Genomic DNA, 54,580 nt, shown 5'->3' on the forward strand with positions numbered 1-54,580 from the left:
ATTGCATATAGTCGATCAGTGCCGTCGCAAGATCGAGGTCATCTTCAACCAATAAAACCTTTAGCATGATGCTTTACCTATCACTTTACACGTAACGTTTTTTACTATATCCACGACTCCCTTCTGTATCTCATACTGAATATAGAGTAACACGGGTATTAACAGTAAAGTAATCATCGTAGCGAACATGATGCCATACCCTAATGAAGCCGCCGCAGGTTTTAAAAACTGAGCTTGCATCGATGTTTCGCTCAGCAGAGGAATCAAACCTGAAAATGTGGTAATGGATGTCAAAAGAATTGCACGTAGTCGGCTATTACACGCTTCAATAATGGTATCCAATATGGGTTTCCCTTCTTCTTGTAAACCGTTATAACGGCTGACCAACAGCAAGCTATCATTCACCACCACGCCACTTAAAGCTAAAATACCAAACATAGACAAAATGCTTAAGGTCAACCCATTCACCCAATGGCCTAAAATCGCGCCGACAATACCAAAGGGAATGGCCATCATAATCAGTAAGGGCTGAATGTAAGAGCGCAACGGTATCGCTAGTAAGGCGTAAATGGCGATCATCGCAGCCACAAACATCAATTCCATCGATTGCATGGTTTCCGCTTGTTGCTCAGCTTCTCCGGCAAAATCAACCCGCAAATGAGGGTACTCTTTCTGCCACTGTGCCAAAAATTGTTGCTTAACTTGATTGACAACTTGGCTGGGTGACAACATGGCTTTATCCACAACCGCACTCACATACACCGCTCGTTGATTGTTAATTCGAGTAATGGCTGACGCTTGGTAATCAGAATCAATCATTGCAACCGAACTGAGGGGGATAACCGTGCCGTCACTGCTACGAATATTCGCATTCATGATATCTGCTAAGGTTTGACGTTCTTGTTCCGGATAACGAACACTCACCGTGACTTCATCTTGTTTACGCTGAAATTTTTGGACTTCTCCACCCCCAAAAGAATGCAGAACTTGATCAGCAAGTTGTGCCGTCGTTAACCCCAAAGCTCGTCCTTGTTCGGTTAATGTAAAGCGATACTGTGGTACTCCTGGGCTTAAGTTGCCATCAATGCCGCTGATTCCCGGTATAGTTTGCAGATAAGCTTTCACGGCCTTTCCCGCAGCCGTCACCTGTTCAGCATCGCTGGCTTTTAACTCAATTTTAAAGTTATCAACCATATCCATGCTGGCCAATACTTTGAGTCTTTTAGCGCCTTCCAGCAGACCTATCTGCTCATTCCATATTTTTGTAAACTGATTGGTGTCGTATCCCGGAGAGTGAATGAAGGCGATCGTAACACTGCCTTCGGTATCAGATGAAGCCAATACCTGCAGGCTGGAAATACTGCTTTGTTCAGTAGGTAATCCCAGCTGAGCACGAAGATGGGTATCCGCCCTTTTCGCTGCCTGTTCAATCACTAATAAATTTCGATGAGTTTGCCCAAAGCTGGCATCGTCTAACATCGTGATATCTGCCGAAGCGATATCACGAGGAATATCGGGAAAGAAAGCCATTTTAACCGTTCCAGACATAGGCAATGTCGCAATCACGATCAGTAGGCTAAGAAATAGCAATAATGTTGCGTAACGAAATCGTAAACACAGTTTAATAACAGGCGTGTACATCTGATAATTCAAAAAATTCAATACTGAATCTGCGCTACGCTGAACTCGACTCCAACCACCTTTTGTTGCATTGCGATGAGTATTTAGGTGAGCAAGATGAGACGGTAAAATCAGTTTTGATTCCACCATGGAAAGCAATAGACAGACCGTCACAACCGCAGCAAACTGAGCAAAAATTTGCCCAAGCCCACCTGTCACATTGGATAACGCCATAAATGCAGCAACGGTAGTCAGCACACCAAACACGGTAGGTATTGCGACTTTCATGGCCCCTTTAATCGAGTTATCTAGGCTGTCACCCTCGTTACGCCGAGTGTCATAAATGCTTTCGCCTACCACCACCGCATCATCAACAACAATCCCAAGTGCCATAATAAAACCAAAAGTCGTCATCTCATTGATAGTGAGGTTGGCAAACGAACCTGTCATGAAAAATAGTGAGCCAAAAAAGACAAACGGTAAGCCCGCAGCAACCCAAAAAGCCACTCGAACGTTTAAAAACAGCGCCAGAACAAAAAAGACAAGAATGATGCCTGATATAGCATTTTTCACCAGTAAACTGAGGCGATCATTAATCATCTGGCTTTGATCGTACCAAGTCTCTAAGAAAATCTCTTCTGGCAATAATTGTTGATCTCGCCATTGCTGTACGACTGATTTTGCTTGCTCAGCAATTAGAGTGACATCACCATACTCGTCCATCACGATTTCAATCGACATGCCATTTTGTTGGTTATAACGAGATAATGTGAAGGTGTCTTCATCAAATGTTTCTCGAACAACGGCTATCTCACCCAGTTTAAGTGTTGTACCTTGTGAAGTATTAATAAGAGGTATTTGAGCAAATTCTTCCGCCTCATACCTCTGGTTTGCCACTTTCAGGCGAACCGCTTTATCACGATGACGCAAACTGGTCATAAGAGGTGTCGATGACTCCGCATTCACCTTATCTTCAACGTCAGACAAACTTAGGTTATAACTTTGTAAATTGGCTTCATCAATATCGATAGAAATAACCGGATCAGCGCTCGCTTTGATTTCTAAATCTCGAATGGCAGGTTGTTGCAAAAGATCGGTTTTTAACTCTTGTGCTAACGACTGCAAGGTCGCTCTATCCACGCTACCATAGAGCTGAACCCAAATGGCGTGATCTTGCATACGATCTTTTTCAATGATCGGTTTTTCTGCATCACTGGGGAAATTATTGATCCCATCCACTTTTGTTTTAATGTCTGAGAGTAACGTGTTGAGATTATAATCACTGGTTTTCTCAATAGTGACCGTACTGCCGCCAGCGTTAGAGGTAGAGGTAATCCGTTTTATTCCCGGAACGCTTTCCAATGCCTCTTCAATTTTAATCGCAACTCCCTCTTCCGCTTGCTTGGGGTCGCCGCTGTTATAGGTGACTGAAACCGTCACTCGATCTGGTTCCATACTCGGGAAGGCTTCTCGACGTAACTGGCTGAGTGACAAAACGCCCATCACGATCACCGATAGAAGTAATAAGTTGGCCGCCACTGAATTTCGAGCAAACCAGGCAATAATACCCGATGGAGGAGGTGTCATACTCATAATGCTACCTCACTGATCACTTGCACTAAAGTACCGACTTGGTAACTGCTTAATGGGCGCTGAACAATTTGTACGCTTTCATGGGTAAAGGCTTTAACATACACAAAACCACCCGATTCAAACTGTTTCTCTGCTAGGATGCTGGCTAATTTGCCTTGGCTATCGATGTACCAGATTTCCCCTTGCTGAGAAATGGCTGACTGAGGCAATTTCCAACTCTGTTCGAGGGGAGTGCCCTCCACAATGGCGGTCACAAAGGTTCCCGGATATAACGGAGGTTCGATATCCAAAGGTTGAGCAACCGTTACCACCAATGCACGTTGGCGAGTATTACTGTCAAGGTGTTGCTCAACACGAGTCACATAACCGTTCCATGCCATTTGTCGATAACGCAACTCTACAGACCAGCTCTGTGGGTGACGAGCCAGCTCGGTATTGCTTCGTATCGGTAAATTCAACCATTGCGCTTCTGAAAGTGGAATAACGACTTCGACCACATCGGTACTGTATAAAGTGGCGACTTGTCCACCTTCTTGCAGATAACTGCCAAGTTGAATGTCTCGGCTCACAACTAATCCGTCAAAGGGGGCATAGATCACGGTGTTTTTCAGATCATACTGAGCTTTTGCTAACACTTTCTGTGCATTCGTTAAAGCAGCTTTCGCTTGATCCCGTTGCGGTTGACGAAGAACCAATGGTGAATCAAGCTCCCCAGATAACCCCGACCGCTGCCATTCAAGTTTTGCTTGTTCCCCTTGACGCTCTTCTTCCAAGAAATTTAAGGTGGCCGTTGCTAACTCAGACTGAGCTTCACTCACCGCTTGGTGATATTTTGTTTGATCTAAAGTGGCCAGTACCTCACCTTTTTTTACCCGCTGACCACTTTCAAGGCCCGGCCCTAATGTCAACACTCGTCCAGAAACTTCAGCGGTAATATTGAGTGCATAACGAGGTTTCACTTCACCATACCCTTGAACTTGTGCTGAATAGTGCCCTATGTTTACGTCGACAACGGAAACGGCAACGACGGGATCATGCTCAGGTTGAAGCGTATCATGAAGCAACCCGCTCTCTTTGGGTTCACTCATTTGGGACAGTTGACTATGAGCGTAAGCCATCACTCCCCAAAAAACGGCACATGCCAGTAAAGTGGTTCCGAAAGTGACCTTATTGATCCTCATTTTTAACTCCTAATCCCAATGCTAATCCCAAATCAATCCGGTTACTTAATCGGTTATAAGTGACTTGAGCGAGTTTGATTTCGATATCGTAGGTTTGTTGCTGTATGGTGAGTAGTTCAAGAATGTCTACCAATCCTTTGCGATATTTATCCAGATAATTAGCGCTGCTGCGCTGTGCGCTGTCTAGGGCTAACCTCAAATGCTGTTGCTGACGCTCCAACGCCTGTTCCTGGCCAAAAGCGCTTTCTACTTCATTCACTGCCGTCAATAAGGTTTCCTGATAAGCCCAAAAGACCTGTTCTGTCGTTAAGGCTTCCATCTCTGCTTCCGCTTTAAGTTTTCCACCTTGAAATAGCGGTGCTGTTAACTGGCCTAAAATGCTCCATAAAGGGCTGGTCAGTAAGCTATCGCTTAAGCGGTGATCGCTGTCACTCAATGCCGCACTAAAACTCAGGCTGGGCAACATGGCTTTATATGCCACTTGAGTGGTGTATTGCTGTGCTTCAATGTTGGCATAAGCGGCAATAAGATCAGGCCGACGAGCCAGATCTTGCTCTGGAAAATGAGCCAACGAAAGCAATACCGTGGGAAATTGAGCAGGAATAATAAGAGGGTCTTGGCTTCCTAACTGCCCTAATAGGGTAGTTAAATCTCGGCGAGCTGACGCTAATGTTTCTTGATATTCACCTAATGTCGCTCGAGTAGACTCCATATTGGTTAGTGCGCTATCTCGGTCTTCTAGCCCACCTAAACCTTGACAATAGCGCTCTGTCACCACCTTTTCATTACGTTGCAAAAGTTCTAACCGCTGCGTTTCGATATGAACTTGCTGCTGGTAAAGGTTAATCATCAGCCATTGCCACATAATGCTTGCCGCTAAGGTGTCTTTTGCGGCTTGGTAGTCCGCAGCACGGCTACGCAAGTTGGCGCTAGCCGCTGCTTTACCGTCTGCGATTTTTTGCCAAATATCCAATTCCCAGCTTACACTCAACTCCGTGTTGTATTGAGTATGGTTGTGCTCTTCTTTCTCTCCACTTAAGGTCAACTCTGCACTGGGTAGTTGATCTGCGGCGCTCTGTTGTTTTTGTGCATAAGCAATTTTAAGCGCTAATGCCGTTTGCTGCAGGCTAGGGTTATGTTCCAAAGCACGATCAATCCATTGCTTTAATTCAGGAATATCAATTAATTCCGTAATCGAAACCATATCAATAGCAGGCTCAGTATCAATAACAGACCAAGCCGTAAGTTGCTCAAGGGATTCAGAAACTCGCGCTTGATACGTTTGCTGAGAATGGGTGGCGCAGCCGATTAACCCCGCAATCAATAAACTCACGGCGGATAACCTTAGCCAATGCGATGACATCATAGTGGTGTACTCCTGTTGATGAACCTTAGCGTAAATAAACAGGGGTTAAGAGAGGGTTAACTTAAGAAAAATAACGCCCAGAAATTCTGGGCGTTCATATTCGAGAAAATCAAAAAACTGACGGTGAGATTAGAATTGATAAACCACTTTTAGCTCAATACTCCGCTCTGCGCCATACCCGCAGTTTACGTTGTTCTAACAGCTGTAATACTCTTTATTGAATAGGTTAGCCATCACATCCACGCCGGCACCTTGTAGATTATCGCTCAACCGACCGAGAGCGTACCCTAAAAAGATGTCAACACCCTAGGGTCTGTGGGTCTATTGACTACTGATCCCCTTAAAAAATGATTAATGTACGGCTGACGTATCCACTGCGTGTTTCGGTTTAGGAGCAAACCAGATCATACATCCAGCCACCGCAAAAATAACCGCAATCATCAAAAATAACTGGTTAGTCGCCACCATGACACTCTGGTTTTGTAAGGTCCAGTCCATCGCAGATCGCGCCTGCTCAGTACTCATTCCTGCATTCTGCATCGCTTGGCTCGCCACGCCCGCTTTATCGGTTAAGCCAGATAATTCCGCATGAACATAGCGAGACTCTCGCTCCCAAGATGTATTAATCATTGAGGTGGCAAAGGCACCAGATAAGGTTCGGATAAAATTCATCAACCCTGCTGCCGATTCCATTTCATGCATTTTGACACTGCCTAGCGCAATTGCAGTTAATGGCACAAAAAATAACGGCATCCCAACACCTTGGAAAAACATCGGCCAGCTAATTTGTGAAAACGTCATGTCTACGATGCCAAAACTGCGCATAAAAGTCCAAAAACCCAGCCACATCACCCCAGCAAAAACAAAAGGCCGAGGATCGTATTTCGACGATAAGTTAGCAATAATAGGGGCGAGAAAGACGGCCAATATTCCCATAGTGGCGGTAGCATACCCGGAAATAGTCGCTGTATAACCCATATAGATTTGCAACCACAATGGCGTTAACACTGAGATACTAAAAAAAGCCCCAAAAGCAAGTGACAAAGTCACCATACTCATACTGTAACCTCGGTGTCGAAAAACCTTGAGATCCACAACAGGATTCCGTTCAGTTAATTCCCAAATTAGAAATGCTACAAAGCCGATTGCAGCAACAACCGCTAGAGTAATGATTCGTGAGGATTCAAACCAATCGTGATCTTTCCCTTCATCCAGCATCAATTGCAAAGCGGCCACCCATACCACTAATAGTAATAACCCCACTTTATCAATTTTAGAACGAATGGTTTTGGTCTCATACTTCTGCAACAATTTCCAACAAATCAAAGCAGCACCTATTGCAAAAGGCATTTTCACCATAAAGATATATGGCCAACTAAATTGATCACACAACACACCACCTAAAATTGGCCCCATTATCGGAGCAATCAACGTAGTCATACTCCAAATACCAATGGCAACATGCCCCTTATTTTTCGGGAAAATTCTCATCATTAAGGTTTGTGATAACGGCATAAGAGGGCCTCCGGAAAAACCCAGAAATATCCGAAACATAACTAATGTACTCATGCTATTTGCCATTCCACACAATAGTGAAAAAACACCAAACAGCAGAAAACAAGTTACAAATACTCGGATAGACCCAAAACGTGAAGCTAGCCAGCCCGTTAATGGTACCGAAATAGCCTCAGCAACCGCATAGGAGGTAATTACATAAGTTCCTTGACTAGCAGAAGTTCCTAGACTTCCGGCAATGGTAGAAACGGAAACATTGGCAATGGTGGTATCTAAAATAGCCAAAAAATTCGCCATTGCTAGACACAAAGCCCCTACAAACAGTGCTCCACCTGACAAAGGTTTGATTTCATGGTCAGAAGCGTGACTCATCCTCTCACCTTAACCTTGTTCTGCTAATTGGGTTGCCCGATATTGCACTAACGTTTGTGCGTTAATTTCAGCGGCGGTATCAATAGTGACAATCATTGAAAGCCCAACCTGCAAGGGATGGCTCTGTAATTCTTTCGGATCCAATTCAATTCGTACGGGCAACCGTTGTACCACTTTAATCCAGTTACCGGTCGCATTTTGTGCCGGAATCATAGAAAATGCCGAACCTGTCCCGCCCGAAAAACCCGCAATCACCCCGTGGTAAGTCACGTCATCGCCATACAAATCTGCTGTTAATGTAACTGGCTGACCTATTTTCACCTCACGCAGTTCCACCTCTTTAAAGTTGGCATCAACATAAATCTGGTTAATAGGCACGACGGTCATTAATGGCATTCCAACTTGAACCCGACGCCCAACCTGAACCTGACGTTTAGCCACCACCCCGCTGATTGGGGCTCGGATAATAGTACGTTCTAGATCAATTTTAGCTTGTTCCAAACGAGCTTTAGCCAATAAGACTTCCGGGTTATTTTCTACTGTGGTGTTATCTGTTAACGCGGCATTGGCTTTTTGCGAACCGATACTCGACAGCTTCGTCGCTTTCGCTTGCGCCATTGCCGCTTGAGCTGCATGCAAATTGGCTAGTGCTTGACTATACCCTGTTTGTGCATTGCTCAGCTCTTCCCCCGATACCGACCCCGAGCGCACAAGCCCTTCACGACGAGTTAAGTCTATTTTCGCTCGTTCAAAATTTGCTTGCGCTGCACTTAACTGTGCTTTGGTACGTTGCTCATTCGCTTTTTGCGCTTCCACCAAGGCGGTTAGTCCTTCATCGTTGGCTAAATAGCTGCGAACACGACGCTTTGCTAGCGCTAAATCGGCTTCAGCTTGACTCAAGGCCAAACGAGCATCGGTATCATCAATGTGTACCAACACGTCACCTTTGTCGACGTATTGAGTATCCACCACATTAACACTGGCAATGATACCGCCCACCGCTGGAGTCACTTCCGCAATTTCGGCCGCAGCATACGCATTATCGGTTGAAACAAAACGTGAACCAATAAAGTACCAATAAGTACTGTAACCCCCACCAACAATGATGATCGCAAATAAAAGAAATAAGAACCCTTTTTTACGAGCTTGTGAAGCTCGGTGAGTATCAAAATGTTCCGTTGTTTGTTCAGACGAATTCATAAAAAAACCTTTTAAAACTAAATCAAGAATGAGAGTGAGAAAAACCACCGCCTAAAGCATGAATAAGTGCAAGATCCAAGCTAAACGCACGAGACTGAAGATTAACCAACGCCCGTTGGTTATTAAGTAACGTCTCCTCAGCGACTAAAACATCAAGGTAAGTCGCTAACCCTCCTTGATAACGATTGTTAGCAATATAGTGAGCGCGCTCAGCTTGTATGACGGCTTGTTGCGTTTTTGCAATCCGCTCATCCAACGCCTGAGTACTGGTCAACACATCCGCAACGTCATGCAAAGCTTGATTTAAAGTAGCGTTATATAAGCTGACCGACTCTTGATAACGGGCTTGAGCAGAAGTAAGTTGTCCTTCTAATCGGCCGCCCGTAAAGAGGGGTAAATAGATGGCCGGACCAATGCCGCCTGCATCATTACCGCTGTTAAACACATTATCGAGACCGAAAGCTTGATAACCGATAAATGCGGAAAAACTCACATCGGGATAAAACATGGCTTGTGCGATCCCTACCCGCTCAGCAGCCGCCTCAGCCCGCCAGCGTGCAGCAACAACATCGGTTCTATGCCCTAACAGGCCAATACTAGCGTCTGCTGGCAGACCAAAACGAGCATTGAGCGTAATGGTTGGAGCATAAATCGCTCGTGCGCGATCCGGCCCTTGCCCAACTAAAGCGGCAAGCGCATTTTTTTGTAATTCAATCGACTCATTCAGTGCCAAGAGTTCAGCATCAACACTGGCAGCAATCGATTTTGCTTGGCTAACCGCCCCCAGAGTTTCAAGCCCGTTGTCGTAGCGTTTTTGCAATAACTCAACCGTTTTCTCTCTCACCCCTAAAGCCGCTACTACCGTGGTTTGGTTAGCATAGAGACGTGCCAGTTCGGCATAGGCATTAGCAATGGATGTCGCTAACATCAAATGAGCAGAAACACTTTCAACCTCTGCAGCGGCCAAATCTGAGGTTGCCGCCGCAATCGACGCTCGGTTCTTACCCCAGAAGTCAAAGTCATATTGAAAATTAAGCGTGAGTGAGCCGTAATCATTCCAACCATGAGGTGGTGAATACGATTGGTACTGATAACTGACTTTACTTTCGCTTGCAGAAGCCGCCAACCCGACATCCAACGAACGAGCAGCCCCTGCTTGCTCGGCAATGCCTCGGGCATTATCTAATCGTGCCTTCGCCATTTGTAACGTGGGGGAATACTCAAAGGCTTCTCTTATTAATTGATTAAGCTGTGTATCTTGATAGCGTTCCCACCAAGTATCCGTCGGCCACTCTATGCTGGTATGATCAGTAAACGTCTGTTCGGTATTCCACTCTTGTGCGGACTTCATCTTGGCCAAGTCTTGATCTAGATCTGGACTTGCGCAGCCAAAAAGTAACGCCGCACTGAGAATACTCATCGAAAAATAAGAAACAGATTGGCTCTGCATAAGCTTTATTTGAGTATTGTATTTCACATTTCACAACCTTATAACTAAACTGTACGGTACAGTTATACTCTTGACAGAAATGGCTAGTCAAGAGAAACTTATAGAAATTTTTCAGTTGGGATTGATGGGTGAATGCGAGTTAAAAGTGAAGAAAAAAGGCAAGCTATTTTAGAGGTTGCAAAAGATTCTTTTACACAACAAGGCTTTGAACAGACATCCATGTCACACATTGCTAAAATGCTGGGCGGTTCAAAAGCCACGCTCTATAACTACTTTAGCTCTAAAGAAGAGATCTTTTCAGCGGTCATGGCCTCTTCAGCCACCGAACAGATTGCTAATGCGTTCTTATCTCTTGATAAAAATCGAGATATTGCCACTTCTTTAGAAGAATTTGGCGTAAATTTTCTCAACTCGATTCTCGGTGTTGAAGCCATGGCAATTTATCGTATGGCGATCCACGAAGCTGAACGCTCCTCTGTTGGACGACATTTTTATGAGCAAGGGCCCAAAAAAGGCTGGACGCACGTCAGCGAGTATATTGCTGCACAAATTGATAAAGGAATGCTAAAGCCCTGCGACCCTTGGATTGCCGCCATGCAATTTAAAGCTCTTCTATCTGCGGAATACGTTGAACCGTTTGCCTTAGGGGCCATAGACAAACCCACTCACACACAAATTAACACCACCGTTCACCGAGCCGTCACTATCTTTCTTACCCTTTATTCTCCACAATAACCCCTCTTTTATTGATACAAAAACAGGTTGGTGAAAACGCCCTCCCATAGTCTATAAGATAATAAAGCAGGAGCCAGCACTTTGGCCCCTGTGCTTCCAGCGCCGAACACGCCCTATTGCCAACCTTACTTTCTCATTCACACATGAAATAGTTCACAAGCGATTCAATAACAAAAAATACTGGACATGATAACGATTCTCATGCTGAAATAATGTTATGTTATAACATATAGAATTTTACTAATGAAAAAAACGTTATTCTTGCTTGGTGTTATCGCCATTGCCGTGGTGTTTTTTTGGAAACCCAGCGCATCGGACAAACCCTCTCTTTTATCCGTTTCTGGTCCGTTTGAGTTTAGTAGCCAAGATTTGTCAAAAGATGGTTTTCTTTTTTCTCGCTTACAGGTCGTTGAAGCATTAATCGGTATTAATGACCAAGCACAACCTTATCCGCTTTTAGCACAAAGCTGGCAACAGAGTGAAGATGGATTACGCTGGGTTTTTGAAATTCGCCCCAATGTTCTGTTTCATGATGGTCAGCCGCTCACGGCCCAAGCTGTCGTTCACTCACTCAGCCGAGCCGTCAATAAACCGGGAGTGATTCGTCAAGTCCCGATTGAGTCGATTACCGCAGAAAATGAGGCGCTGGTGATCATCCTACAGCGTCCTTATCGGCCATTGCTTTCCGTCCTCGCTCACTATTCCACCGCGATCATTTCGCCATCGTCTTATCATGAAAATGGGCACGTCAATCGCTTACAAGGCACCGGCCCCTACCAAATTGATCAATTACAAGCACCACATAAGGCGCAAGTCATGCGTTTTGATCGTTACTGGGGAACACCAGCGGCCATTGAGAAAGTGGAGTACTTAACGGGGCATCGTTCAGAAAGCCGAGCGTTGCTCGCGCAAACGGGGCAAGCGGATATCGTCTATACATTAGATCCTATCAGTATCCCAGCCCTCCAGCAGGCCAAAAATGTCCAGTTACACATTGAGTCAATACCACGAACCGTGTTGATTAAAGTCAATAATGCTCACCCATTTCTTAGTCATAAATCAGTACGTCAAGCCCTTAGCTTCGCTTTGGATCGTCAAGGTATGGCAGAATCCGTACTCCGTTTGCCACAATCCCATGCTTACCAACTTTTTTCTCCCGCTTTAGGCTCTTGGCATCTGCCCGCTTTATCGGGAGAACAACGCCAGTTAGAAAAAGCGCAACAATTATTAACCGACCAAGGCTGGCAAAAAAACGCGCAAGGCTTTCTGGAAAAATCGGGGGAAGTTTTCCGCGTTCAGTTACTGACTTATGCCGATAGACCAGAGCTTCCTCTCCTCGCAACGGCAATCCAAGCACAATGGCGAGAGTTGGGTATTGATGTTCAAATTTCGATTGATAATTCCAGTGCCATTCCTGCCAAGCATCATGATAATTCATTAGAACTGGCACTAATTGCCCGCAATTTCGGTACACTTGCTGACCCCCTACCTTTACTAATGGAAGATTTTGCTACCGAAAAAGGATCCGATTGGGGGCCCATGCACTGGTCATCCGATCTCTTCTCACAACAGCTTGATCTGCTAGTCACTGAATCTGACCCAGAGAAATATGAACAATTGGCTCAGCAAGCCGCTCATATCCTTGCTGATGAAATGCCTCTTATTCCTGTGACTTATTACCAACAAATTATCGCGGTAAATCGTCAAATTCATGGCTTCTCTTTTGACCCTTTTGAGATTAACTACCGTCTGTCGGAGATGAAGTTCCATGACTAAACTCTTGCTCTCTCGGTTGTACCAAGCACTTTTTGTCGCTTGGTCAGTGGGCACCTTGACGTTTATTTTGATGAGAATGATCCCCGGCGATATCGCCTACCGCATTGCAGCAGGTCGGTATGGTTATGACTATGTCAATGAACAAGCCGCCTTAGCGGTGCGAGCGGAACTTGGGCTTGATCGTTCAGGTGTTGAGCTTTATCTCAGTTGGCTATGGGATTTGTTGCATTTTAATTTGGGGCATTCTCTCGTCAGTGGCGAGCCGATTGTTGATGCCCTATCTCATCAGCTTGGCCATTCATTACTTCTTGCGGGCGCAGCAACGTTACTTTCTCTATGCCTTGCCATTCCACTTGGGATCTACTGTGGAAGAAGAGTTAACCAGTGGAGCGATCACCTTGCGCTCTTTGGTTCAATCACTGTTAGGGCTCAGCCAGTCTTTCTGATTGGGTTGGTGCTGATCTTGATTTTCTCTTTACACCTGAACTTACTGCCCGTAGCGGGGTTTGGCCGACTAGAACACGTGATTCTTCCTGCATGCGCATTGGCATGTAGCCTTGCCGCTATGTCTAATCGAATGATCCGTAATGCCACCCACCAAGTGATTCATTCCTCCTATTTTCAGTTTGCACGTCTTAAGGGGTTAACCGAATCTCAGGCATTTCAGCGACATGCACATAAAAATATTGCTTTGCCCGTCATTGCTTTCGTTGGCATTCAAGCAGTCGGCTTGGTAGAAGGAATCGTCATGATTGAATCCTTATTTTCCTGGCCCGGTATTGGTCATGCCCTTTCTCACGCTATCTTCCAACGTGATATTCCGATGATCCAAGGTGCGGCATTGATCATGGGGTTACTGTTTGTGTTCATCAATACCTTGGTTGATGTGGCCCAGTATTACCTAGATCCAAGACAACGATTTGCAAAACAGGAATCACACGCATGAGTGGCCTTATTCATTTATCTCGAACCCAATGGGTGGGATTGAGTATTTTATTCGTTCTCATCACGCTCACCGCCATCGAGTGGCTTTTTTATCAGGGTGATCCGGCCCAACAATCATTATCTCAAGCGTTTGCATTACCGTCTTGGCAAGAACCGTTCGGGCGAGATCACTATGGCCGCAGTAACTACGCTCGGCTCAGTAGTGCAATTATGACCTCGCTCAGTATGGCGCTGTTCAGTGTTCTCACCTCGGCTTCATTAGGGCTACTCGCAGGGGTGGTGGCGGCATGGAAAGGGGGCTGGTGGGATAAAAGCTTGTCGTGGTTGGTCAACCTACTTTTGGCTATGCCGGGGCTCATTTTAGTTCTTCTTTTTGGTGCCATGCTACCGGGCTCATTTATGATCCTCTATTTTGCTATCTCTTTAATTTTATGGGTAGAGTATTTTCGAGTGGTGCGTAGCCGAACCCTAACCTTGCTGCGCTCTCCCGAAATCGAAGCCGCCCGACTTTACGGATTCAGTTCGTGGTATCAATTTAAACGCCACTTGTGGCCAACACTGCGTACCGATCTCTTTACCTTAGGTTGCTTTGGGGCTGGAAATGCCATCTTGGCGCTTGCCTCGATTGGTTTTTTATATGTAGGCCTTAAACCACCCGCCGCAGAACTAGGGCTCATGATGGTTGAGTTATTTCGTTATTATCATCAAGCCCCATGGGTACTGCTTCAGCCTATCGTGGTCGTCTTTCTGTTAGTCATGAGTTTTCATCTATTAGCTCGAGGTAAACACGCATGAACACTTTATTACACGTAGAGCAGTTAGCGATCAATAGCCAAGAACAGTGTTTGGTTGATCCCGTCTCCTTCCATCTGGCTTCTGGTGAAGCAGTCACCATTTTAGGAGAAACGGGCTCAGGGAAAAGCCTTCTTGCCAATGCAATTATTGGAACGTTACCCAATGAGTTAACCTTGCAAGGAAATATCACGCTATTTGGAAAAAATCAGAACTCCCGCTCTCAGGCAGAGCGTCAAGCACTCTGGGGAAAGAAAATCTCGATTCTCCCTCAAGAACCTTGGTACGCCTTAAGCCCATTAATGAACGTAGGTGAGCAAGTCCGTGAAGTTCATACGTTAGTTAATCACAATGCCGCCCAGGCGAATGAAAAAACGCAGGCAGCCTTTAATCAGGTTGAACTTAGCCAAGACCAAGGGAAATACCCCCATCAGCTCTCTGGAGGCATGGCACAGCGGGTAGCCTATCTTTGCGCCACTCAAGCAGGAGGCGAACTGTTGATCGCTGATGAACCAACCAAAGGGCTAGACAGCAGTCGAAGAGATCAGATTATTGAACAGCTCCTCACCCATAAGCAACGAGGAGCGGTACTCACCATTACTCATGATGTTGAAGTCGCTGACCGCTTAGGGGGAGAGATCATTGTCATGAGAAAAGGGGTTATCCAAGAGCGAGGGCCAGCAGAACAAGTGCTTAAACACCCTCAATCAGACTACACCAAAGCCCTTATTGCTGCTGATCCCCATTTTTGGGAAAAACGTTCTAAACCTCAAATAGGTGAACCACTACTGACGGTTCATCAGTTAACCAAAGGGTTTGCAAAGAAAACACTATTTCGAGATCTTAATTTCACATTAGCCAGTGGTGAAGTTCTTGGCATCAGCGGTGACAGCGGTTGTGGCAAATCAACCTTGGCCGATCTCTTGCTTGGGTTACAATCCCCTTGCTCTGGCAGCATCACGTTTCACCAGAAAATCAAGGTCGCTGAGGCGCTGAAGCTGTATCAAGACCCTCCCAGTGCGTTGGCGAAACATTGCACATTGCAAACGCTATTGAACGATCTTGAACAACGACATGCGATTGATAAGCAGGCGATCCCGATCTTAATGGCAAAACTCAACTTACCACCGGATTTATTGCTGCGTCAGGCAACCCAAATCTCGGGAGGGGAATTACAGCGCTTTGCTATTTTACGGGCTTTATTAATGAAGCCTAAGCTACTGATTGCCGATGAACCCACCTCTCGTCTTGACCCCGTTACCGCAGCAAACACATTGGAATTGATGCTGGATTTAACACAACAGATAGGCTGCGCGTTAGTCCTCATTAGCCATGATAAAGTAGCATTAGAGAAGCGCTGTCATAAGGTGGTTCAACTCTAGTTGTTTCACTTAAATTATTTGTTAGTATAGGCCATTATAGTCGGGGAGCCTTAAGGCTGAGATCGCATTGCGAGACCCGTTGAACCTGATTCAGTTAGCACTGACGTAGGGAACTATGGCAACCGATGACGCAGCCTTCGCATACCACTAGCATCAATGTGTATACGATGATTTAGCTTCGACCATTTTGGTCGTCATTGGCCAGTTCCTATACGTCATCTATAGGAGCCTGTCATGAGCAACACCTTATCTGCTATTTCACCCATCCCAATCGTATTAACTATTGCTGGCTCAGATAGCGGCGGCGGTGCGGGGATCCAAGCCGATATCAAGGCCATTTCCGCCACTGGTAGCTATGCTTGTAGCGCCATTACCGCCATCACCTCCCAAAATACCCTTGGAGTAACGGCAATTTTACCGATTGCCATTGAACACATTGCCAGTCAACTGGATGCGATTTTTAGTGACTTTACCGTGGCCGCGGTAAAAATTGGTATGCTGGCTGATAGCCAGATTATCCATATCGTGGCTGAAAAACTCCGTCACTATCAACCAAAGATTATCGTGTTAGATCCGTTAATGGTCGCCACCAGCGGTGATGCGTTACTTGCCGAACAAGCCGTCAATGACTTAAAACAACAGTTATTGCCATTAGCCACGGTTATCACGCCTAACTTACCTGAAGCCGCGGTATTTACTGGCTGTCCGATACCAAAACACGACCAGCAACTTGATGAGATCATCGCGGCATTACAGACTTTGCCAAGCCAAGCGGTGCTGCTTAAAGGTGGCCACTTTACTGCATCCGTAAATAGTCACGATTGGCTGATCTGCGGATCGCGGGTAAGGTGTTTTTCAGGGCGAAGAATCCACACCAGCAATACTCATGGTACAGGTTGTACCCTTTCTGCAGCGCTCGCTTCTTACCTCGCGCAAGGCTTAAGCCTTGAGCAAGCGGTATCGCGAGCAAAGCATTATATCTCGCAAGCCATCTTACATGCTGACCAGTTACAGGTAGGTAAAGGCCATGGGCCTGTGCATCATTTCTATGCGCTTCACGGCAAAGTTCACACCGAACAGAAAAAATTGAAACCGGTTACAGAAACCGGTTTCAATTGAGTAAAAAACGATCTAGACTAGTCACAGATTAAGCCTATTTCTGGTAAATGATTAAGGGGTAACCTATGACACAGTACAGTTTTCCGAAAGATTTTCTCTGGGGCGGCGCAGTGGCGGCTCACCAAGTAGAAGGTGGCTGGAACAAAGACGGTAAAGGCGTGAGTGTAGTTGATGTGCTGACTAAAGGGGCGCATGAAGTACCGCGAGTGATCACCGATAGCGTAGAATCCGATCAGTTTTATCCTAACCATGAAGCGATTGATTTTTATGGGCATTATAAAGAAGATATCGCGTTATTTGCTGAGATGGGCTTTAAATGCTTTCGCACATCGATTGCTTGGACGCGGATTTTTCCGAACGGCGATGAAGCCACACCTAACGAAGCTGGGCTGCAATTTTATGATGATCTGTTTGATGAGCTATTGAAATACGGCATTGAACCGGTCATCACCCTTTCGCATTTCGAAATGCCGAATCACTTAGTGAAACACTATGGCAGTTGGGCGAATCGCCAAGTGATCGACTTTTTCGTTAAATTTAGCCAGACTGTGATGGAGCGCTATCAGCACAAAGTCAAATACTGGATCACTTTTAATGAAATTAACAATCAGCGTAACTGGAAACTGCCGATTTGGGGATATTGTAACTCAGGGATGATCTACACCGATTACCCAAATCCTGAACAGATGATGTACCAAGTGCTGCACCATCAATTTGTTGCCAGTGCGCAAGTGGTCAAATTAGGCCATCAGATAAACCCTGATTTTAAAATCGGTAGCATGATCCACATCATGCCGCTCTACCCAGCTACTTGTCGTCCAGAAGACGTGTTACTCGCACAAGAGCTGATGCGCGAAAAGTATCTATTTAGTGACGTTCAAGTACGTGGCTACTACCCAAGTTATTTGATTAAAGAATGGCAACGTAAAAATATCCAAATCGACATCGCCGCTGGGGATGAGCAAATTTTACGTGAAGGCTGCGCTGATTACCTCGCGATCAGCTACTACATGACCAATATTGTCTCAACCCAGAAAGAGCAAGGACAAACGACCTCTTTGTTTGAAAATAGCCGTCTCAATCCATATCTACCCGCGTCTGATTGGGGCTGGCAAATCGATCCCGACGGTTTACGTGTTGCCTTATCTGAACTGTATGAGCGTTACCAAAAGCCAATTTTTATTGTCGAAAATGGTCTTGGCGCGCTTGATGAAGTGCAAGCGGATGGTTCAATTAATGATGATTATCGAATTAACTATCTCAGCGAGCACATCAAAGCGGTGGCGACCGCCATTAACTACGATGGTATTGAGGTGATGGGCTATACCCCTTGGGGCTGTATTGATTGCGTGTCTTTTACCACCGGTGAATACAAAAAACGTTATGGTTTCATCTATGTCGATAAGCACGATGATGGCACTGGGACCATGGCGCGCTCGAAGAAGAAAAGCTTTTACTGGTACCAGCAAGTGATTGCCAGTAACGGACAAAATATTTAATTCCATCGATACCCAAACCACTCACCGTTGCCGCTAGGCGGCAAGTAGGAAGGGTATAGAGCTGAGATGAATAACACGCTATACCCAAACAACTTGGAGTTGCAGGTAGGCGGCAAGTGAGTAAGTCCCCATAAACATAGATAGACTATGTGATTGGGGCGAACGAACGTAGTCAACACCCCTACAGCTTCAAGTCGGAAGGGTATACACTCACCAGCCCTTTGCACGCTCAAATGACAAAGGGCTGGATCAGTTAGGAGTAATTGCCGTCATGGCCACCATTAATGATGTATGCAAAGCCGCCGGAGTGTCTAAAGCAACCGTATCACGAGTGCTGAACGGCAATGGTCAAGTAAAAGAATCCACCCGCCAAGCGGTTCTTGCCACCATGCAACAACTCGGTTATCAACCCAATACCTTAGCGCAAGCGCTGGCCACCAATACCTCTCATGCAATTGGTTTAAGTTTGCCACATTTTCAAAGCAGCTATTTTGGTAGCATTCTGCATCATGCCGAACAAGGGGCCCACCAAGCGGGCAAAAAATTGCTGGTGGTCAATGGTAAAAATAGTGCCCAAGGTGAGCGAGAAGCGCTGCAAACATTGGCGAATCAACGCTGTGACACGATTATGATCTATAGCCGTCATTTAACGGAAAGCGAGCTAAGTCAGTGGCAACAAACGCATGCCATACCGCTCGTGGTGTTAAATCGACGCTTTTCTACGGCTGCCATCGCAAGCTTTGGCTTAGATCAAACTCAATTAGCTACCCTTGCTATGCAGCACTTATTAACCCTTGGCCATCGAGCGATTGCTTGTCTTACTTCACCGCTCAACAGTGAAACTGGTCAGCTCCGCTTCGCCGCTTATCAGCAGCAACTCGCGCAATCTAATATTGAACCTAACCCTGATTTGATCGTCGCAGGCGATAATAGCCTTAACTCTGGCTACCATGCTACCCAGCAGCTACTCACTCGTGGCGTCAACTTTAGTGCGATTTTTGCCTGTAATGATGATATGGCGATTGGGGCCATTCGCGCTTTACATGAGCACGGCCAGCGCGTACCACAAGATATTGCCGTGATTGGTATTGATAACGAACCCGCTGCCGCGTATGCCATTCCAAGTTTATCAACCGTGGCGCTGCCGATTGTCGAGTTAACTCAAGCGGCCACACAATGCGCGGTGATACTTGCTAATAAGCAGCCAGTGACCTCATTACATCATACCTATCTTGGCCAGTTAATCGTGCGTGAGTCGTCACTGTCCGCTTAATTTTCAGCGTGAAACGATCACATTGCGCCGATTAAATGATATAACCAAGGCTGCCTTTTGCACTATTGTTGATAAATCGCAAAGCAACACCTTGCTGCACAGTCAATGATGGTCTTTTCACACTTAACTGCCCTCCTAATAGTTAAGTTTTCTCTAAAGTAAGGAATATGTATGTCTGATATCGCAACCAGTATTGATGCCATTCAACCTATGGTTGAGTCCTCTTCTGGCTCTATCTGGGGTTATGTGGTCGGTGGGCTAGTTCTTGTCGTGGCCGCTGGTTATTTTGGTTTCAAAAAGATTAACCAACCTGCATTTGTGATCAAACAAATTCGCAAGCGCAACCGCAAAGCAATGCAAAAACAAGGGATAGAAAGCACCGAAGCCGTAGCCGATTTAGATCATTTGTTGGATGCCGTTCAGCAACACGCTATCGATAATGGCATGAGTGGTACGGCGATGGTTCAGCTGCTGGCACCCCTCAATGATAAAGCCAAAATCAACTCTGCTGCCGGTTTTTATCAGGCCATGGCTTATATTGCCAAAAGTATTAATCAGCCGCAGCTAGTGAAAAGCCTACAAAATAAATCTAAACAAGTGAAATCCAGCTCGCCACTGATGGCCGGACTACTGAAACGCGCTGGGGTTTAATTCTCGATTTCTGTGGCTTGCTATAATCACCAGCAGGCCATAGCAACAACCATTCAGTTCATTCGTATAGCTTAACCTCGCTCACACTTTTTCACTCTCCCTTCGATCTACGCCCTAAATTGCTGAGTAAGGGATGAGTTGCATTATCAAACCATTGTCTACCCTAGATTGGTTTATATTTTATGACAGTTAGGCCAAAGCAATGCATAGCCATTTCTCTTCTCATAAACTAACGGTTTATCAAGTATTTACTCGTCTATTTGGTAGTACGCAAACCGCCAACATCCCTTGGGGCACAAAAGCGCAAAACGGAGTGGGTAAGTTTAGTGATTTTACGCTTAAAGCCTTGCAAGAAATTGCTCAATTAGGGGCAACGCATATTTGGTATACCGGTATTCATCATCATGCTTTAGTGGCCGACTACCGCCAGTTTGGCATCAGTGATGATCATCCAAGCGTAGTCAAAGGACGCGCGGGTTCGCCTTACGCAGTGAAAGATTATTACTCAGTCAATCCCGATTTGGCCGATAACCCCGCGCAACGTAACCAAGAGTTTTTGGCCTTAATTCAACGCTCACATCAGGCTGGCTTAAAAGTTATTATTGATATTGTTCCGAACCATGTGGCGCGACACTATCAAGGATTAAACAATCCTCCCAGCGTCGAAGACTTCGGACAAAGTGATAATACCCAACTTGAGTATGCCAGAGACAATAATTTTTATTACCTACCCAATCAGGCGTTTCAAATGCCCGATCTGCCCGATCACTTAGCACCATTAGGGGGTGAAAGTCATCCGCTCCTGGCTGAGCCTTATCAAGAATTTCCAGCAAAATGGACCGGCAATGGCTCGCGGCAGGCCAAACCCGATGTGGACGATTGGTATGAAACAGTAAAGATTAATTACGGCGTTACCCCTAGTGGAGAGAAAGACTTCGCCGAACTCCCAGAATCTTATCGCTGGCTTTCTCATCAAGCGCATTTTACTTTTTGGCAGCAGCAGTCCGTGCCGAACTCGTGGCTTAAGTTTCGTGATATTGCCCTCTACTGGCTAGCGCAAGGGGTTGATGGGTTTCGTTATGACATGGCGGAGATGGCACCGATTGAGTTTTGGAGTTTTATGAACTCAGCGATCAAGCACGTTAACCCTAATGCATTTTTAATGGCTGAAGTCTATCAACCTGAGCTTTACCGTGATTATATTCAGTTAGGCAAAATGGATTATTTGTACGATAAAGTCGATTTATACGATGGGTTAAAAGCCATTATGCAGGGCAAAGCATCAACCGCCATCATTGGCAGCATTGAGCATCAAATGCGTGATATTGAACATCATATGTTGCATTTTTTAGAAAATCACGATGAACAACGCATTGCCTCGGCTGACTTTGCCGGTGATGCTGAACAAGGGCGACCAGCTATGCTGATCTCTACCTGTTTATCCAGTGCGCCGACCTTGATTTATTTTGGTCAAGAGGTGGGAGAGCCAGGGGCGGAACAGGCTGGATTTGGTCAGCCGTCACGCACCTCTATTTTTGACTATATTGGCGTACCTGAGCATCAAAAATGGCTTAATCATGGTCGATTTGATGGTGGGCAGTTAAGTGATAAGCAGCGTCAGCTACGTCAATTTTACTGCCAGCTACTCAACTTAGCTAAAAACAGTCCAGCGCTGATGGGCGATTATCACGATTTATACGCCGAGAATTGGCCACATTTTGCACAGCAACAAGATACGCTGTTTGCCTTTGCCCGCTCTTGTCCTGAGCAAAAATTAATTATAGCGGCTAACTTTAGTGCCACGGAAAGTAAAACCGTGCCACTGCATTTACCCCAAGAGCTGATTAAACATTGGCAATTGAGCGAGGGAAAATATGCCTTAATCGATCATCTCAATCAGCAACCACTCACACTGGTGGTAACGGAGCAGCGCAGTTATGTCGAAATAAATTTTAAGCCGCTTTCCACGCATTTTATTGAAATTTACCCAGACCGCTCGACATTGTCAGCGACCAGCCAAGGTATTGTAGGATGACCAAGGAGTATAATATGCACGCCCCGTTTCTTTTTCACGGTCAAACCGAATCATGGGTTACTTGCCACGATAATGGATTAAGTTTAACACTAGCAATAGAAGCCTCGTTTCCATGTAGTAAGGTTTTAGTTCGCCATGAACCTGATAACGAAGAAATGTTAGTCGCAATGGAAAAAACGGCGACCACCGAGCGACTCAGCTATTGGCAAGCGACCATTCCACTCAACCAAGATAGAGCGATCACACATTACGTATTTAAAGTTCTAACCACACATAACCAGTGGTGGTTAGATGCCAAATCAGTGTCTACCCGGATTCCCAGCCGGGAATACCATTTTAAATACAATACACAGCATCAGCCTCCACGGTGGGTCAGCCAACAGATTTTTTATCAAATATTTCCGGATCGCTTTGCCAATGGCAAACCCGAGATCAGCGTAAAAAGCGGTGAATATTCCGTGAGTGATGGAAAATCGGTTATCGCTAAAACGTGGGGAGAGCCTGTTGATAGCCACCAAGGTAATGGCGGCTGTGAATTTTATGGCGGCGACCTATATGGGGTAGAAGAAAAGCTTGATTACTTACAAAACCTTGGCGTTACCGCGCTGTACCTAAACCCTATCTTCCATGCGCCTAGTAACCATAAATATGATTGCATGGATTACTATACCATCGACCCACATTTGGGCAGTAATGAACATTTTGCACAGTTATGCCAAAACTTACACCAACGAGAGATGAGAATCATCCTTGATGCGGTGTTTAATCACACCTCAACCGAACACCCTTGGTTTAATTTACAAGGTTGGCACCCACAATACGGAGCATATCAATCCAGCCATTCTCCTTATCGCCATTATTATTTTTTTAATGGTGATGGCCAAGACTATATTGGCTGGAAGGGCATCGCTAACCTACCAGTACTTAATTTTCAACATCCTGAAGTCAGAGCGGCGATTTATGAATCTGACGATGCTGTGATTAAACATTGGCTCAAAGCACCTTATCACATTGATGGCTGGCGCTTTGATGTTATTCATATGCTGGGTGAAGGTGAAGGCGCGAAAAATAATACTCATTATGTCCAAGCGTTTCGAGAAGCCGCGAAAGACATTAATCCGGATTGCTATGTATTGGGTGAACATTTTTTTGAAGCGACCCAATGGCTACAAGGCGATCAAGAAGATGGCGCGATGAATTATTATGGTTTTGCGCATCCTTTACGAGCTTTGCTCACTCATTTAGATATTGCTTTTCACCCTATCGATATCCAAGTAGCGCAGTTTCTCGATTGGCTAGCAGAAGCGAGAGCCAAAATCCCGTGGGCCAATCAATTAGCACAGCTCAATCAATTAGATAGCCATGATACCGCACGATTTATCGAGCTGATCGATGGTGATCAGGCCTTGTTTAAAATCGCCAGCATTCTACTTTTCACCTATGTGGGCACGCCTTGCCTTTACTATGGGACGGAGGTTGGATTAAGAGGCAGTCATGATCCCGACAACCGTCGTTGTATGCCTTGGCAGCAAGTGACAACATCACCTTATTTTGCTTTCTTTCAACAACTGATTGCGCTACGAAAACAATATGTCGCTTTGCAAATAGGGGATTTTCAACTGCTGTATCAAGATGAGAGCAGCTTTGTCTTTGCGCGCTGCTATGCGGAGCAAAGAGTTCTGGTTGCGATTAATCTTAGTCATACCCGTGACGTATGTTTGCCCCTCTGGCAGTTAGGGTTAACCAGTGGAGAATTTAGCAATGCGCTAAGCGCACAAGATTATAAGTATCAACATGGAGAAATGCTCATCACACTTGAGGCCAAAAGCGCTATGATTTTAAGCTAGCCAGTACCAAGCAAGCCGGTTATTAATTCCGGCTTGCTTGGGTTCAGTTACTCCGCTTGACTAAGCACAATCTGGCGCTCAGTCACCGTTTCAGCTTCACTGTGACTGGGTAAAATGCCTAACGTATGTAAAAAACCTTTCAACATAATGGCATAGATAAACATCATCGGCAGACCGGCAACCACACACAGTGATTTGATGGTCTCAATGCCACCACCCGCTAAAAATACACTGAGACTGATCAAACCAATGGCAGCCGCCCAGAGTAGCTTCACTCGATTGTCAGGATCGCCATTCAGTTCAAGTTGATTGGTGGTCAGCATCGCCGTGGCGACACTGGCGCTCGACATGGTGGTCAACATTAAGAAAAACTGGATGATTAAAAACAACCCTAGAATCCAACCACCGCCGGGTAAAGTTTTGATCAAAGCGACCACCGCATAAGTTAATCCGCCTTCCGCCATCCAATCTTGCACAGGTAAACCGCCCAGCATTTGCGCCCATACCGCATAACCACCGAAGATAGAGATGAAAAATGCGCAGCCTAAAGCGCCCATCGAAAGGGTATAAAGGATCACCTCTTGAATAGTACGGCCACGTGAAATGCGGGTAATAAAGAGCCCCATCATGATCAAATACGCGTAATACCAAAACCAGTAGTATTGCGTCCAACCTTCAGCAAAGCCACTTTGCTGAACCGGATCGGTCCACAAAGACATTCTAAAAAAGCTATCTAGCATCACGCCTAATGAATCAGTAAAATTATTAACGATAAAAGCAGGCTGAGTGACCAGCAGAACAAACAGCGCAAACACAATCGCCAAGGTCACTGTCCAGTTTGAAATTTGATTAATGCCTTGATTAAAGCCCACTAACATCACTGCGACTAATGAGCTAACAAACAACGCAATAATGATCCCTTGTAGAGCAAGACTGTTATTGATCGCCAATAAATCGGCAACCCCAGTACTCACCAGCGTCACGGTTAACGCCAATGAGCTAGCAAAAGCGGCCAGCGTGCCAAAAATCGACAACAGATCGATACTTTTGCTGACTAGCGGATGATTGCCGACTACGGATGAACATAAACTCGACACTTTTAGAGTACGCCTTTTCTGCACATAAAAAGCATAGGCAAAAGGAATCGCGGGGAAACAGTAAATGGCCCAGCCAGTGATCCCCCAATGGAAAATCGAATAGGTCACAGCCCAAGCCGCGGCTGGGTAACTATTCGCCTCGGCAAATAACGGCGGCGATTGTAGGTAATACATTGGCTCACCAATCGCCCAGTAAATCAATGATGCGCCAACACCAGCGGTGAAAATCATCCCACCATAAGAAAAATTGCTGTATTCGGTTTTTTCATCACCGAGGCGGATTTGGCCATGTTTTGAAAAGGCGAGCCAAAGTAAAAAACCGACTAACGCCAAACTGGCTAGTTGCACCAACCAACCGAACCAGTGACTCACCCACGCCATCGCTTGTCCAGCCATCGCTTGTGAGCTGGCAGGATAAAGCGCAGAGATGGTCAGTAATACCAATACCAAAATAATCGCCGGAAAAGCTAAGCCATAGTTAAGATTTTTCAAGCGCCTGCCTCCAATCCTGTAAAGCACGAATATGGTTTGGGGTAATACCGCAGCAGCCACCAATCACGGTTGCGCCTAATCCATACCACTGCTTGGCAAACTCAAGGTAATCTTGCGCGCTGAACTCACGCATCGCCTGAACGGTTTGATTAGCGGCATGTTGCGCTTTAATCGGCGCAAAGCTATTGGCATATACCCCGATCTCGATACCGGTTTTATCTCCATTCAACGCATTTTTCGCTTGCGAAATAGCATCCGCCATCACTTCAGGTACTGAACAGTTGAATAAAATCCCTGCCCCTCCTGCCGCAGCAACTTGCTGAACCGCATCCGATACCGACTCTCCAGAACGCAGCAGCGCCACATCGCTGTCATCTTGCAAAGTAAACGCGTAATAACAAGGCTTACTTGATTGCTCTAAGACCTGTTGAATAATGCTCAACTCTTCTAGGCTGGCAATGGTCTCGGCAATCCAAATATCAACATAAGGCTCTTGAGCCGCATACAGGGTTTGGGTGATCGCTTGTGCTGGCTGCACTTGAAACAGATCGGGGCGATAGCTACCCATTGCTGGCGGAATTGAGCCTGCCACTTGCACGGCATGTGGCGCTTGCTGTGCAACCTCAGCGGCAATTTTCGCCGCTAAACGGGCTAATTTTGCACCATCGCTGCGATACAGTGCTTCGCCTAAATGAAAGGGCACGCAAGCATAACTATTGACGGTAATAATATCGGCACCAGCATCAATAAAACTTTGATGCGCTAAACGGACATGCTCTGGCGATTCAATCAGCGCTTGGGCGCTCCATAACGGCTGAGAAAACGGCGCGCCAATACGTTTTAATTCGCGGCCCATACCGCCATCAAGAAGGGTAAATGTGCTCATATTCTTGTATCCATACTGCTTTATTGGTTCAAGCATTGAAGCATACTGTGAGCAAGATCATAGTGAATAAGCTTCACATACAACATGAAAATTTTTCAGGTTAGCAGCAAGGATAATTTTCATTATCCACAGACCCTAGGTAATTCAGGTGAATAAAGCGAGCCAGCACCAACGTCGCTTTAAATTGGAAGAATATAGAGTAAAAGGTCTAATGTTTGATCTCCGTTCAGCATTTCCTTTATCAATATGATTGACGGTATTAATCGTTATGTTAAATTCATCTTGTAACCTCGTTTTATTCGCTGCCCTAAAGGCCCTCTTATGATAAAAAAAATAATTCTAATTGCCGGACTCACCCTCGCTTTATTAGGTTGTCAATCCGAAGATGATAATACTGCACGCGCTGATACAATCAGTAATGAAAAACGTGATATTGCCTACTACTTGAGTCAAAACTACCATTTATATTCAGGCTCGTTACAGAACACACTTAATAACGATCAGCTAAGTGTTTCCCTTGCAAATTTAGTCAGTGATGATCAAAATCCAACGTTAACATCACGAGTAAAACAAGCCGACAAAACCATCCGAACACTGCAAGGTATTGAAGCGTTTACTGACGATCTCTTAGAGCTTCGTTTAGCTGATGGCACTATGCTCAAAGATTTACAACAAGGCCAACTGCCATTATTTGCTTTTGAACCTAAAGGCAATGAACAAACCTGGGACTTTATCGAAGCATTTGATATTTATGGTAATATTCATTATTTAGATGTCTACCAAATGCCCAATGTTCCTGTCTTTGTTGTCGATAATAATAGCGCCAAGTCGCTACAGGCCGGCTTGCAAGCCATGCGTCAAGAGCTACAAAAATTGGGCCAACAACCGATCACTCAATCTGACGATCTCGTCGCTAGATCGCAAGCACGTGATCTCAGTGAGTCGAATAAATCGGCTAGCCAACCACTATCAACCACGGTACTGAAAAAAATTCGCTTAGAGGACGACAAAGAGCCCTGGATTTCAGGCAAAGCTGAAATTTATGCGCTTGTCACAGGGGTTGATCCAAGTCGTGATAAGCCGACTATTGATGTGATAGATATGCCTTATCTAAGTTATGACAAAGTTGACTATTCTCCTAACCAAGTGATGATCCATTGGTCTCGTTATCGTTGGGGGGCTGTCGATATCGTCCTGATGGAACAAGATAGTGGTACGAATTATCAAGAACTCGCTAAGCTGTTGGTTGAAGCGGCTGAAAAAGTGCTTCAATCGTTCCCCGATCTTGAAGCGCAAGGCTATTCGGTGATTGCCAATATTACAGGTAAAATTATTGATGCCATTCCCAGTGGATTATTGACTAATGATGATGATTTTGTTGATGTTTACTATACTATTCAACAAGATAAGTATTATATTGACCACCCTGGCGCAACCAATAATGCACTGGTAACCTTCGAACCGTTAACGATTAATCCAACGCATTAAACCACGCCCACTCAAACGAGCAGGCTTGTTCACCGCCTGTTCGTTTGTTATGTATGATCTCTAACCATCTAAATTAATTTGTTTGATTAATTCCTCTTGCACACGCTCTGCGTCAGATAATGAAATTTGACACGTTCCAGCCGCGTGATGACCACCACCACCGTACTTAAGCATTAATGCGCCAACATTGGTTTTAGAGCTGCGATCAAAAATCGATTTACCCGTAGCAAAAACAATATTCTGCTGTTGAAAACCCCACATTTTATGAATCGAGATATTACAGTGGGGAAATAACGCATAGATCATAAATCGATTACCCGCGTAAATCACCTCTTCACTGGTTAAATCGAGCAACACAAGATTACGATACACTTTTCCACAACGCTGAATTTGTTCTTTAAATTTAACTTCATGCTTGCGATAAAGATCAACCCGCTCTTGAACATCAGGCAGTGCCAAAATTTGCTCAATACTTTGCGTTCGACAATTCTCAATCAAATTCATCATTAAGTTATAGTTAGAGACTCGAAATTCTTTGAAGCGACCAAGTCCAGTGCGTGCATCCATCAAAAAATTTAATAAATTCCAACCTTGAGAATCGAGGACTTCATCACGAGTAAACTGAGCTGAATCGCCTTTATCAACCGCCGCCATCATCTCTACCCATCGCTCGGGAAATACCGATTGACCACCATAATGGTCCCATACCACACGCGCAGCAGAGGGCGCATTCGGGTCAATAACATGATTAGGCCGAGCCCCTTGATTACGAATGGTTTCTGATAAATGATGGTCAAACACCATATGCGCTTCTTTAACATAAGGTAAATTGGTCACAATATCGTGCTCGGTAATCTCGATCAGTCCATCTTGCATATCTTTCGGGTGTACAAACTTAATCTCATCAATCAAATCAAGCTGCTTAAGTAATACCGCACACACTAAACCATCAAAATCACTTCTGGTAACTAAACGGAATTTTTTTGTTGTGGCATGGTTAAATCCTTTTCCAATGTTTGTCATTCAACAGCTAAAAATAAACCTATACCCAAACAACTTGAAGTTGCAGGTAGGCGGTAAGTAAGTCCTCATGAGCATAGGCAGATTATGCAATTGAGGTGAACCAACGTAGCCAACTCCGCTACAACTTCAAATCGGAAAGGTATTGAAATAAATACGTTACCTTTTAAGGGTAGTCGAGCTTAATAAGGCTCACAAACGCTTAAAACATTAAACCCAAAATAGAGTGGAAACCCACATCAGCAATATTTCGCAATAGATACGTTTTGCCCAAATTGACCATGTCACGGTGCACAGACGAAAGCGCGGTCTCGTAAGCACTTAGTAATCACTATTCTGCCAGACACTTTCATTCCAAAACGGTAAATCCAGTATTTCGATCTGATTAAAATGTGGTTCTGCAAGGCCTTTTAAGTAGTTCACCACATTCAAACTTTGTGAATATACGCTTTGACTGCCAGAGATAAGAGTCCGTTTCATATCAATTCCTTTTTAAACTGAAAGCCAGTGCTGTTGAATAAGTGGTTGAGGTGGAACGCGGGATAGCCAGCACGATGGAGATAAAAATCGCCCCTGCTCCGAAAATTTGCGTCCAAGTGAGTGCTTGATCGAGAATGACATAACCCAGTAAGCAAGCTGAGACACTGCTCAAAAAGCCAAGAAAGGACACCGTGACCGTTGGCAGTTGCTCAATACCACGGAACCAGAGAAAGTAAGCCAACATAGCGCCAACCACACTCAGGTATCCGTAACCCAGGTAGTTAAGCACAGTAACTTGCTCTGGTACGCCTTCAATCCACAGGGTCGTGGGCAGCAAAAACACGCCACCAAATAGTAATTGCCAGCCGGTAAATCCAAGTGTCGACATGCCTTGAGGACGGCCCCATTTTTTAGTCAGAACGACGCCAGAGGCCATACTGAATGTTCCTAAACCGGCGATCAATAAACCTTGTATGCTCAAAGATGCGGTTTGATTAAGCACTAATAGTCCAATCCCAATGATACCAACACCCCCAGCAACCCACTGCAAAGGGGTGATCCGTGTGCTCAGTAGAATCCAACTCATCATCATCACCAACATAGGTTGGAATGACATCACCAATGCTGCCATTCCTCCTGGTAATTCAGTCGCTGCAAAAAATAAGCAGTAAAAGAAGAAACCAATATTAAAAAAGCCCAATACAGGTAAACGCCACCACCAATTTCCAGTTGGTAAAGTTCGAGCAAACAGTACTAGCAATATCCCAGCAGGCAGAGCTCGTACTAAAGCAGCCATGAGTGGCGAATTTGGCGGTAGTACTTCGGTGGTTACGATATAGGTGCTGCCCCATACGATAGGTGCGATGGCAGTAAGCAGCATCGTCTTGATTCCTGACGTTGTATTCATTTTTCACCCTATTTAGTAGCGTTAACTTCCATAAAAGTATCTCTCAAGAAAGATACTTTCTAGAAAATAATAGAGAAATGGTTTTTAATCAAGTATCTTTTCAAAAAGATACATTCAGAGGGAGAGATCATGTCATCAGATAACACCATGCCAAATGACAAAGTGGATGCCATTCTTGCACAGTGGCACAATGTCAGACCGGAGCTAGATTGCTCGGCGATGGGTATTGTTGGCCGATTAAGCCGCACCCATGGACTTTGGAAACCTCAATTAGATCAAGTCTTCCAACGCTTTGATTTAAGCTCAGTTGAGTTTGATATTCTGGCGACCATCCGTCGTAGCAATACCGCCATCACGCCTACTGAGTTGTACCAAACCTTGATGCTCTCTTCCGGTGCGATCAGTACACGCATTGAACAACTGGTGCAACGCGGATTAGTGCAGCGTATTGCCAGCGATCAAGACAGACGCAGTTGTAAGGTAATTTTGACCGAACAAGGACAAAGGTTGATCGACCAAGCCTTGAATGCCCATGTCGACAATATGAATCGCATGTTGGAAGTGCTCACTAACCAAGAACAAATACAGCTAGAGCAGCTCTTAAAAAGAATTCTGCTGGCAGAATAAAAGCAACCACTTCGAGGAGAGCCGTTTTAAAAGACAAGCGCTTCTGGACGAAAAAGCGCTCGACGCGGATTGTGCAACAAACTTGAAAATAACGCTGGGGAATCTGTTTTCAACAAACATGTGCAAAAACTCTTGCTCCATGGCGTAAACCGTAGCCAAAGTGATAGTAACCAGCAGCACAGTTACAGCTTCAAGTAGGAAGGAAATACGTGCGTAAGCTCATACTTCTTTATTAACCAGCAGCTCAACACCTTGATTCGGCTTTGTTCGCGCTAAGACCATTGTTAGTATGAGGTTATTGATGTACCAATGACTTGGATAATGTAATGAAAGATGATCTTCTCGCGATTGTGACCAATGCAGCATTAAATCCCAAACAAAAAACCCTTGCTTTAGCGGCTCAAGCAGACGCCAGTTTACCCTATGTCTCTCGTAGTCCAAAATTAATTGAGGCGATGGAACAAGGCATTATTTGTGATATGTTTGAAGGACATGCGCCGTTTAAACCTCGCTATGTATTACCCGACTATCAACGCTTCCTCACGCAAGGATCATCGTATTTAGAGCTAACACCGGCAGAAGATTTTGACGATGCATTAATGAAATTGATGGTTTTATATCATCATGTTCCATCGGTGACGAATATGCCGGTATTTTTAGGCTACCTTGACCAACTGCTGCTACCTTATTGCCATGATGTGACCGATGAACATCTTTACCGTTCATTAAAACGGTTTTGGATTCAATTAGATAGAACGCTTCCCGATGCATTTATGCATGCCAATATTGGGCCAGAAGATAACCGTGTTTGCCGCATGGTGTTAAAAATCGATGCTGAATTACAGCAAGTTGCCCCTAACTTAACACTCATGTTCGACCCCGAACGCACGCCAAACAGCCTACTTCGTCAAGCAACGGATAATATTATTCATTGCAGTAAGCCTCATATCGCCAACTGGCCCTTACATCAAGCCATCTTTGCTGAGCAAAATACCCAGCCTAGTTTCGGTATTGTCAGTTGTTATAATGCGTTACCCGTTCGTGGCGGCGCAAATACCTTAGTACGTCTAAACCTTAAAGCTGTAGCTGAACAAGCGCAGACCATAGAGACATTGTTAAATCAGACCTTGCCTTATTATTGTGACTTGATGTACGAACTGATAGAGCAACGTTGCCGATTTTTACATCAACAATCAAATTTCTTTCAAAGCTTTTTAGTGACTGAAGGGTTAATCGAAGAACAGCGATTTGCGCCAATGTTTGGTATTTATGGCATGGCCGAAGCAGTTAATCATTTATTAGCCGATCAAGCTGAATACGGACGCGATCCAGCAGCGAATCAATTGGCATTAACCATTACTCAAGCCTTAAGTGATATCGTTACCCAGACACCCGTAACCTACGGCTTGGCGAATCGCGCTTTACTGCATTCACAAGGTGGTTTATCGATTGATACACAAACCACTCCAGGGATCCGAATTCGCTACGGTCAAGAGCCCGATCCCGTTAGCCATTTACTCGCATTAGCGCCGCAGCATGCTTACTACCACTCTGGGGTGAGTGATATTTTAACCCTCGACGAAACCATTAAAGCCAATCCTCAAGCGTTAACCGATCTCTGCCTAGGTGCTTTTGCCCATGGAATGCGAGAATTTACCGCCAATACCCAAGGTAACGATTTAGTCAGAATTACCGGCTATATGGTAAAAAAATCCGACTTAGAGGCCTATTATCAACAAGGTTCGCGTACCAATACAACGGCACTGGGCGCTGAAGCCTGCACCGAAACCAAAGTGACTCAACGAGTACCAAGAGTAGTAAGTCATGAATTTATTGCAGGTGAATAATGCCAACGACTGTCAATCACAACCAGGAGCAGGCTATTTATCAACCATCAATAACCGGGCAAATTGCCCGCTTATTGCCTTATTCTGTGGTCGATGGGCCCGGCAACCGGTTGGTATTTTTTCTACAAGGCTGTAATTATCGCTGCCCCGCTTGTCATAACCCACAAACGATTGATCGCTATAGTGAAGATTCACAAGCGCTGACCGTCTCGGCTGCAATTGAGCAGATAAAGCAACGGCGACAGTTTATTTCCGGCATTACTCTCAGTGGTGGTGAAGCGAGTTTGCAAATCGAATTTGTTTGCGCATTGTTTAAAGCGGTGAAAACTAGCCCTGAGCTCTCGTCATTAACTTGTTTACTCGATAGCAATGGCAGTCTTGCCCGCAAACACTGGCAAAGTGTGTTGCCTTGGATGGATGGAGCCATGATCGATTTAAAAGCATGGCAAGAAGCGTGTCACTTTCAATTAACTGGCCATAGTAATTTAGCCGTTAAGCGGTCATTACACTTTCTGGCTGAACATGGCAAGTTAAGCGAAGTGCGTTTGTTACTCATTCCCGATAAAACAGACTATGACCAATATAGCGACGCATTAGCGCAATATTTAAATCAGTTACAACAATTACAATCCGCTAAAGGAGCGCCTTTTCAACTACGAATTAATGCATTTACCAATCACGGTGTCTCAGGAGTCGCTAAATCGTGGTCAGCGGCCACTACAGAGCAAGTGAACCACTTAATGGCCAAGCTCAAACACCAAAATAACTGGGAGATGGAAGGCGGTGGCCAGTGAGTGACCTATTGACCTAGCACAGATTGAAACCGCTGCCAGCTAGCACTGGAAAAGAGCTAAGAATAGCTCTCATCATCCCCATGAGCACAGACAGATGATGTGATTAGAGTATTAGGCTAAACGAACGTAGAGGACATTGCAGCATCTCTCAGTAAGAAGGACATCTAGTTATAAAATGACCCTCTCATGAGGGTCAAAATCGTTGATATAAAATACAGATCAAACCATTAGGTACGAATATGCTTAATCGCAGCATTCAAATCATCAACATTGTTCTGCAAATCCCTCACGACTGGAGCGAGTTGATTAATGGCAATATTCATATCCGATGAGAGTGATTTAATATTACTTAAATTGCTGGATATTTCATCACTAACGGCTAATTGTTCTTCGGTTGCCGAAGCTATGGATGTATTGAGTTTATGGATTTCAATCGCTGAGTTTTGTATAGTACTTAATCCTTCATTCGCGGTTGACATATTGCTACGTGTTGATTGCATTTTATCAGCACTGGAACGAATCGTTTTAGTCGACTGCTCTGCTTTTTCTTGCAGAGTAGAAATCATGGTTTCAATTTCACCGGTGGACTGCTGTGTACGTTGAGCGAGTGAACGAACCTCATCGGCGACAACCGCAAACCCTCGCCCTTGTTCACCGGCTCGAGCTGCCTCAATCGCTGCATTCAACGCTAATAAATTGGTTTGCTCTGCAATCGCCTTAATCACATCAAGGACATTACCGACATTATTCGATTCATTGGCTAATTGCTGGATCACTTCTGATGTTTTAGTAAATTCACTTTCTAAATCACCAAACTCATGGGTCGTTTTATCAAAAACCTGCTTACTGGTACTGGCTTCTTTTTCTGCACTGCCTGCGTATTGCTCGGCCATGGTGGTGCTTTCCGCCACCGTAGAAAGCGCAGAGGTCATTTCTTCCATGGCGGTCGCTGCCATTTCTAACTCTTGACTTTGTTGATTAGCAACCTTGGCGTTTTGCTGTGTAACATCACGAATCGTTTCTGAAATAGCAGAAATCGTATGATTAACTTGATTTATTTTAGTAATGGTTGATGAATAACTGGCCAATACTTTGTTGATGGTTGATCCGATAATTCCTAATTCATTCTTACTTTGATCATCTACCCGTAAAGTTAAATCAGAGTTTTTATCTACCTGTTGCAGCAACGTTGCCATGGTATCGATTGGCTTCACCACTTTACGATTAACAATAAAATAACCAATAATCGCTATCACGAACACACTGATGAGTGAAATATTGCCAATCAACACGGTATTTTTTACTTTCTTCGCTGCAATATTAAACTGCTGATTAGTACGATTCTCTAATTCAATGAAAAACTTATCAATTGGGGCCATAATTTTGGCTTTTTCTTGATGATATTGAACACTGTGTAGTAATTCGATAGCCATAGAGCGATCTGGTGCTCTCCTGACGGTATAATTACCGTTAGCATCAGCAAAACGTCCTTTCACTGCATTCATGGCTTTTACTTCCATATTCACCAAAGCATCTGAATTGGCTTGAGCTTCTCGCAATAATCGAAACTCTTGCTCAGTAAACCCTAAATCACTCATCATTTGATTTAGTGAGATAGCCTTGCCATCAGGCTTTGGTTTTTGGCCATGTTGTAAAACAAGATCCCAATAAATGGTGTGGTAATTTTCTGGGCGGGGTTTCTTTCCGTTACGAATATCTAAAATATCCATATACATTTTTTCGTATTTTTCATCACCGGTGACCACATAAGTTCGCCCTAAACGGGTTAAGTCATCCGAGCTTTGGCGAAGTTCATCAGCAGCTTGATAAGATTGATAACGCACTTGCGCCATATGATCGACTTGGTGCATCAAACCATTGAGTTGTAACACCGTTAAAACGCTAATAATGATTCCAGCCCCAATAACAGCAAATACAAGCTTCATGGTATTGTTTATCGTCATAACCCCATCCTCTGTTTTCCTCTCGCATGCCATTGAGGCTCGCAATAATCACTCACTATTTAGCATAGAACAAAGTGACCAAAAGAGAGCATTATCTGCATCAATTCACAACACAACGGATTATCCAGACGTTAGCATAAGGTATGGAAATATAGAGAGTTAGTTCAACAGCCCCGCCATTAAATTGCGGGACAGATGAGCCTGCCAAGTCAATAGTGACAATGTCACTATTAAGTGTCGGTATGACAACTGGATAATAAGGCTTGATACATCGAATGAAAGCCAAGCAACGACACTTTTATTTGCTCATGCTGTTGTTCATCGCCTATTAAATTAATGAGCAATTGTTTAGCATTAAACCAGTGAGTTAAGCTGTCTTGAGGTATAGTGGCCCAATGAGTCGTTCCTTTCACCCAAACATCCATCGAAATTGGCGCTTTATCATCTAACATGCCGCTCGCTTGATAACCGAGGTCTGCATAGGGTAGTGAGTTAAAAAATAGTAAATTCACCCCTTCTGTTGTGCAGCGCATGACAACCATGTCTGACAGCCGATCACTCTGACTATGGCTCACGCCCAAAATGACCACTTCCCCCCGCTCTTCAGTGTGAGATTGATAGTGCTCCCAATCTTGATAGGTGTGCGCCAGTTGTAATTCAGCCACCACTTTTAAGGGGATTAAAATCAATAGAATAGTAAAAAACCGTTGTTTCATATTGTCTGATTCCTTCGCACGACGCGCGCCATGATATGAATTGACGAAAAAGGTCTGCCAGACCCACAAACCATGGTTCTGGCATGACTCAATAATCATTCGTGTACTGGTAGTAAAATGGCTTCAAACCGCTCAGCATGAGCTAAAAATGGTTGCATGATCGCATCTACTTTTTCTTTAGAGACATGTTGATTCGCGCGTCGCTGTGCTTGAATCAAGGCCGGAGAGTCGGTAAGACGGTAGCTTTTTTCCAGCTCACTCAGTATGCCTAAATCTGAACGTAAATAGCGTGCGATTTGGTCCTCACGCTGTATTTGCTTGTTTTTAAGGACATCTGCATCACTCCCCTGTTCTGCTACCTGACGTAAAACGTCATGCGTCAGTGATAACAATTCATCAACTCGTTCCGGATCACAAGAAAATAGAATGCGCCCTTCTGCTTGCGGGCTGTCAGGATCTTGCCAAAACCAGCTGGTGACACCATAAACTCCCGAAGCTTCTTCACGCAATGTCAAACGTAATTGTTCTTGTACTAACTCACCGGCTAATTCCAAATAATAAGCATGATCTGGACGCCAAGAGGCTGCTTGAGCTAAATACAGTTCGACTTCTGCTCGAGGCTCTTTCGAATCAAACACTCGCAAACCTTCCTTTGGTGATTGCGCATAAACTGAATACGCTGAACGTTGCTGAGCATGGTACGGTAATGAGGCAAGATAATGGGCAGCTAAACGTTCAAGCTGGTCGGGTTGGATATCCCCGACTACAAAATACGTATAATCGGTCTTGTTGGCGAAATATTGCTGATAAATATCACTTAAACGCTGGCTCGTGAAGCGTGCAACTTGTTCACTCCTCTCACTATAGACGGTCGGGATATTGGGGTAGCGTAAAGCGGAAACGCGACGAATAAAACGATCCATTCCATCACTATGCTGGCTACGCTGCAACATATCAGTCTGGTACTCTTTTAAGACCTTTTCAGAAACAGGACTTGATGCCAATTTAATATGCAATAACTGAAACATTTTATCGACATTGTCGGTTTTTGCCCAACCTGAGAATCCTTGTTGATAATCATCAAGAATAGTTGACATGACAACCGGATTGCCTCGAAAAATGCTTTGTAATTCCGGTAAGGAAACCTCGCCAATTCCCGTTTCATCGACTAAGCTCACCGCAGTACGCAAAACGTGGTAGTCCTCACGAGGGACGGATCGTAATCCGCCTGAGGTTAAGGCTTTAAAATGTACCTGACCAGGGTTGCTATCACTATAACGATAAATCAGCTTACTTCCATTGCTTAGCCGATACTCTGTCAACTGATGTTCGGCCCAACGTTTTTCTCGTTTCACCGAGCCAGGATGAGGAGACACCACTGGCAAACTCGCTTGATGCTGTTCTCGCCGCCATTCACCCTGAGGTGTGGCCATATAAGTTTCCCAAAGCTCATGCCAAGAGCCTGTAGTCAATACGGGTTTAGAACGATTCACTGGCTGAGTGATTAAAACCAAGCGTGATTCCGGCTTAATCAACGCCTGAAAGGCTTGATTAACTTTATCTAAAGTCATGCTGCTTAGAAATCGATGATTAAGACGATATTTATCTTCTTCGCTCAAAAGTAATTGACCACTGGCAGCAGAAACCATTAAATCACCCACGAGATCAATGCTATACATAACCTTTTGCTGTGCGGCTGCATTAATTCGATTTAATCGAGCGATCTCGCCATCAAATTCATCGAGCGTAAATCCATGCTGTTGAACCTGAGCGAGAAAAGCCATTAATCCTTCTGTTGCTTGTTGGTAATGATCCTGCACAAGTTGTAGCGAAAAAACAGCTTGGTGGGTCTCTCGTCCAATATTACTGGCATAAAAACTGGCCGAACTGACCGCATGCGTCTCTTGTTGCTCCCAATCTTGCAATCGAATATTTAATAGCCGAGTGGCGATTTGAGTGGCAAGATCTTGTTCATAACGGGCTAACGTATGTTGCGGTAAATAATCAGAAAAGAAACTCAACTCAACACTTGGAGTGGTTATTCCTTCTTCAGAAACCACTGCACTTCGCCATCCATCAACCAAAGGAATGCTATAGTCAATCGTTTCTAAAGGAGTATTAGGTTTGGAAAGCGACGAGAATTGTTCATGAATTAATTGTTCAACTTGAGTAGGATCAATGTCTCCAACAACGACTACGGACATATTATCTGGCCGATACCAACGGTGATAAAAATCCGCAACACGTTGATTAGAAACTGTTTTAATGGTTTTAACATCACCAATAGGATCCCTTTGCGTATAGCGAGAACCCGCCATTTCTATGGCGCTTTTTTTATCACCTAACCTTAACATCGGCCCTAAGCGCGCTCGCCACTCTTCCAATACAATTCCACGTTCTGCATCCAGATCATCTTTAAACATCGTGACACGGCTTGCCCAATCAGCAACCACATTCATGGCTAATGTCAAAGACTCAACGTCATTTTTCGGCAGATTAAGCTTATACACGGTATTTTCAAAGTCGGTAAATGCATTGATATCAACGCCAAATTTCATCCCCGCCTTTTCTAGCTCGGCGATCACTTGATTACCCGGATAATGAGCCGTTCCGTTAAACGCCATATGCTCAACGATATGGGCAACGCCGCGCTGATCATCGTCTTCATTCATCGAACCAGCATTGACCACAAACCGAATATAAACACGAGACTCGGGTTGCGAATTTTTAGCGATATAGTAACGAAATCCATTCGCTAATGTTCCGACGGTTATATTAGGATTAAAACGTAATGACTCGAGCGGAGCCGTTGTCGATGTGTGAATCAATTGACAAGCCGCCAACCAGATCACACTAGATAAAATCACAATTTTTCTATAATTCATAAATAAGAAAATGCCTGAGTTTGAATAAACAATGCCAATAAAGACGAGCGAATCCGCAGACGTACGATACAAAAGATTTATCTGGTAAGATAAAAGACCCAGGGGTTAACAGACTTCACCACAATAACAAAAACAACCAGTGGCTCATCACCACTGGCTGTGACTGATAACCATCAAATCATTAGAATTCGTAGCCTAATTCCAGCCAAAATTCTCGCCCAGGAGAATAAAGCCCATATTCACCACTACCACTTGATTTCACTGCACTTTGACGGACTTGATCGAAAACATTTAACACATCTAATTGCACATAGGCGCGGTGGGTATAACCTAAACGAGGTTGCCAACGTAAACGCGTATCCCACTGTGTGTGGGTTCCGAAATCGAAACTGCGGTGCATTTCTAGCCCATCCGGTGTGTCATTAACGTATTCATACCCTTTTACTGGTGCTTTAATGTATACCTTGTTTGACCAAACCAGATCATGCTTTGGCACCATCATATCGAGCCCAAGCCTGACAACCCACTCATCGGTACTGCTATTGACCGCTTGCTCCATTTGGGCACGAGTCATGATCTTCCCATCTAGATAAACCAATTGATTTGGATCGATATTTTTATTCAATGCCACCCTGTCAGTATCTAACCAGTCAGCACCTAATGTGGTTGACCAATGCGTCTCTCCCAGTACCCAAGGCGTAATATTACTCACTTGTAAGGTGTAGATATCGACCTGGTAATGGCTTCCATTTGAATAGGAATCGACTTTTTTACCCGCAACATCTTCTTGCTGAACAATAATTCGTTTTTTGTTATCACGTAATACGTACTGAGCAGATAAGGCAAAATTACCGATATTTTGCACAACGCCGACGCTCAGTTCATCAGCGAATGGCGTCTCTAGTTGGGTAATCGTCTCATAACGACGGGTATGATCGTCATTCAGCTTTAATACCTCTCCTGCCAGTTTCATCGCAGCGAATGAACGACCGTAATAACGGTTGATGCCTAGATTAAAACGAGTATTGGATAACGCTTGCCAACTACTGGAAAACCTCGGCGCAAGATTGGTATTACCTAAATAATCATCCCGATCAACTCGGATGCCCGGACGGACAGATACCGAATTCCATTTGATCAAATCTTCCATATACCAAGAATAATCCTGATAAGCAGTATGAATACGTCCCTTGCGCGTGGTTTCTGTTTTATTCATCAACTCAAAATCACCCATCATCATCGTGGTATTCTGAGTTACATCTTGATCACGCTTAAAGCGATAATCGGTTTTCCGATACGCCGCTCCGACTGAAAAACCGTGCGAGGCCTTGCCCCATGTGAAACGGTCAAATTGATAATCGAGCATCACTTGCGTATTTTCTTGAGCAATTTGACTATCCCCATACCCCCCTAACTCGTAATTCATCTCTGTATCAAGATCAATGATGACTTGTGCTTGATTGGCCGAAGAATCACGCTCATCGAAAAATTTATCGTATGCAGCAGTCGCAGTGAGTTCACCCACACCAAATCGTTGTACCCATTTAATGGTGGAACCATACGCAACATGGCTATCTGTCACATTACCATCGATATTTTCAGCATAATATTTTCCTTCTTGATAATCAGAAAAACGAACGCCAAACTCCAAACGACGTTCAACATCTGGAGTCCAATTAAAATTCGCTAAAAAATTATCAGAACGACGAGTATGGTTCTGTTTATCCGTTTTCCCTTGTGGATTGAGCATCCGCGTTTGTTCAATATCAGAATCACGCCGACTAAAACCTATCACCATGCCGATATCATCCGTGAGTGCGTGTTCAGCCATCACACTGAAAAATTCCTTATGATACTTGGGCTGAAAATCGGCATTAAAACCATTAGGGACGGCTTGATTGACTAAATCTTTTGCTGGCTCATCGACCTTCATTGATGCCCAACTCGATTGGGTCGTTCGATAACGTAACTTCACTTGATCTTCGCCGCTGTATTGGCGTGTTTCCGCCACCACCGCTCCACCAGTAAAACCACCTAATCGAGCCGGGACATCACTGCTATAAACCGTGACACCGGATAATAAATTCGCATCCAAAAAGTAAGCTTGTTCAGAACTACGATTAGGATTCACCCCCATAGAACCATCAAATAGTGCACCAGTCGGGTCAATATCATTATTGATATTAATGCCATCTAACATGTAGGCAGTCTGACTGGCATCCGCACCATTAATTGAAACTGATGCCGGTTTTATTTCTCCTCCGGTAAACCCTTGTAAGTCTCCCTCCGCAAAGCGAACGTTCGGATTATCTTTAAGATAATCCGTCAAATTCCCATTTGACGTTGGCGTGTTGCTAATATCTTCAGCATTGAGGGATTGTTTGATGGTTGTCTCATCCTCTTTAACATCAGTAACGGTGACTGTTAAATCCGAAGGTACATCATCTAAGTGAGATTGAGCAACAAGAGGACCACTGCAGAAAGCGATTGCAACGGCAATCAGGCTTTTATTAAAATAACGCATAAAAAATAATCAAATAATAATCGTTATCATTTAGATTATCACTAATAATTAACTAAGTAAATTGTGTTAAAGAACACCGCATAAAATAGAGCGTCTTATTTGGTGATAAATCAGCAGCAACGTTATCAGGCTATTGATTAACCGAATCGCTTAATATTGCCCGTAAACAACAAGTGAGTGATTGTGTTGTAACTTATTGTAAAACCTATACACACAAACTGGTACAACCAGAAAATCACTTTAATTCATTGATCTTGATAAATTAAATCTCTATCTTGCGCCTCTTTTTAGAAAACCACAGCGCCGTTTCCTTTGACAACTTTTTAACAAAACATTAACATCAGATTTTGTGTACTCTTTCTACTACAGGGTTCTTTTATTTCACCTTTTTGTACCCTGTCGCTCTTCAGCTTGAAGTGATGATTTCCAAAGTTAAGAGAACAAGATAGGCAAAGCGGCGCACAAAATAATCATCATGCTCCCAATCATTTGAGATTGCAGTTTTTCAGTGCATGCCTTGCTCAGTTTATGGTCAGTGCTGCCACTGTCATTTCAAGTGGAATGGATAAAAGACCGAGGAGGTCGAGAATGTTAAATAAATCTTCCCTTGCCGGCTGTATTGCTGTGCTATTAACCGGGCATGCCAGTGCCGCAGGATTTCAGGTTGCAGAACACTCAGCATCCGGTTTAGGCCGCGCATTTTCAGGAGAAGCGGCAGTGGCCGATAATGCCAGTGTGCTGGCGCGAAACCCCGCCGCCATGATGCGGTTTAAGACGGCGCAATTTTCTGGTGCACTGTCGATCGTCGATCCTGAAGTCAATGTGGACGATCTTTCTAACCACCAATCAATGAAAGATGTCGCACCACTACAAATTGTGCCTGCAGCCTACTATATCAGCCCAATCAATGACCAATGGGCATGGGGCTTTGCCATGTTTACCACCTACGGTGTTGCCACTGACTATCCGGATGACATTTATGCTGGTGATTTAGCGGGGGATACTTCGCTGATTTCAATCAATTTGAACCCCAATATCGCCTACCGCGTTAATCCAGAGTTAAGCGTAGGTTTTGGTCTTGATTTGGTCGTAGCCAAGGCCGAGTTAACTCGTCATAAAGGTGGCCTTGCTCCTTTCATGGGCGATGGAAAACCTAGCGATAAACTGATTGGAATGAAAGGCGATACGGTTGCATTAGGCTGGAATATTGGTGCAATGTACGAATTTGATCAACAAAACCGCATCGGTTTGGGTTACCGCTCACGGGTTAAACTCAATTTCGATGATGGTGAATTCTCCAGTTACGATACTGGTATCGCCACCAGCGCCGTGGTTCCTGGGCAATTAAAAATTGAACTGCCGGCGATTTTTGAACTCTCTGGTTTCCATCAACTGAATGATCAATGGGCAGTCCATTATAGTTACCAACACACGGATTGGAGCAGCTTTAAAGAGCTAACTGCAACCTCCAACCAATGTAAAAGTGGCACCTGTTTCCAAAAAATCGAGCAATATGAAAACAATAGACGCTGGTCTGCAGGCGCAACGTACACCGCCAATTCGACTTGGACGTTACGCGCAGGATTGGCGTTTGATGAACAAGCGGGAGAAGCCACCCTCAGCATCCCAGACAGCGATCGCTTCTGGTATTCAGCTGGTTTTACCTACACCATTAACCCACAGTTGACGATGGATGCGGGTTTTGCTCTTGTGCAAAGCCGTAATGGATCATTTACTGAGCAGAACCAAATTGGTCAAAACCTCAAATTTAAATCTGAGGCTATCGCTTATATCAGTGCGCTGCAATTTAACTACCGCTTTAATTAATTTCGGAGTCGAACATGAAACAGATAATTAAACTTTCACTACTCTGCTCTGCACTCTGGTTAGTCGGCTGCGGTGATGAGAGCAATAGCGCTGGTGCTAACACCGAGGTAGCGTACGAATCCTATATTCAACAAGCCTTGCAACGTGATACCACGATCAAATTTGCCTTAAGTGGTCAAGAGGCTAATGTACCTCTGCCTTCTTTTGCGCTAATGAATGCCAATGATGGCACATTAGAACTTCCACCTGGTAACAATACGACTGGATCGAATCCACTGGTTGCGATGGGACAAGTTGATGGCTGGCCCATCACTATGCCGCTGTTCCTCGATTTTAAAGGCGCAGGTTTGGCCGATAACATCATCACATCGGGTATTTATCTGTACGAGTTAACCGACTCGATGACCGGCTCTCCAAGTATCAAAACCTTATTAACCAATGGAGTGGATTACACTGCCATCTCCAGTGCCGCTTCCGATAAAATTCTCATTGTGCCGACCAAAGCACTCAATGCCTCTTCAGAATACATTTTGGCGGTCACCTCAGAAGTCTCGGATGCCAACGGTAATCCGGTGGGAACCTCTGCAAGCTATGCCGCACTGAAATCCAAAAACAAGATTTACAGCGAAGGAGATATTGCGACGCTACAAAAAGTCACTCAAGGGGTGGAGAAAATCTTCCAACTCAGCGGCGTCGATGAAACTCAAATCGTCTACTCGACGTGGTTTTCTACCCAATCGGTAAGCAATACCCTGTTTGCCACGCGTGGTGCAACCGCATCCGCTTTTGCCAGTGGCAGCAACCAATTAGAGACCGTGTGGAAACAAACGGGTATTGGACTCGATACCGCTTACACAATGCACTTAGGTACACCCGTTGATTTCGCTGCCGCTCTGACAGCCGATGACAATTTCAGTACCTATATTGGTGCAGACAAAAAAGCGGCTATTTTAGGGACTTACACGGCCAATACCGTTAACGTCACTAAGGGAACTGTCCGTCTGCCTTACTACCTTGAAACTGGCAGTCACTGGAATACTCAGCCGTTTGAATCGGCGATGCCAAGCCTTGCCAAGATCAAAGCCGCACTGGCAGACAGTAAAGAGCAATTAACGATTAGCAGCCAACTGCTTGCCGCGGGGATTGATACCAGCAAGCTCGCCACTGATGCGAGTGAACAGCTCAAGCTGATGGGTTTAACCTTGACCAAATCGGATGGTAGCCCGCTGGATCCTGAACGTTACATCACTCGCTATTCACCGGTACCCAAAGTGAAATCAGTGCAAGATGTGCCATTTTTACTGTTTACTCCGGCAGGTGCTGCGCCAACTGATATTGTGATTTATCAACATGGTGTCACCTCTGCCAAAGAAAATGCCTACGCTTTCGCGAAAAACCTCACCGCAGCGGGGCTAGCAGTCATTGCCATTGATTTACCGCTGCACGGTGAACGAAGTTTAGACAGCACGCGCTCGGCCAATCATGATCCTCTTGCTTACATCAACCTCACCTACTTGACTGTGGCGCGGGATAACTTGCGCCAAAGCATTCTCGATGTATTGGGGCTGCGTGCTGCGTTAACCGTTTCACAGCCACTATTCACGGGGACGTCACTGTCTGGCATCAATGTCGCAACGGGATCAAAAGTGCGCATGCTTGGACATTCATTAGGCGGTATTGTTGGCACCTCGGCAGTGGCCGAGAGCAATAAAACGTTGGGCTCGACTCCAGCCGATGCACTATACAGCTTCTCTGGCGCGGCTATTCAAAACTCCGGCGGACAAATTGCCAATTTGCTATTGGGCTCTGAATTCTTTGGCCCGCAAATCAAGCATAACGTTGCATTAAGCGCTAGCACGGAATACAAAGGGTTTGCTAATGCACAATGTGCCAGCTTAGATGATTCTGCTTGCTATAACTTGTTCACGTCCTTGGCAACCCAAGAGCAGCTTGCCCAAGTTACTTCTGGTTTTCAGATGTTCTCGTATGCGGCGCAAACTCTACTCGACACCATTGATCCTTACTCTGTGGTGAGCACCCAACTGAGTCATAGTCCAATCACAACGGCTCTCTATTTCTCTGCAGTTGATGGTGATGCCGTGGTTCCCAATCTAATCGATTCGGCGGTGTACCTCAGCCCTCAATTCGCTGGTACAGAACCTCTGGCTGAGCTGCTGAGTTTAAATAAACTCAACTCAACCCAATTGCCACCATTACCTACAACCAAAAGCTTTGTTCAGTTCAACAGCACAGCGAAACACTCAACCTTTGTTGCCCCGCAAGACGCAGACTATGCTGATTTAGCGCATCATACTGAGATGCAAACTGAAACCGTCGATTTTCTGAGCAATGATCGTTTAGATCAGGTTAGCAATGCCGATGTTCTGAAATAAACACGATAATCACGAGGTAGCCACTTGCCGCCATCACGAAGCGGCAAGTCAGCCCGAGCAACACCGGACGTATATACTCTGCTTTTGCTCATAGACGATTTGCCTCACCAAGGCATACAAGCATATTTGGGCCTAGCGATAAAAACTCTCGGATTGCACCAGTGCAATCCGAGTCGTTATCGATTAATACATTACTACCATCCAATGCAAGGCTATAAATTATGAGCGAATGATTCGATTGCGCCCATTTTTTTCGGGGAAAGGAATACCTAATGATTTCATTTTTCGATATAAAGTTGTTTTATGTATACCAAGCTCGTCGGCAGTGGCAGCCCGATTGTAATGATTACGCTCTAAAGCAACCTGAATAGAGCGTCTTTCAGCCACTTCACGTACCCTATTAATGTCTTGCTCCTCTGAATCTTGCGATGTTGCCAAGCTTAATCCGGTTTTCAGACACACTGGATTAATCTCTTCGCCTGAACATAAAACAAAAGCACTTTCAACCATATTTTCTAACTCTCGGATATTACCCGGCCAGTCATGTGCCATCAGCAACGCAAGCGCTTCAGAAGTTATACCTTGAATATGACGTTGATGTTTCTGATTAAACTTACGAATAAACTGATCAACCAATAATGGGATATCTTCTTTACGTTCACGTAAAGAAGGCAATTTCAGATCCACGACATGAATTCGATAGTACAAATCCTGCCTGAATTCACCATTAGCTACCATTTGCTGTAAGTTCCGGTGAGTTGCGGCAATAATTCTTACACTACTTTTTTCTGATCGAATGGCACCCAAAGGCTCATACTGTTGCTCCTGTAAAACGCGCAGTAATCGAACCTGAAATGCAGGGCTAATTTCACCAATTTCATCCAGAAATAAAGTGCCGCCCTCTGCTAATTTGAATCGACCTGGCTTATCCCGAGCCGCGCCAGTAAACGCGCCTTTTTTATAACCAAACAATTCAGACTCCAACAAATTGTCTGGTAGTGCCCCACAATTAACCGCCACGAAAGGCTGATCAGAACGGCTACTCATCTCGTGAATCGCTCGCGCTAACAACTCCTTCCCCGTTCCAGTGTCTCCTTGGATCAAAACGGTAATTGGGCTTTGCGCAATCGCGGGTAATGATTCAAAAAGCTGGCGCATGGTTGGGCTATAGCTAATAAAATTGCCGACCCGAAACTGACCATGCAGCGCATTTTTTAGCGCTTCAACTTCGCTCAAATCCCGAAAAGTCTCAGCTCCCCCAATCACATTGCCATTGGCATCTTTCAGTACCGCAGTCGATACAGAAATAGGGATCTGCTCGCCATTAGCGTTAATAATAAAACCGGGCTTATTAATGATTGGCGTCTGATCTTGCAGAGTACAACGCAGTGCACAATTGGCCTCACACATACTGGATTTAAAGACTTCAGAACACAATTGACCGAGTGCTTCTGCTCGGGAAATACCAGTAATCATTTCCGCCGCTCGATTAAAAAAGCTGATTCGCCATTGATCATCAACGGTAAAAACACCGTCGGAAATACTTTCTAAAATATCGATGGTAAGAGTTGGGTAAGGTGCCTGATTGAATGTATCCATAACGCTTCACTTAGCATCGCAGCCGATAAAACAGCAGTGTGGGATAACGGCCCATTACCCCACACCTCACAAGTAATCTCTATGCAACCAACATTGACCTTAGCATCCATGCGGTTTTCTCATGAACACGCATACGGTCAGAAATAAGAGCCGCCGATGATTCATCACCCGCGTCCTGAGCGGCTTTTAAGATTTCTCGGCAGGTTCTAATCACTTGCTCATGGCTTTGCGTTAGAATCTTGACCATCTCCATCGCCGGTGGGATCTCTTCCACTTCTTTAATTGAACTTAAAGCAGATAAAGACTTATAAGTACCCGGTGCAACAATATTCAATGCACGAATACGTTCGGCGATATCGTCCACAGCCGTTGCAAGCTCAGTATAATGCTCCTCAAACATTAAATGTAAATCACGAAACTGCCGACCAGTGACATTCCAGTGAAAATTATGAGTTTGTAGATAAAGTGTATAACTGTCTGCCAGCAGACGCTTCAAACCTTCCGCGATCGCAATACGATCCGCTTCATTGATTCCTATATCGATAGAATTCATTTTATCTCCTTGATTTATATAACACTTATTATCTTGAGTTTATAAAGCTCACCCATAAGCATAATCTCTTTTCTCCCGCAAATAAATAGCATATGCTATTAACTTATATTTTATACAAAATAGCGACATAGAAAAATGATCCGTCGTGTTAGGCACTCAATCTACCGCGCTATTTTAGACAATGTTAAATTAGCTATTGCTAATTATTACAGTCAACACTAAGATAAACCGACTATAACGCGTATAAATCATGACTTAGATGAACCCGAGTTAATCGTTATATTTTACGCCAACCGACTAAATAAAAGGTTTGATATGAATAAGTTATCGATAAACCAACCCGATGCTATAAAAGAAGAAAACCGATTAATGCACTTCCCTATTTCTATGTTTTCTATCGTCATGGGGCTAAGCGGTTTTTCCATCGTATGGCAAAAATCTCTAGGAACACTGTTTCCTTGGCTAACCACCTTTACTAGCGGGTTAGCCAGTGCCGCAATGATACTGATTAGCGGCCTTTACCTTTTAAAACTCATTCGCTATCCCAATGCCGTCATTACAGAAACTAAGCACCCAATCAAAATTAATTTCTTTGCCGCCTTTTCAATCAGCTTGCTGCTTCTCTCTATCGTTTGGCACTCGTTTGAATCACTGTCTTATACATTATGGGGGATTGGAGCCATCGTTCAGTTATCAATCACGTTATGGGCGATGCATAGCTGGATCCACCATGATCATTACCGCCTCGAACACGCTAATCCGAGTTGGTTTATCCCCGTGGTTGGGAACATCATTGCGCCTATCACCGGTGCTAAGCTCGGGTTTATCGAAATAAGTTGGTTCTTTTTCAGCATTGGTATCGTCTTTTGGCTGGTGTTATTCACCATCATTATTAATCGACTCATTTTTCATGCGGTATTGCCTGCACGTTTTAAGCCAATGTTATTTATACTGTTAGCACCACCATCTATCGGTTTTATCTCCTACAGCTCACTCGTACCTGAACTGACCATCTTTTCCAGAGTACTTGCTTCCGTAGCACTCTTTATCGCCACTTTATTATTACTGAATATCAATCAATTTAGAAAAGGCGGGTTCTATCTTTCATCGTGGGCTTTTTCATTCCCAGTCGCTGCTTTTAATATTGCTTTGTTGCGATATGCAGAATTAACTCAGTCAACGGTGAGTTTGTATCTGGGTAGAACTTTATTAGCGGGATTGACCCTACTGATTTTGTGGCTGCTATGGAATACATTTAAAGCCATCAAAGCTGGCGAGATATGTCAACCAGAATAAAGGCGTTTTTCGATGTAACGCGATCAAAAAATACACATTCACTGGTATACCCAAACCACTTGTATACCCAAACCACTTGGAGTGGCAGGTAGGCGGTAAGTGATAAATTTGTCTGGAACAAATTTGTACAACCATCGGCTGGCCTTTGGTGAGAGACAAGAATGGCTCTTATAATCTCCATGAGCATAGACAGGCGATGTGATAGAGATGAGCGAACGTAGCCAACACCGATGCAGCTTTAAGTAGGAAGGGAATACATTCAATAAAACCGTTGCCAAACAAGCTTTGAAGATACGTTAGCAACGGTTAATTCGATAACCAATCAGGACAGTTATTTTAAATCGAATACTCGGTAGAGCGAGTGGTCGTCTTTTTGTTTAGCCGTTATATGCGGATTAAAATACATAACGGCACCGTTACTCAGATCTTTTATATATGGATTGACCGACACGCGTTCCTTTTTATACCAATCTTCGAAATAGTCCAAATTCTCTTTTTTCCACAAATCTTGCTGTTGATTCAATTTCATCGCTGGCACATAAAGAATTTGCTGTATATTGTCATCCCCAGAGAATTTTAATTTTTCGATTGGAAACCCCAAAGGCAAGAATGTTTGAGCCACCATATAATCTCCATATTGTGGTACCAGTGGGATATAGCCATTATTGTCTCTAATTAGCATGGGAATTCGGTCTGTGTTGGCATAACAAGGAGAGTAAACCGCGTTACAACTGACGTCATTGGAACCTTCTACCCTTGTGTAATCAAGCAAGTAGAAATTATCTGCACCTTCATTGTGATACCATTCCGTTGCGTTACTTCCCATGGCAGCTTTTACCGTATTAATCGCTATTTTATTTAACGCTTGCGCTTGTGCATCCAAATCTTGATCATGATCGACTTTTTTTATCGTATAAAGCATTTGATTACCCAAGCTCGCGCTATAGCCCATCCTTACCCCTTGTTGTGCTAATAACTGCATACCAGCTTCAAAAGGTGAGAGACTGCCGAGTGCAGCACCAGCAACGGTCATCACTGAAGCAGTGTTAACCAACTTATGGCTCTCTTTAGTATCATAAAAATAATTATCTAGGTTATTCGCCCTATGCTCAGGTTTAACCCACGTTAAAGGGTAAAGGAAGCGGCTCGGCACTGAGTAATCATCAGCATCCAGCTCATAATCGTCGGCATACTTTCCTTTTAGATTAATATATTCGTTTGGTGTTTCAGCACAACCAAATATAAATGATGAAGCAGCGAGTATTAACACTGACTTTAAGGCCGTCGTTTGGTTAAGCACAATATTTCCTATATTTATTTGATGATTCGCGCCCCAAACAACTTGCAGTTGCTGGCGGGCGGTGAGTACATACCCATCAGGATAGACAGACGATGCGATTGGGGTGAACAACACTTTCGACGGTTTCAGGTTGCACGAACATAAATCATCGAGCATAAGCACTTGATACACCATCTGATGTATGAAAACTTCAATCAGAAAAATGCAAGATTAGGCGATAATTTATTTAGCAACCTCACACTCCACCTCCTGATCTTTAACATCAATGGTACACGATAGATCTGACCACGGAGTTGCTACGGTAAAAGATACGTCACCGCTCCACATGCTTATATCCATAACATAAGCTGTCGGATAGTCTCGCTGTAAGTTAGTTAATGATACATCACCACTCACAGAGCTTGCATTTTTCTCTTTATTGCCCAGTTCACAATATTGAACTGACTTCTCTGTTTTAAATTCATATACAATAATACATGGATTATCTTTCAAAACATAAGCTGCAAATTTTTCTTTCTTCGTGCTCACAGAATAATCCGAAGCATATAAGCGATAATCAGAAGCAATTGTATGAGCTGATACCACCATCAAACATACAGTGAAGGTACGTTTATGCCTCATTCTAAATGCTCCTTTTTTAAATAAATCCATCATGTGAAATATCAAATTAACCCCACGCTTTAACATCCGACACCACTATTTTAAACGTTTGACCATTATGATTAACCGGTGGCGGATTCCCCACGCCAAAATCTCAATCAATTGTAACACCTGATCGATGCCCGTAGACAACTGTATGCATTGGAAAACCGATAAGGATACGTGTAACAAGATTTTGGACAAATCCGAGTTACGACCTTTCGAACATTCTACTTTTTCGGATTACATTTAGTATTGAAATCATGTGGCCAGCCTACATGTAGTTGACCAAGTTCACTCATCCACTACAAAGCCAGAAACAAAGTCGTAGAGACCATCACCTTCTTGCCAGGTATGTGTCGCTAAAAAGACAAACAGTTTGAGCAGGCGACAAAGACCACCATTCTCTCAACATGATCGAACGCCATTTTTGTGATGCATATGTGTTCCTTTCATACTTCTCAAATACCAAGCCATATGATTAGCTGTTATTTAAACGAGAATTGAGCGTCTTCGGGAAAAAGTATCTTGCTAACTGCCTGGAACGGCGTTTGGCTGAGTTGGTTCAACTTAATAAAGTCAAATGCGTGGATGACGTCGGATCACACAACTGGTTAATGCGCGTGTTACTTGAACAGCAATCCGGTTCGAACTATCCCGCAGTTATTCAGCAAAATTTGATGGAAAATGAGCAACTCAAATCTCGGGTAGTTCAAGAGCCATTGATGGAACTAAAGGTGAACTTGGCGGAAATATCGCTTGAACGGTGGTGTTTATGTTTATAAACACTACTTTTGGTCTCTACTAGTAGATGATGATTTAACCAAGAAAGAAGGTAGTCATTTCATGCTAACTAGACTGATGTTTGGTTGTAATTGTTCGAGTTGGTTAATGCTTGTTATGTAATCAATATTTATGTCAAAAGCAAAAGCTAATGATGTATCCCAAGTTTGCTGCATATGAAGTGAATTTAGCACAATACGCTTTAGAGTCTAAATGAAATCTCATAACGCAGACCCCACTTATGTTGATAAAAAAATGTTGCTTATAGCGGTGATGTCAGTTGCATTTCATTCATACGCCGCGACCTCGCATAATTCATCTCTACATATTAAGCCTTTTAGTGTGGCTACATATAATGCTAAGTTCTTATCCTCATGCATGACCAAAGGCAGAGAAGCGAATTTCTTAATAGTTGCTGCCAAATTGGCAAATGTTGACGTGGTGGCTTTGCAGGAAGTTCGCGACCGATTGGCAGTTGAACACTACTTTAAACCATCAGATTGGACAGTGATCATTGACGACGATAGTACCGATGATATGAACCTGGCCTTCGCGGTGCGCAGAGGGGTGAGATTTCGCTTGAACTCAGGAACTACAACCAACGCCGATGAAGTGTTGGATTTTGTTTTCACTAATAAAAATGACAATTTTGTCGATGCCCGAAGAGTTCTAAAGCTTTATATAGAAACAGATATTGGTGAGGTTCTGTTACTTAACCATCATGCTAAGTCACGCTATAGTGGTCGAGCCAGCTCGGAGGTTCAACGGGTTGGAGCTGCTCTTGATATTGTTGAATTTGTCAATGCTCAATCAAACCCGAATATCGTATTGCTCGGCGATTTTAATGATACACCTGATGATGCTTCTTCAAATACATTAGAAATGGGATATGAAGCAATTCGACAAATAGAGAATGTACCCGATCCCTTTTTAATTAATTTGACTGAAACACTAGCAGCTAGAGATATCGTTAGTTATGGTTTAAAAAGCAATGCACTAACAGGTGACTATTTTAAGAAAGTGGATTCGGTAGTTGTTGGCTCACGTCAGACGAACCTAGACAATTACATCACTGACACTATCAACTCACATGGGTTGTATGACCAAATTTATATTTCTCCTGCAATTGATTCAGCGTTTTCTTCAAAATGGCTGATTCGTACGTTTGAGCACCCATCTGCTATCGATGGTAATAATGATACGCGCGCATCTGACCACCTTCCGGTAATTGCAACGTTGGGATTAACTGAGATACCAAAGCCTCATATTAAAATTACTGCCTTACTGCCTAATCCTGTCGGCACAGACTCAAAAAATGAAACCATCACGTTGAAAAGCATTGGCAGTGCTTATGAGGGTGGTTTACTTCTAAAGGATGCAAGTGGTAAAGCGACCCCAATAGATGTTCAGATAAGCAAAGACACTTCCTTATCTTAACGATTCAGTCTGGCGTAACGCTAAATAATTCCGGGGATTCAATTTATCTATTTGATGAGTATGAACGCTTGTTACATCAAGTTGTCAACGATCACCGAAAACTGATCCACTTTTAGCTTAAAAACGATCAATCAAAATTGATCCACCCTTTTACTCAGGTATTGCTCCTGAGCGTCGTTTATCTTTCAATCGATAACTATCACCACTTAACTGCAAAACATGCGAGTGGTGAAGCAGTCGATCTAACATCGCTGCCGTTAATGTCGCATCATCGGCAAATGCGCTAGGCCATTGGCCAAACGATAAATTGCTGGTCAAAATAATACTGCCATACTCATAGCGCTTAGCGATCACATTAAAAAATAGGTTGGCTTCTTCTCGCCCAAACGGCAGGTAACCGATTTCATCAATGATCAATAACCTTGGAGCCATCACAGAGCGAGAGAGGTATTGCTTCAGCTTGTTTTGTCGCTTAGCGGTCGATAATTGCAGCATCAAATCAGCGGCGGTGATAAAGCGCGTTTTCTTTTTAGCTTGTACGGCTTTGAGTCCCAACCCGATCGCTACATGCGTTTTACCGACACCGCTTGGTCCAAGTAGCACCACGTTTTCATTACGCTCAATGAAGGTCAGCGCACTTAATTCTTGTATCTGCTGTTTCGGAACGCCGGTGGC

The 54,580-nt window shown here is 44.2% G+C and carries 41 protein-coding genes and 1 riboswitch (1 of these 42 running past the window's edge); of the genes, 20 read left to right on the forward strand and 21 right to left on the reverse strand.

What is annotated here, in order from left to right:
• The 7 genes from CAG57_RS02865 to CAG57_RS02895 all read right to left on the reverse strand — a co-directional run.
• Positions 1-67: the 5' portion of a response regulator transcription factor gene (locus CAG57_RS02865; RefSeq protein ID WP_161427598.1), read on the reverse strand. It extends 623 nt beyond the left edge of the window; 67 of the gene's 690 nt are visible here — the first part of the coding sequence; the start codon lies at positions 65-67; its stop codon lies off the left edge, out of view.
• The gene (locus CAG57_RS02870) at positions 61-3,213 is read right to left on the reverse strand and encodes an efflux RND transporter permease subunit (protein WP_161427599.1); all 3,153 of its coding nucleotides are present in this window, start codon (positions 3,211-3,213) and stop codon (positions 61-63) included. The genes CAG57_RS02865 and CAG57_RS02870 overlap by 7 nt, the downstream gene beginning before the upstream one ends.
• Positions 3,210-4,394 carry an efflux RND transporter periplasmic adaptor subunit gene (locus CAG57_RS02875; RefSeq protein ID WP_161427600.1) on the reverse strand — a complete coding sequence of 395 codons (1,185 nt, stop codon included), beginning with the start codon at positions 4,392-4,394 and terminating at the stop codon, positions 3,210-3,212. Before CAG57_RS02875 ends, CAG57_RS02870 begins: the two co-directional genes overlap by 4 nt.
• Positions 4,381-5,760, reverse strand: a complete 1,380-nt coding sequence (locus tag CAG57_RS02880; RefSeq protein WP_161427601.1) for a TolC family protein — start codon at positions 5,758-5,760, stop codon at positions 4,381-4,383. Before CAG57_RS02880 ends, CAG57_RS02875 begins: the two co-directional genes overlap by 14 nt.
• Before the next feature lie 351 nt (positions 5,761-6,111).
• Positions 6,112-7,647 carry a multidrug efflux MFS transporter permease subunit VceB gene (gene vceB / locus CAG57_RS02885; protein ID WP_099612613.1) on the reverse strand — a complete coding sequence of 512 codons (1,536 nt, stop codon included), beginning with the start codon at positions 7,645-7,647 and terminating at the stop codon, positions 6,112-6,114.
• 9 nt (positions 7,648-7,656) lie between these two features.
• Positions 7,657-8,847, reverse strand: coding sequence for an HlyD family secretion protein (locus CAG57_RS02890; RefSeq protein WP_099612614.1), 1,191 nt, complete (start codon positions 8,845-8,847; stop codon positions 7,657-7,659).
• A 22-nt stretch (positions 8,848-8,869) separates the two neighbouring features.
• A complete protein-coding gene (locus tag CAG57_RS02895) occupies positions 8,870-10,297 on the reverse strand; it encodes an efflux transporter outer membrane subunit (protein ID WP_161427618.1) in 1,428 nt (475 codons plus the stop codon).
• 132 nt (positions 10,298-10,429) lie between these two features.
• On the opposite strand from CAG57_RS02895, the gene CAG57_RS02900 reads away from it, so the two are divergent.
• The 11 genes from CAG57_RS02900 (at position 10,430) to malZ (ending at position 24,351) form a co-directional block, all read left to right on the forward strand.
• The gene (locus tag CAG57_RS02900; RefSeq protein ID WP_099612615.1) at positions 10,430-11,032 is read left to right on the forward strand and encodes a TetR/AcrR family transcriptional regulator; all 603 of its coding nucleotides are present in this window, start codon (positions 10,430-10,432) and stop codon (positions 11,030-11,032) included.
• Between the two features lie 243 nt (positions 11,033-11,275).
• Positions 11,276-12,808 carry an ABC transporter substrate-binding protein gene (locus CAG57_RS02905; RefSeq protein WP_161427602.1) on the forward strand — a complete coding sequence of 511 codons (1,533 nt, stop codon included), beginning with the start codon at positions 11,276-11,278 and terminating at the stop codon, positions 12,806-12,808.
• Positions 12,801-13,754: an ABC transporter permease gene (locus CAG57_RS02910; protein WP_099612617.1), complete on the forward strand. Its 954-nt coding sequence runs from the start codon at positions 12,801-12,803 to the stop codon at positions 13,752-13,754. Before CAG57_RS02905 ends, CAG57_RS02910 begins: the two co-directional genes overlap by 8 nt.
• Entirely contained in the window at positions 13,751-14,548 is a 798-nt protein-coding gene (locus CAG57_RS02915) for an ABC transporter permease (protein WP_161427603.1), read from the forward strand. Before CAG57_RS02910 ends, CAG57_RS02915 begins: the two co-directional genes overlap by 4 nt.
• Positions 14,545-15,927: an ABC transporter ATP-binding protein gene (locus CAG57_RS02920; RefSeq protein ID WP_161427604.1), complete on the forward strand. Its 1,383-nt coding sequence runs from the start codon at positions 14,545-14,547 to the stop codon at positions 15,925-15,927. The genes CAG57_RS02915 and CAG57_RS02920 overlap by 4 nt, the downstream gene beginning before the upstream one ends.
• Before the next feature lie 31 nt (positions 15,928-15,958).
• Positions 15,959-16,056: riboswitch (TPP riboswitch) on the forward strand.
• 105 nt (positions 16,057-16,161) lie between these two features.
• A complete protein-coding gene (gene thiD, locus CAG57_RS02925; RefSeq protein WP_161427605.1) occupies positions 16,162-17,046 on the forward strand; it encodes a bifunctional hydroxymethylpyrimidine kinase/phosphomethylpyrimidine kinase in 885 nt (294 codons plus the stop codon).
• 65 nt (positions 17,047-17,111) lie between these two features.
• Positions 17,112-18,545 (forward strand): 6-phospho-beta-glucosidase, encoded by a 1,434-nt coding sequence (locus CAG57_RS02930; RefSeq protein ID WP_161427606.1) that lies wholly within the window; start codon positions 17,112-17,114, stop codon positions 18,543-18,545.
• A 271-nt stretch (positions 18,546-18,816) separates the two neighbouring features.
• Positions 18,817-19,818, forward strand: a complete 1,002-nt coding sequence (locus CAG57_RS02935) for a LacI family DNA-binding transcriptional regulator (RefSeq protein WP_161427607.1) — start codon at positions 18,817-18,819, stop codon at positions 19,816-19,818.
• Between the two features lie 171 nt (positions 19,819-19,989).
• A complete protein-coding gene (locus CAG57_RS02940) occupies positions 19,990-20,469 on the forward strand; it encodes a hypothetical protein (protein ID WP_161427608.1) in 480 nt (159 codons plus the stop codon).
• A gap of 202 nt (positions 20,470-20,671) precedes the next feature.
• The gene (locus CAG57_RS02945; RefSeq protein WP_161427609.1) at positions 20,672-22,504 is read left to right on the forward strand and encodes an alpha-amylase family protein; all 1,833 of its coding nucleotides are present in this window, start codon (positions 20,672-20,674) and stop codon (positions 22,502-22,504) included.
• A gap of 14 nt (positions 22,505-22,518) precedes the next feature.
• Positions 22,519-24,351, forward strand: coding sequence for a maltodextrin glucosidase (malZ, locus tag CAG57_RS02950; protein ID WP_161427610.1), 1,833 nt, complete (start codon positions 22,519-22,521; stop codon positions 24,349-24,351).
• Between the two features lie 47 nt (positions 24,352-24,398).
• Here malZ and CAG57_RS02955 read toward each other — a convergent pair whose 3' ends face one another.
• Both CAG57_RS02955 and CAG57_RS02960 read right to left on the reverse strand, forming a co-directional pair.
• Entirely contained in the window at positions 24,399-25,940 is a 1,542-nt protein-coding gene (locus CAG57_RS02955; protein ID WP_161427611.1) for a BCCT family transporter, read from the reverse strand.
• Entirely contained in the window at positions 25,927-26,826 is a 900-nt protein-coding gene (locus tag CAG57_RS02960; RefSeq protein ID WP_161427612.1) for a homocysteine S-methyltransferase family protein, read from the reverse strand. The genes CAG57_RS02955 and CAG57_RS02960 overlap by 14 nt, the downstream gene beginning before the upstream one ends.
• Positions 26,827-27,147: 321 nt before the next feature.
• Here CAG57_RS02960 and CAG57_RS02965 point away from each other — a divergent pair, with 321 nt between their 5' ends.
• Complete coding sequence (locus CAG57_RS02965; RefSeq protein WP_161427613.1) at positions 27,148-28,314, forward strand: DUF3103 domain-containing protein; 1,167 nt, start codon at positions 27,148-27,150, stop codon at positions 28,312-28,314.
• Positions 28,315-28,374: 60 nt separating this feature from the next.
• Here CAG57_RS02965 and CAG57_RS02970 read toward each other — a convergent pair whose 3' ends face one another.
• The 3 genes from CAG57_RS02970 to CAG57_RS02980 form a co-directional block, all read right to left on the reverse strand.
• Positions 28,375-29,337: an exopolyphosphatase gene (locus CAG57_RS02970; RefSeq protein ID WP_161427614.1), complete on the reverse strand. Its 963-nt coding sequence runs from the start codon at positions 29,335-29,337 to the stop codon at positions 28,375-28,377.
• A 318-nt stretch (positions 29,338-29,655) separates the two neighbouring features.
• A complete protein-coding gene (locus CAG57_RS02975) occupies positions 29,656-29,814 on the reverse strand; it encodes a hypothetical protein (protein WP_237665733.1) in 159 nt (52 codons plus the stop codon).
• A gap of 1 nt (position 29,815) precedes the next feature.
• Positions 29,816-30,721, reverse strand: a complete 906-nt coding sequence (locus CAG57_RS02980; RefSeq protein ID WP_161427615.1) for an EamA family transporter — start codon at positions 30,719-30,721, stop codon at positions 29,816-29,818.
• A gap of 147 nt (positions 30,722-30,868) precedes the next feature.
• Here CAG57_RS02980 and CAG57_RS02985 point away from each other — a divergent pair, with 147 nt between their 5' ends.
• The 3 genes from CAG57_RS02985 to CAG57_RS02995 all read left to right on the forward strand — a co-directional run bounded on the left by CAG57_RS02985 (position 30,869) and on the right by CAG57_RS02995 (position 33,989).
• Positions 30,869-31,348 (forward strand): MarR family winged helix-turn-helix transcriptional regulator, encoded by a 480-nt coding sequence (locus tag CAG57_RS02985; protein WP_099612671.1) that lies wholly within the window; start codon positions 30,869-30,871, stop codon positions 31,346-31,348.
• A gap of 326 nt (positions 31,349-31,674) precedes the next feature.
• Positions 31,675-33,195, forward strand: coding sequence for a YjjI family glycine radical enzyme (locus CAG57_RS02990; protein WP_161427616.1), 1,521 nt, complete (start codon positions 31,675-31,677; stop codon positions 33,193-33,195).
• Positions 33,195-33,989, forward strand: a complete 795-nt coding sequence (locus CAG57_RS02995) for a 4Fe-4S cluster-binding domain-containing protein (protein ID WP_161427617.1) — start codon at positions 33,195-33,197, stop codon at positions 33,987-33,989. Before CAG57_RS02990 ends, CAG57_RS02995 begins: the two co-directional genes overlap by 1 nt.
• A 227-nt stretch (positions 33,990-34,216) precedes the next feature.
• Here CAG57_RS02995 and CAG57_RS03000 read toward each other — a convergent pair whose 3' ends face one another.
• The 4 genes from CAG57_RS03000 to CAG57_RS03015 form a co-directional block, all read right to left on the reverse strand.
• Complete coding sequence (locus tag CAG57_RS03000; RefSeq protein ID WP_161433683.1) at positions 34,217-35,953, reverse strand: methyl-accepting chemotaxis protein; 1,737 nt, start codon at positions 35,951-35,953, stop codon at positions 34,217-34,219.
• A gap of 230 nt (positions 35,954-36,183) precedes the next feature.
• Positions 36,184-36,669, reverse strand: coding sequence for a hypothetical protein (locus CAG57_RS03005; RefSeq protein WP_161428050.1), 486 nt, complete (start codon positions 36,667-36,669; stop codon positions 36,184-36,186).
• 95 nt (positions 36,670-36,764) lie between these two features.
• Complete coding sequence (locus CAG57_RS03010; RefSeq protein ID WP_099612628.1) at positions 36,765-39,554, reverse strand: M16 family metallopeptidase; 2,790 nt, start codon at positions 39,552-39,554, stop codon at positions 36,765-36,767.
• A 181-nt stretch (positions 39,555-39,735) separates the two neighbouring features.
• Positions 39,736-42,078: a TonB-dependent receptor plug domain-containing protein gene (locus tag CAG57_RS03015; protein WP_161433681.1), complete on the reverse strand. Its 2,343-nt coding sequence runs from the start codon at positions 42,076-42,078 to the stop codon at positions 39,736-39,738.
• Between the two features lie 588 nt (positions 42,079-42,666).
• Here CAG57_RS03015 and CAG57_RS03020 point away from each other — a divergent pair.
• Together CAG57_RS03020 and CAG57_RS03025 are read left to right on the forward strand one after the other, a co-directional pair.
• Positions 42,667-43,905, forward strand: coding sequence for an outer membrane protein transport protein (locus CAG57_RS03020; protein WP_161428346.1), 1,239 nt, complete (start codon positions 42,667-42,669; stop codon positions 43,903-43,905).
• A 14-nt stretch (positions 43,906-43,919) separates the two neighbouring features.
• Positions 43,920-46,298 (forward strand): VolA/Pla-1 family phospholipase, encoded by a 2,379-nt coding sequence (locus CAG57_RS03025; protein WP_161428347.1) that lies wholly within the window; start codon positions 43,920-43,922, stop codon positions 46,296-46,298.
• A gap of 219 nt (positions 46,299-46,517) precedes the next feature.
• Here CAG57_RS03025 and CAG57_RS03030 read toward each other — a convergent pair whose 3' ends face one another.
• Both CAG57_RS03030 and CAG57_RS03035 read right to left on the reverse strand, forming a co-directional pair.
• A complete protein-coding gene (locus CAG57_RS03030) occupies positions 46,518-47,897 on the reverse strand; it encodes a sigma-54 interaction domain-containing protein (RefSeq protein ID WP_161428348.1) in 1,380 nt (459 codons plus the stop codon).
• A 79-nt stretch (positions 47,898-47,976) separates the two neighbouring features.
• Positions 47,977-48,450: a Dps family protein gene (locus tag CAG57_RS03035; protein WP_099612632.1), complete on the reverse strand. Its 474-nt coding sequence runs from the start codon at positions 48,448-48,450 to the stop codon at positions 47,977-47,979.
• Positions 48,451-48,765: 315 nt separating this feature from the next.
• Between CAG57_RS03035 and CAG57_RS03040 the strand changes: the two genes are divergently transcribed.
• Complete coding sequence (locus CAG57_RS03040) at positions 48,766-49,746, forward strand: SLAC1 anion channel family protein (RefSeq protein WP_161428400.1); 981 nt, start codon at positions 48,766-48,768, stop codon at positions 49,744-49,746.
• Positions 49,747-50,077: 331 nt separating this feature from the next.
• Here CAG57_RS03040 and CAG57_RS03045 read toward each other — a convergent pair whose 3' ends face one another.
• Complete coding sequence (locus CAG57_RS03045) at positions 50,078-51,202, reverse strand: hypothetical protein (RefSeq protein WP_237665861.1); 1,125 nt, start codon at positions 51,200-51,202, stop codon at positions 50,078-50,080.
• 66 nt (positions 51,203-51,268) lie between these two features.
• Positions 51,269-51,700 (reverse strand): hypothetical protein, encoded by a 432-nt coding sequence (locus tag CAG57_RS03050; protein WP_161428401.1) that lies wholly within the window; start codon positions 51,698-51,700, stop codon positions 51,269-51,271.
• Between the two features lie 536 nt (positions 51,701-52,236).
• Here CAG57_RS03050 and CAG57_RS03055 point away from each other — a divergent pair.
• Positions 52,237-52,470: a hypothetical protein gene (locus CAG57_RS03055; RefSeq protein ID WP_161428402.1), complete on the forward strand. Its 234-nt coding sequence runs from the start codon at positions 52,237-52,239 to the stop codon at positions 52,468-52,470.
• Positions 52,471-52,681: 211 nt separating this feature from the next.
• Entirely contained in the window at positions 52,682-53,905 is a 1,224-nt protein-coding gene (locus tag CAG57_RS03060) for an endonuclease/exonuclease/phosphatase family protein (RefSeq protein ID WP_161428403.1), read from the forward strand.
• A 150-nt stretch (positions 53,906-54,055) separates the two neighbouring features.
• On the opposite strand, the gene istB is transcribed toward CAG57_RS03060, so the two are convergent.
• Positions 54,056-54,580: IS21-like element helper ATPase IstB (istB, locus tag CAG57_RS03065; RefSeq protein WP_161427461.1), on the reverse strand; the 525-nt coding region annotated here is incomplete at its 5' end.

Origin of the sequence: Vibrio sp. V30_P3S12P165 (assembly GCF_009904905.1) — a bacterium.
GTDB classification, from domain to species: Bacteria; Pseudomonadota; Gammaproteobacteria; order Enterobacterales; family Vibrionaceae; genus Vibrio; species Vibrio fujianensis.

What these genes read in the sequence shown, in the direction of transcription:
- CAG57_RS02970 (WP_161427614.1), bottom strand. Translation starts at nt 29,337, where the DNA reads ATGACAAACATTGGAAAAGGATTTAACCATGCCACAACAAAAAAATTC.
- CAG57_RS02990 (WP_161427616.1), top strand. Translation starts at nt 31,675, where the DNA reads ATGAAAGATGATCTTCTCGCGATTGTGACCAATGCAGCATTAAATCCC.
- CAG57_RS02940 (WP_161427608.1), top strand. Translation starts at nt 19,990, where the DNA reads ATGTCTGATATCGCAACCAGTATTGATGCCATTCAACCTATGGTTGAG.
- CAG57_RS02870 (WP_161427599.1), bottom strand. Translation starts at nt 3,213, where the DNA reads ATGAGTATGACACCTCCTCCATCGGGTATTATTGCCTGGTTTGCTCGA.
- CAG57_RS02900 (WP_099612615.1), top strand. Translation starts at nt 10,430, where the DNA reads ATGCGAGTTAAAAGTGAAGAAAAAAGGCAAGCTATTTTAGAGGTTGCA.
- CAG57_RS03060 (WP_161428403.1), top strand. Translation starts at nt 52,682, where the DNA reads ATGAAATCTCATAACGCAGACCCCACTTATGTTGATAAAAAAATGTTG.
- CAG57_RS02980 (WP_161427615.1), bottom strand. Translation starts at nt 30,721, where the DNA reads ATGAATACAACGTCAGGAATCAAGACGATGCTGCTTACTGCCATCGCA.
- CAG57_RS02880 (WP_161427601.1), bottom strand. Translation starts at nt 5,760, where the DNA reads ATGATGTCATCGCATTGGCTAAGGTTATCCGCCGTGAGTTTATTGATT.
- CAG57_RS03015 (WP_161433681.1), bottom strand. Translation starts at nt 42,078, where the DNA reads ATGCGTTATTTTAATAAAAGCCTGATTGCCGTTGCAATCGCTTTCTGC.
- CAG57_RS02890 (WP_099612614.1), bottom strand. Translation starts at nt 8,847, where the DNA reads ATGAATTCGTCTGAACAAACAACGGAACATTTTGATACTCACCGAGCT.
- CAG57_RS02910 (WP_099612617.1), top strand. Translation starts at nt 12,801, where the DNA reads ATGACTAAACTCTTGCTCTCTCGGTTGTACCAAGCACTTTTTGTCGCT.
- CAG57_RS03035 (WP_099612632.1), bottom strand. Translation starts at nt 48,450, where the DNA reads ATGAATTCTATCGATATAGGAATCAATGAAGCGGATCGTATTGCGATC.
- malZ (WP_161427610.1), top strand. Translation starts at nt 22,519, where the DNA reads ATGCACGCCCCGTTTCTTTTTCACGGTCAAACCGAATCATGGGTTACT.
- CAG57_RS02945 (WP_161427609.1), top strand. Translation starts at nt 20,672, where the DNA reads ATGCATAGCCATTTCTCTTCTCATAAACTAACGGTTTATCAAGTATTT.
- CAG57_RS02995 (WP_161427617.1), top strand. Translation starts at nt 33,195, where the DNA reads ATGCCAACGACTGTCAATCACAACCAGGAGCAGGCTATTTATCAACCA.
- CAG57_RS02895 (WP_161427618.1), bottom strand. Translation starts at nt 10,297, where the DNA reads ATGCAGAGCCAATCTGTTTCTTATTTTTCGATGAGTATTCTCAGTGCG.
- CAG57_RS03040 (WP_161428400.1), top strand. Translation starts at nt 48,766, where the DNA reads ATGAATAAGTTATCGATAAACCAACCCGATGCTATAAAAGAAGAAAAC.
- CAG57_RS03010 (WP_099612628.1), bottom strand. Translation starts at nt 39,554, where the DNA reads ATGAATTATAGAAAAATTGTGATTTTATCTAGTGTGATCTGGTTGGCG.
- CAG57_RS03000 (WP_161433683.1), bottom strand. Translation starts at nt 35,953, where the DNA reads ATGACGATAAACAATACCATGAAGCTTGTATTTGCTGTTATTGGGGCT.
- CAG57_RS03020 (WP_161428346.1), top strand. Translation starts at nt 42,667, where the DNA reads ATGTTAAATAAATCTTCCCTTGCCGGCTGTATTGCTGTGCTATTAACC.
- CAG57_RS02985 (WP_099612671.1), top strand. Translation starts at nt 30,869, where the DNA reads ATGCCAAATGACAAAGTGGATGCCATTCTTGCACAGTGGCACAATGTC.
- CAG57_RS03050 (WP_161428401.1), bottom strand. Translation starts at nt 51,700, where the DNA reads ATGATGGATTTATTTAAAAAAGGAGCATTTAGAATGAGGCATAAACGT.
- CAG57_RS03030 (WP_161428348.1), bottom strand. Translation starts at nt 47,897, where the DNA reads ATGGATACATTCAATCAGGCACCTTACCCAACTCTTACCATCGATATT.
- CAG57_RS03005 (WP_161428050.1), bottom strand. Translation starts at nt 36,669, where the DNA reads ATGAAACAACGGTTTTTTACTATTCTATTGATTTTAATCCCCTTAAAA.
- thiD (WP_161427605.1), top strand. Translation starts at nt 16,162, where the DNA reads ATGAGCAACACCTTATCTGCTATTTCACCCATCCCAATCGTATTAACT.
- CAG57_RS02875 (WP_161427600.1), bottom strand. Translation starts at nt 4,394, where the DNA reads ATGAGGATCAATAAGGTCACTTTCGGAACCACTTTACTGGCATGTGCC.
- CAG57_RS02930 (WP_161427606.1), top strand. Translation starts at nt 17,112, where the DNA reads ATGACACAGTACAGTTTTCCGAAAGATTTTCTCTGGGGCGGCGCAGTG.
- CAG57_RS02920 (WP_161427604.1), top strand. Translation starts at nt 14,545, where the DNA reads ATGAACACTTTATTACACGTAGAGCAGTTAGCGATCAATAGCCAAGAA.
- CAG57_RS02960 (WP_161427612.1), bottom strand. Translation starts at nt 26,826, where the DNA reads ATGAGCACATTTACCCTTCTTGATGGCGGTATGGGCCGCGAATTAAAA.
- CAG57_RS02905 (WP_161427602.1), top strand. Translation starts at nt 11,276, where the DNA reads ATGAAAAAAACGTTATTCTTGCTTGGTGTTATCGCCATTGCCGTGGTG.
- vceB (WP_099612613.1), bottom strand. Translation starts at nt 7,647, where the DNA reads ATGAGTCACGCTTCTGACCATGAAATCAAACCTTTGTCAGGTGGAGCA.
- CAG57_RS02915 (WP_161427603.1), top strand. Translation starts at nt 13,751, where the DNA reads ATGAGTGGCCTTATTCATTTATCTCGAACCCAATGGGTGGGATTGAGT.
- CAG57_RS02965 (WP_161427613.1), top strand. Translation starts at nt 27,148, where the DNA reads ATGATAAAAAAAATAATTCTAATTGCCGGACTCACCCTCGCTTTATTA.
- CAG57_RS03025 (WP_161428347.1), top strand. Translation starts at nt 43,920, where the DNA reads ATGAAACAGATAATTAAACTTTCACTACTCTGCTCTGCACTCTGGTTA.
- CAG57_RS03045 (WP_237665861.1), bottom strand. Translation starts at nt 51,202, where the DNA reads ATGCTCGATGATTTATGTTCGTGCAACCTGAAACCGTCGAAAGTGTTG.
- CAG57_RS02975 (WP_237665733.1), bottom strand. Translation starts at nt 29,814, where the DNA reads ATGAAACGGACTCTTATCTCTGGCAGTCAAAGCGTATATTCACAAAGT.
- CAG57_RS02935 (WP_161427607.1), top strand. Translation starts at nt 18,817, where the DNA reads ATGGCCACCATTAATGATGTATGCAAAGCCGCCGGAGTGTCTAAAGCA.